At 59.8% G+C, this 56,453-nt stretch carries 54 protein-coding genes and 1 pseudogene (1 of these 55 running past the window's edge); 22 read left to right on the top strand and 33 right to left on the bottom strand.

Going from position 1 to position 56,453, the window contains the following annotated elements; translation table 11 throughout:
- Positions 1–48 carry the 5' end (the start) of a twin transmembrane helix small protein gene (locus GIW28_RS18865; protein ID WP_016969525.1) on the bottom strand. It extends 156 nt beyond the left edge of the window, so 48 of the gene's 204 nt are visible here — the first part of the coding sequence; it begins with the start codon at positions 46–48; its stop codon lies beyond the left edge, outside the window.
- Positions 49–91: 43 nt separating this feature from the next.
- On the opposite strand from GIW28_RS18865, the gene GIW28_RS18860 reads away from it, so the two are divergent.
- The 6 genes and pseudogenes from GIW28_RS18860 to GIW28_RS18835 form a co-directional block, all read left to right on the top strand.
- Positions 92–856, top strand: a complete 765-nt coding sequence (locus GIW28_RS18860) for an SURF1 family protein (protein ID WP_236447421.1) — start codon at positions 92–94, stop codon at positions 854–856.
- The gene (locus GIW28_RS18855) at positions 822–1,406 is read left to right on the top strand and encodes a hypothetical protein (protein WP_017137896.1); all 585 of its coding nucleotides are present in this window, start codon (positions 822–824) and stop codon (positions 1,404–1,406) included. Before GIW28_RS18860 ends, GIW28_RS18855 begins: the two co-directional genes overlap by 35 nt.
- A 10-nt stretch (positions 1,407–1,416) precedes the next feature.
- On the top strand, positions 1,417–2,496 hold the full coding sequence (locus GIW28_RS18850) for a COX15/CtaA family protein (protein ID WP_169987960.1): 1,080 nt from the start codon (positions 1,417–1,419) through the stop codon (positions 2,494–2,496).
- A complete protein-coding gene (cyoE, locus tag GIW28_RS18845) occupies positions 2,484–3,383 on the top strand; it encodes a heme o synthase (protein WP_186618276.1) in 900 nt (299 codons plus the stop codon). The genes GIW28_RS18850 and cyoE overlap by 13 nt, the downstream gene beginning before the upstream one ends.
- Entirely contained in the window at positions 3,380–4,015 is a 636-nt protein-coding gene (locus GIW28_RS18840; RefSeq protein ID WP_236447422.1) for an SCO family protein, read from the top strand. Before cyoE ends, GIW28_RS18840 begins: the two co-directional genes overlap by 4 nt.
- Before the next feature lie 459 nt (positions 4,016–4,474).
- Positions 4,475–4,801 (top strand): annotated as a pseudogene (locus tag GIW28_RS18835) (BRO-N domain-containing protein); the annotation flags it as partial.
- Positions 4,802–5,103: 302 nt separating this feature from the next.
- Here the strand turns inward: GIW28_RS18835 and GIW28_RS18830 are convergent.
- From GIW28_RS18830 to GIW28_RS18820, 3 genes are read right to left on the bottom strand one after another with little or no spacing between them, the layout of a single operon-like run.
- Positions 5,104–5,877, bottom strand: a complete 774-nt coding sequence (locus tag GIW28_RS18830; RefSeq protein ID WP_099550165.1) for a MetQ/NlpA family ABC transporter substrate-binding protein — start codon at positions 5,875–5,877, stop codon at positions 5,104–5,106.
- A 50-nt stretch (positions 5,878–5,927) separates the two neighbouring features.
- Positions 5,928–6,602, bottom strand: a complete 675-nt coding sequence (locus GIW28_RS18825; protein ID WP_017139104.1) for a methionine ABC transporter permease — start codon at positions 6,600–6,602, stop codon at positions 5,928–5,930.
- Positions 6,602–7,609 (bottom strand): methionine ABC transporter ATP-binding protein, encoded by a 1,008-nt coding sequence (locus GIW28_RS18820; protein WP_017139103.1) that lies wholly within the window; start codon positions 7,607–7,609, stop codon positions 6,602–6,604. The genes GIW28_RS18825 and GIW28_RS18820 overlap by 1 nt, the downstream gene beginning before the upstream one ends.
- Positions 7,610–7,874: 265 nt before the next feature.
- On the opposite strand from GIW28_RS18820, the gene katE reads away from it, so the two are divergent.
- Positions 7,875–10,016 carry a catalase HPII gene (gene katE / locus GIW28_RS18815; protein WP_236447423.1) on the top strand — a complete coding sequence of 714 codons (2,142 nt, stop codon included), beginning with the start codon at positions 7,875–7,877 and terminating at the stop codon, positions 10,014–10,016.
- Between the two features lie 101 nt (positions 10,017–10,117).
- Here the strand turns inward: katE and GIW28_RS18810 are convergent, their stop codons facing one another.
- Genes GIW28_RS18810 through GIW28_RS18795 form a run of 4 tightly spaced genes read right to left on the bottom strand, consistent with a single transcriptional unit; the run spans position 10,118 to position 12,923 of the window.
- On the bottom strand, positions 10,118–10,837 hold the full coding sequence (locus tag GIW28_RS18810; protein WP_017139101.1) for a PA5502 family lipoprotein: 720 nt from the start codon (positions 10,835–10,837) through the stop codon (positions 10,118–10,120).
- A 37-nt stretch (positions 10,838–10,874) separates the two neighbouring features.
- Complete coding sequence (gene znuB / locus GIW28_RS18805; RefSeq protein WP_099550164.1) at positions 10,875–11,663, bottom strand: zinc ABC transporter permease subunit ZnuB; 789 nt, start codon at positions 11,661–11,663, stop codon at positions 10,875–10,877.
- Complete coding sequence (znuC, locus tag GIW28_RS18800) at positions 11,656–12,441, bottom strand: zinc ABC transporter ATP-binding protein ZnuC (RefSeq protein ID WP_017139099.1); 786 nt, start codon at positions 12,439–12,441, stop codon at positions 11,656–11,658. Before znuC ends, znuB begins: the two co-directional genes overlap by 8 nt.
- Positions 12,441–12,923, bottom strand: coding sequence for a Fur family transcriptional regulator (locus GIW28_RS18795; RefSeq protein ID WP_017139098.1), 483 nt, complete (start codon positions 12,921–12,923; stop codon positions 12,441–12,443). The genes znuC and GIW28_RS18795 overlap by 1 nt, the downstream gene beginning before the upstream one ends.
- A gap of 58 nt (positions 12,924–12,981) precedes the next feature.
- Between GIW28_RS18795 and GIW28_RS18790 the strand changes: the two genes are divergently transcribed.
- Complete coding sequence (locus GIW28_RS18790; protein WP_236447424.1) at positions 12,982–13,911, top strand: zinc ABC transporter substrate-binding protein; 930 nt, start codon at positions 12,982–12,984, stop codon at positions 13,909–13,911.
- 109 nt (positions 13,912–14,020) lie between these two features.
- Here GIW28_RS18790 and GIW28_RS18785 read toward each other — a convergent pair whose 3' ends face one another.
- Both GIW28_RS18785 and GIW28_RS18780 read right to left on the bottom strand, forming a co-directional pair.
- Positions 14,021–14,974, bottom strand: a complete 954-nt coding sequence (locus GIW28_RS18785; protein ID WP_017139094.1) for a homoserine kinase — start codon at positions 14,972–14,974, stop codon at positions 14,021–14,023.
- Between the two features lie 55 nt (positions 14,975–15,029).
- Positions 15,030–15,320 carry a DUF2782 domain-containing protein gene (locus GIW28_RS18780; protein ID WP_017139093.1) on the bottom strand — a complete coding sequence of 97 codons (291 nt, stop codon included), beginning with the start codon at positions 15,318–15,320 and terminating at the stop codon, positions 15,030–15,032.
- A gap of 74 nt (positions 15,321–15,394) precedes the next feature.
- Between GIW28_RS18780 and polA the strand changes: the two genes are divergently transcribed.
- Positions 15,395–18,172 (top strand): DNA polymerase I, encoded by a 2,778-nt coding sequence (gene polA / locus GIW28_RS18775; RefSeq protein WP_017139092.1) that lies wholly within the window; start codon positions 15,395–15,397, stop codon positions 18,170–18,172.
- 269 nt (positions 18,173–18,441) lie between these two features.
- Here polA and yihA read toward each other — a convergent pair whose 3' ends face one another.
- Complete coding sequence (gene yihA, locus GIW28_RS18770; RefSeq protein WP_236447577.1) at positions 18,442–19,083, bottom strand: ribosome biogenesis GTP-binding protein YihA/YsxC; 642 nt, start codon at positions 19,081–19,083, stop codon at positions 18,442–18,444.
- A 192-nt stretch (positions 19,084–19,275) separates the two neighbouring features.
- Here yihA and GIW28_RS18765 point away from each other — a divergent pair, with 192 nt between their 5' ends.
- From GIW28_RS18765 to GIW28_RS18740, 6 genes are all read left to right on the top strand, one after another.
- Positions 19,276–19,497 carry a cytochrome gene (locus tag GIW28_RS18765; protein WP_017139090.1) on the top strand — a complete coding sequence of 74 codons (222 nt, stop codon included), beginning with the start codon at positions 19,276–19,278 and terminating at the stop codon, positions 19,495–19,497.
- A 33-nt stretch (positions 19,498–19,530) separates the two neighbouring features.
- Positions 19,531–20,172 carry a c-type cytochrome gene (locus GIW28_RS18760; RefSeq protein WP_017139089.1) on the top strand — a complete coding sequence of 214 codons (642 nt, stop codon included), beginning with the start codon at positions 19,531–19,533 and terminating at the stop codon, positions 20,170–20,172.
- A gap of 170 nt (positions 20,173–20,342) precedes the next feature.
- On the top strand, positions 20,343–20,978 hold the full coding sequence (gene dsbA / locus GIW28_RS18755) for a thiol:disulfide interchange protein DsbA (RefSeq protein ID WP_017139088.1): 636 nt from the start codon (positions 20,343–20,345) through the stop codon (positions 20,976–20,978).
- 7 nt (positions 20,979–20,985) lie between these two features.
- The gene (locus tag GIW28_RS18750) at positions 20,986–21,867 is read left to right on the top strand and encodes an endonuclease/exonuclease/phosphatase family protein (protein WP_370589433.1); all 882 of its coding nucleotides are present in this window, start codon (positions 20,986–20,988) and stop codon (positions 21,865–21,867) included.
- Positions 21,864–23,933 carry a diguanylate cyclase gene (locus GIW28_RS18745; RefSeq protein WP_236447578.1) on the top strand — a complete coding sequence of 690 codons (2,070 nt, stop codon included), beginning with the start codon at positions 21,864–21,866 and terminating at the stop codon, positions 23,931–23,933. Before GIW28_RS18750 ends, GIW28_RS18745 begins: the two co-directional genes overlap by 4 nt.
- 88 nt (positions 23,934–24,021) lie before the next feature.
- Positions 24,022–24,798, top strand: a complete 777-nt coding sequence (locus GIW28_RS18740) for an N-acetylmuramoyl-L-alanine amidase (protein WP_017139085.1) — start codon at positions 24,022–24,024, stop codon at positions 24,796–24,798.
- Positions 24,799–24,922: 124 nt separating this feature from the next.
- Here GIW28_RS18740 and GIW28_RS18735 read toward each other — a convergent pair whose 3' ends face one another.
- Both GIW28_RS18735 and algB read right to left on the bottom strand, forming a co-directional pair.
- A complete protein-coding gene (locus GIW28_RS18735) occupies positions 24,923–26,710 on the bottom strand; it encodes an ATP-binding protein (protein ID WP_017139084.1) in 1,788 nt (595 codons plus the stop codon).
- Between the two features lie 10 nt (positions 26,711–26,720).
- Positions 26,721–28,067, bottom strand: coding sequence for a sigma-54-dependent response regulator transcription factor AlgB (algB, locus tag GIW28_RS18730; RefSeq protein ID WP_017139083.1), 1,347 nt, complete (start codon positions 28,065–28,067; stop codon positions 26,721–26,723).
- Positions 28,068–28,445: 378 nt separating this feature from the next.
- Here algB and GIW28_RS18725 point away from each other — a divergent pair, with 378 nt between their 5' ends.
- The 5 genes from GIW28_RS18725 (at position 28,446) to GIW28_RS18705 (ending at position 32,838) form a co-directional block, all read left to right on the top strand.
- The gene (locus tag GIW28_RS18725) at positions 28,446–28,736 is read left to right on the top strand and encodes a hypothetical protein (RefSeq protein WP_017139082.1); all 291 of its coding nucleotides are present in this window, start codon (positions 28,446–28,448) and stop codon (positions 28,734–28,736) included.
- 78 nt (positions 28,737–28,814) lie between these two features.
- A complete protein-coding gene (locus GIW28_RS18720) occupies positions 28,815–28,979 on the top strand; it encodes a DUF1328 domain-containing protein (RefSeq protein ID WP_003170804.1) in 165 nt (54 codons plus the stop codon).
- A gap of 2 nt (positions 28,980–28,981) precedes the next feature.
- Entirely contained in the window at positions 28,982–29,449 is a 468-nt protein-coding gene (locus tag GIW28_RS18715) for an inhibitor of vertebrate lysozyme family protein (protein WP_017139081.1), read from the top strand.
- Between the two features lie 729 nt (positions 29,450–30,178).
- Positions 30,179–31,510 carry a glutamate/aspartate:proton symporter GltP gene (gene gltP, locus GIW28_RS18710; RefSeq protein WP_017139080.1) on the top strand — a complete coding sequence of 444 codons (1,332 nt, stop codon included), beginning with the start codon at positions 30,179–30,181 and terminating at the stop codon, positions 31,508–31,510.
- A gap of 98 nt (positions 31,511–31,608) precedes the next feature.
- A complete protein-coding gene (locus GIW28_RS18705) occupies positions 31,609–32,838 on the top strand; it encodes a nucleoside recognition domain-containing protein (protein ID WP_017139079.1) in 1,230 nt (409 codons plus the stop codon).
- 86 nt (positions 32,839–32,924) lie between these two features.
- Here the strand turns inward: GIW28_RS18705 and GIW28_RS18700 are convergent, their stop codons facing one another.
- From GIW28_RS18700 to GIW28_RS18605, 20 genes are all read right to left on the bottom strand, one after another.
- On the bottom strand, positions 32,925–33,584 hold the full coding sequence (locus GIW28_RS18700) for an ABC-type transport auxiliary lipoprotein family protein (protein WP_236459038.1): 660 nt from the start codon (positions 33,582–33,584) through the stop codon (positions 32,925–32,927).
- On the bottom strand, positions 33,581–34,519 hold the full coding sequence (locus GIW28_RS18695) for an MlaD family protein (protein ID WP_017139077.1): 939 nt from the start codon (positions 34,517–34,519) through the stop codon (positions 33,581–33,583). The genes GIW28_RS18700 and GIW28_RS18695 overlap by 4 nt, the downstream gene beginning before the upstream one ends.
- A gap of 1 nt (position 34,520) precedes the next feature.
- Entirely contained in the window at positions 34,521–35,324 is an 804-nt protein-coding gene (locus tag GIW28_RS18690; protein ID WP_017139076.1) for an ABC transporter ATP-binding protein, read from the bottom strand.
- On the bottom strand, positions 35,321–36,469 hold the full coding sequence (locus tag GIW28_RS18685; protein ID WP_017139075.1) for an ABC transporter permease: 1,149 nt from the start codon (positions 36,467–36,469) through the stop codon (positions 35,321–35,323). Before GIW28_RS18685 ends, GIW28_RS18690 begins: the two co-directional genes overlap by 4 nt.
- A 54-nt stretch (positions 36,470–36,523) precedes the next feature.
- Complete coding sequence (locus GIW28_RS18680; RefSeq protein WP_017139074.1) at positions 36,524–37,555, bottom strand: DUF5924 family protein; 1,032 nt, start codon at positions 37,553–37,555, stop codon at positions 36,524–36,526.
- Positions 37,556–37,625: 70 nt separating this feature from the next.
- Positions 37,626–39,008, bottom strand: coding sequence for a M16 family metallopeptidase (locus GIW28_RS18675; protein ID WP_236447209.1), 1,383 nt, complete (start codon positions 39,006–39,008; stop codon positions 37,626–37,628).
- A gap of 58 nt (positions 39,009–39,066) precedes the next feature.
- Complete coding sequence (locus GIW28_RS18670) at positions 39,067–40,725, bottom strand: Na/Pi cotransporter family protein (RefSeq protein WP_017139072.1); 1,659 nt, start codon at positions 40,723–40,725, stop codon at positions 39,067–39,069.
- Positions 40,726–41,014: 289 nt separating this feature from the next.
- Entirely contained in the window at positions 41,015–41,782 is a 768-nt protein-coding gene (locus GIW28_RS18665) for a TerC family protein (protein ID WP_017139071.1), read from the bottom strand.
- A 65-nt stretch (positions 41,783–41,847) separates the two neighbouring features.
- Positions 41,848–43,155, bottom strand: coding sequence for a CitMHS family transporter (locus tag GIW28_RS18660; RefSeq protein WP_017139070.1), 1,308 nt, complete (start codon positions 43,153–43,155; stop codon positions 41,848–41,850).
- Positions 43,156–43,411: 256 nt separating this feature from the next.
- Positions 43,412–45,373: a DUF7844 domain-containing protein gene (locus GIW28_RS18655; RefSeq protein ID WP_170040723.1), complete on the bottom strand. Its 1,962-nt coding sequence runs from the start codon at positions 45,371–45,373 to the stop codon at positions 43,412–43,414.
- Positions 45,370–45,690: a DUF2388 domain-containing protein gene (locus GIW28_RS18650; RefSeq protein WP_060756468.1), complete on the bottom strand. Its 321-nt coding sequence runs from the start codon at positions 45,688–45,690 to the stop codon at positions 45,370–45,372. The genes GIW28_RS18655 and GIW28_RS18650 overlap by 4 nt, the downstream gene beginning before the upstream one ends.
- Before the next feature lie 39 nt (positions 45,691–45,729).
- Positions 45,730–46,038: a DUF2388 domain-containing protein gene (locus tag GIW28_RS18645; protein ID WP_017139067.1), complete on the bottom strand. Its 309-nt coding sequence runs from the start codon at positions 46,036–46,038 to the stop codon at positions 45,730–45,732.
- A 106-nt stretch (positions 46,039–46,144) separates the two neighbouring features.
- Entirely contained in the window at positions 46,145–46,465 is a 321-nt protein-coding gene (locus GIW28_RS18640; protein WP_017139066.1) for a DUF2388 domain-containing protein, read from the bottom strand.
- 159 nt (positions 46,466–46,624) lie between these two features.
- The gene (locus GIW28_RS18635) at positions 46,625–46,810 is read right to left on the bottom strand and encodes a DUF1127 domain-containing protein (RefSeq protein ID WP_017139065.1); all 186 of its coding nucleotides are present in this window, start codon (positions 46,808–46,810) and stop codon (positions 46,625–46,627) included.
- A 263-nt stretch (positions 46,811–47,073) separates the two neighbouring features.
- Positions 47,074–47,289, bottom strand: a complete 216-nt coding sequence (locus tag GIW28_RS18630; protein WP_048721398.1) for a DUF1127 domain-containing protein — start codon at positions 47,287–47,289, stop codon at positions 47,074–47,076.
- 318 nt (positions 47,290–47,607) lie between these two features.
- Positions 47,608–49,101 (bottom strand): acetyl-CoA hydrolase/transferase family protein, encoded by a 1,494-nt coding sequence (locus GIW28_RS18625; protein WP_236447208.1) that lies wholly within the window; start codon positions 49,099–49,101, stop codon positions 47,608–47,610.
- 235 nt (positions 49,102–49,336) lie between these two features.
- On the bottom strand, positions 49,337–50,773 hold the full coding sequence (locus tag GIW28_RS18620; protein WP_017139062.1) for an NAD(P)(+) transhydrogenase (Re/Si-specific) subunit beta: 1,437 nt from the start codon (positions 50,771–50,773) through the stop codon (positions 49,337–49,339).
- Entirely contained in the window at positions 50,773–51,093 is a 321-nt protein-coding gene (locus GIW28_RS18615; RefSeq protein ID WP_003220416.1) for an NAD(P) transhydrogenase subunit alpha, read from the bottom strand. Before GIW28_RS18615 ends, GIW28_RS18620 begins: the two co-directional genes overlap by 1 nt.
- A gap of 15 nt (positions 51,094–51,108) precedes the next feature.
- Positions 51,109–52,230 carry a Re/Si-specific NAD(P)(+) transhydrogenase subunit alpha gene (locus tag GIW28_RS18610; protein WP_099550154.1) on the bottom strand — a complete coding sequence of 374 codons (1,122 nt, stop codon included), beginning with the start codon at positions 52,228–52,230 and terminating at the stop codon, positions 51,109–51,111.
- Between the two features lie 452 nt (positions 52,231–52,682).
- The gene (locus GIW28_RS18605; protein ID WP_017139060.1) at positions 52,683–53,582 is read right to left on the bottom strand and encodes a LysR family transcriptional regulator; all 900 of its coding nucleotides are present in this window, start codon (positions 53,580–53,582) and stop codon (positions 52,683–52,685) included.
- A 157-nt stretch (positions 53,583–53,739) separates the two neighbouring features.
- Here GIW28_RS18605 and GIW28_RS18600 point away from each other — a divergent pair, with 157 nt between their 5' ends.
- A complete protein-coding gene (locus tag GIW28_RS18600) occupies positions 53,740–54,921 on the top strand; it encodes an acyl-CoA dehydrogenase (protein WP_003187423.1) in 1,182 nt (393 codons plus the stop codon).
- A gap of 12 nt (positions 54,922–54,933) precedes the next feature.
- On the top strand, positions 54,934–56,154 hold the full coding sequence (locus GIW28_RS18595) for a CaiB/BaiF CoA transferase family protein (protein ID WP_099550152.1): 1,221 nt from the start codon (positions 54,934–54,936) through the stop codon (positions 56,152–56,154).
- The last annotated feature ends 299 nt before the right edge of the window (positions 56,155–56,453 follow it).

Here is a 56,453-nt window from a genome sequence, read left to right as displayed (position 1 = left end):
GCTCACGACAGTCGCGATCAGCATCAGGGCAATGGCTGCTTTGAGCATGGTCAGGTTCCATTCGGATGGGCGGGCAATGAAAAGGCGGGCAATGAAAACAAGTATAGCCAGCGCCATAAAAGACTTTCGCCCAGGGCTCGCTCCCACGCTGGTGGTGCTGGTATTGCTGCCGCTGATGGTGGGCCTGGGGTTCTGGCAACTGGCTCGCGGGCATGAAAAACAGCTGTTGGTGGACAGCTATGCCGAACGGCGTGTGGCTGAGCCGGTCAGCAGCGTGCAGCTCGAGGGCATGGCTGACCCGGCCTTTCGCCGGGTGCGCCTGCGCGGCCAGTTCGATGCTGAGCACAGCGTGCTGCTCGACAACCGCATGCGCGACGGCAAGGCCGGTGTTGAACTGTTGCAGCCCTTTCACGACCAGGCCAGCGGCGAATGGCTGTTGCTCAATCGCGGCTGGCTGCCCTGGCCGGACCGGCGCACGCCGCCGATGTTCACCACGCCGGAACAACCGTTGAATCTGGACGCCTGGGTGTACGTCGCGCCCGGCGAAACCTTCCAACTGCATGCCGACCCCGCCACCACGCAATGGCCGCGCTTGCTGACCGCGCTGCATCCCGCCGCGCTTTGGGCGGAGTTGGGACGCAGCGGTTTTGCCTTTGAGTTGCGCGCCGAACCTGGCCCCGGCACCTACGACACGACCTGGCCGGTGGTCGCCATGGGCCCGGAAAAACACTTGGGCTACGCCGTGCAGTGGTTCGCCATGGCACTGGCGTTGCTGGCGCTTTACCTCTACCTCGGATGGCATAACAAAAAGGAGAAACCCCATGGGAGCGGCCATGAATCCACCCAGCACGTCTGAGGCGCCCGATCGGCGCAAAGGCCGCTGGCAGCTGATTCTGATCCTGATGATGGTGATCGGCCCGATGGCGCTGGCCACCTTTATGTACAAGTTGCAGTTCTGGGTGCCCGACAGCCGCAGCTACCACGGCGAGATGATCGGCAACGGCCAGACCCGCGCCGACATCGGCGTGCAGGCCGATGAAGATCGCTGGCAACTGTTGGTTACCGCGCCCACCGCCTGCGCCGCTGAGTGCCAGCAACTGGTGTACCTGGCGCGCCAGCTGCAAATCAGCCTGGGCCGCGATGCCTCCCGCGCCAGCCATGCCCTGGCCAGCGCGCAGCCGGTGAGCACGGATTACGACGCCAAGCTCAAGGCCGAATACCCACAACTGCAGCGCTACCCGCTGGACCTGACCACCTTCAGTAAAAACGCGGCTGCGCCGGGTGAGGCGCAACTGTGGATCGTCGACCCGCACGGCAACCTGGTGCTGCGCTACGACGCCAAGGTCAAGGGCAAGGACTTGCTCAACGACCTGCGCTTGCTGCTGAAACTGTCGAACATCGGATAAGGGCATCGTCATGGCCAAACCTGGATTTCGCCTCGCGTTGTTTGCCACCTTGCTGGCGCTGCTGGTCGTGCTGCTCGGCGCCTACACGCGCCTGACCCACGCTGGCCTCGGCTGCCCGGACTGGCCCGGCTGCTACGGGTTTATCAGCGTGCCGCAAAGCGAAGCCCAGCTGGCGCATGCCGAGCTGCATTTTCCCGATACGCCGGTAGAAGCCGACAAGGGCTGGGCCGAGATGACCCATCGCTACTTCGCCGGCACCTTGGGCTTGCTGATCGTGCTGCTGGCGGCGCGCTCGTGGAGCCATCGGCGTGATCCGGGGCAGCCAGTGAAACTGCCGCTGTTTGTGTTGGCGGTGTTGTTTGCCCAGGCGGCGTTCGGTATGTGGACGGTGACGCTGAAGTTGTGGCCGCAAGTGGTCACGGGGCATTTGCTTGGCGGCTTTGCAACCTTGAGCCTGCTGTTTCTGCTCACCTTGCGACTGTCCGGCGTGTTGCCCGCTTTGATCGTGCCCAAGCGCCTGCAATATTGGGCCACGGCGGGCCTGGTGCTGGTGATCGGGCAGATCGCGCTGGGCGGTTGGGTCAGTTCAAACTACGCGGCGGTGGCCTGTGTCGACCTGCCGACGTGTCATGGCGAGTGGTGGCCGGCGGCGGACTTTGCCAACGGGTTTCACCTCACCCAGCATATCGGCCCCAATTACCTCGGCGGCCAGCTCGACAGTGAGGCGCGCACGGCCATCCACCTGACCCATCGCATCGGCGCGGTGCTGGTGACGCTGGTGCTGCTGGGGCTGGCCTGGCAATTGCGCGCCGTGGGCATGACGCGGCTGTCGGGCCTGCTGCTGATCGCCCTCGCGGCGCAAATCTGCCTGGGCGTGAGCAATGTGGCGTTCGGCTTGCCGCTGCCGGTGGCGGTCGGGCACAACGCCGGTGGGGCGGGGTTATTGCTGACGCTGGTGCTGGTCAACTACCACGCCCGTACCAGCCTGGTCCGGGTGCGCAATCAGTTGCCGTTTGGCTGGCGTTTTATCCCGCGCAAACACGTATCGGGCCTCATCACCCTTAAAGGAGAAATGCCATGGCGACCTTGATCGGCGCGCGTCACGATCAGGCGATCTGGCGGGACTATTTGGAGCTGACCAAGCCGAAAGTGGTGGTGCTGATGCTCATCACCTCCTTGGTGGGCATGTTCCTCGCGACCCGCGCCGGGGTGCCGTGGACGGTGCTGGTGTTCGGCAATTTGGGCATTGCCCTGTGCGCCGGAGGTGCGGCGGCGGTCAACCATGTGGTGGATCGGCGCATTGATGCGGTGATGGCGCGCACCCATAAACGGCCCTTGGCAGAAGGGCGCGTGTCACCCGTGGCGGCATTGGCGTTTGCATTGTTTCTGGCTATTGCAGGTTTGGCCTTGTTGCTGGCGTTCACCAACCCGCTGGCGGCTTGGCTCACGTTGGCCTCATTGCTGGGTTACGCGGTGATCTACACCGGTTTTCTCAAGCGTGCCACGCCACAAAATATCGTGATCGGCGGCCTGGCCGGTGCGGCGCCGCCGCTGCTCGGCTGGGTCGCGGTTACCGGGCATGTCAGCGCCGAGCCGCTGCTGCTGGTGCTGATCATCTTCGCCTGGACCCCGCCGCACTTCTGGGCCCTGGCCATTCACCGCAAAGAGGAATACGCCAAGGCCGATATCCCGATGCTGCCGGTCACCCACGGCGAGCACTACACCAAGGTGCATATCCTGCTCTACACCTTCGCCCTGCTGGCGGTGAGCTTCATGCCCTATGTGATCCACATGAGCGGCCTGCTGTACCTGGCGTGTGCGCTGGTATTGGGCGGGCGCTTTCTGCAATGGGCCTGGGTGCTGTACCGTGGCAGCAAGCCGCACGCGGCGATCAACACCTTCAAGTACTCTATCTGGTACTTGCTGCTGCTGTTTATCGCGCTGCTCGTCGACCACTACCTATTGTTGAACCTATGACTCGAACTCAAAAAACCGTCTTTATCCTGGTGGCCATCGTCGCGTTGATCATGGGCCTGACCGTTAACAAAGTGCTCAGCGGCAAAGGTCAGGGCGACCCTACCGCACTGATCGACGCTGGCATTATCCTGCTGCCGCAAAGCCGCCAGCTGCCGCCGGTGACCATGACCAATCAGGACGGCCAGCCGGTGGTGGTCAACGAGCTGAAAGGCAAATGGAGCCTGCTGTTCTTCGGTTACACCTTCTGCCCCGACATCTGCCCGACCACCCTCGCGCAACTGCGCCAGATCAAGAGCGAATTGCCTAAAGAGGCGGTGGATAAGTTGCAGGTGATCCTGGTCAGCGTTGACCCGAACCGCGACACGCCGACCCAGCTCAAGCAGTACCTGGGCTACTTCGACTCGCAATTCGAAGGCCTGACCGGCGCGAATGTAGCGGATGTGCAGAAGGTCTCGAATGCGGTGAGCATTCCGTTTATTCCGGCCGATACCAGCAAGCCCAACTACACCGTGGACCACAGCGGCAACCTGGCGCTGATCGGCCCGGACGGCACGCAGCGTGGGTTTATTCGTGCGCCGTTGAATAATCAAAAGCTGGTGGCGCAGTTGCCGGGTTTGCTACAGCGCAAGTAGGCCAATCACCAAGCTAACCAACAACACAAATAACCTGTGGGAGCTGGCTTGCCTGCGATAGCGGTGGGCCTGCTTGCATCTCAGTTGCTGACCCACCGCCATCGCAGGCAAGCCAGCTCCCACAGTGGTTTTGTGCAAGGTTTGAACAGGGTGTCGTCGGAGATTTCCCACGTGTTGTCGCGCTGTGCGTGAACTTGTTGGACGGTCTTGGGGTGGCTAGTCTTTGGCCTGTCGCTGCAAATTCAGTGACAGGGTGTGGAAGCCCTTATATCGTTAGGCGCACAAAGCGCCACCAAGTGTCAGGCGCTTTTTCTTGTCTGTGTTTTATGGTGGCTGTGCGCGGGGCGCTTTCGAGTGCGCCGGGTGCCTAACGTCCCGGTCTTCCACACCTGCGTACAGCCGCCACCCATTACGTGGAAGTAGTGCTTGGCGGTCCCTTGATACGTTAGGAGCTAGACCGTGCAAACACTTACCCCTGATCCACCGATCACACCCAAAGTCTTCACCCGCCACCATCACCAGCTGCACGCCGTGCTGGTCGAAAGCCAACCCTGGTTCAGCGCCTCCGACATCGGCCATCTGATGGGCCTGCACCTGAACCCTGCGTTACTGCGCAAGCTCGATCCCGACCAGCAACACACCCTGCCGCTGATCACTCATGGCCACTGTGCGCCGACGTTGATGGTCAGTGAGTCTGGCGTTTATGCGCTGCTTATCTACCACTACTACCCGGAGAATCGGTGCCTGCGCCAATGGTTGACCCATGAGGTGGTGCCAGCCCTGCGCTGACAGCAAAAGCCACACAAAGCTGGTGGCAGAGTTGCCGGTTTTACTCCAGCGCAAATGATCGTTCCCACGCTCTGCGTGGGAATGCCTCCTGTGACGCTCTGCGTCGCGGCCTCAGAAGCGGGACGCAGAGCGTCCCGGGCTGCATTCCCACGCGGAGCGTGGGAACGATCACAACACAAAACAAATGTGGGAGCTGGCTTGCCTGCGATAGCGGCAGGCCAGTCAACATCTTCAGTGACTGACACTCTGCTATCGCGGGCAAGCCCGCTCCCACATTAGGTTTACGGTGTAGCTCTGGATCAGAACGCCGGCAGAATCGCGCCTTTGTACTTCTCAAGAATGAACGCTTTCACTTCCGGCGTGTGCAGGGCTGCAACCAGCTTCTTCACGGCATCGGAGTCCTTGTTGTCTTCGCGGGTCACCAGGATGTTCACGTAAGGCGAGTCGTTGCCTTCGATCACCAGCGCATCCTTGGATGGGTCCAGCTTGGCTTCCAGGGCGTAGTTGGTGTTGATCAGCGCCAGGTCGACCTGGGTCAGCACGCGCGGTAGGGTGGCGGCTTCCAGTTCGCGGAATTTCAGGTTTTTTGGGTTGCCGCTGATGTCCTTGATGGTCGACAGGATGTTGGTCGGGTCCTTCAGGGTGATCAGGTTGTGCTTGGCCAGCAGCAGCAGGGCGCGACCGCCGTTGGTGGCGTCGTTCGGGATCACGACGTTGGCGCCGCTTGGCAGGTCTTCCAGCTTTTTGTACTTGCTGGAGTAGGCGCCCAGTGGCTCCAGGTGTACCGCGGCAACGCTTACCAGGTGAGTGCCCTTGGTTTTGTTGAACTCATCCAGGTACGGCTGGTGCTGGAAGAAGTTGGCGTCCAGGCGTTTTTCAGCCACCTGTACGTTCGGCTGCACGTAGTCGGTGAAGACTTTGACCTGCAAATTAACGCCTTCTTTGGCGAGTGCAGGCTTCACGAATTCGAGGATTTCCGCGTGGGGTACCGGCGATGCAGCGACTGTAATAGTCTCGGCAGCGTGGGCAGAAAACGCGGCAACGGCGGCGAAAGCAACCAGTAGTTTTTTCATCCAACAAGCTCCTTGTTCGGGCATGTGCCGGCGGGGGCCGGCAATGGCCGTTATTTTCGAGAGTAGTGTGTCACCAGCTTATCGCCGATGGTTTGCAGAATCTGTACCAGCACAATCAACATCACCACGGTGACGACCATCACGTCGTCCTGGAAACGTTGGTAACCATAGCGGATCGCCAGGTCGCCCAGCCCGCCAGCACCCACGACGCCTGCCATGGCGGTGTAACCCACCAGAGCAATAGCGGTGACGGTGATGGCCGCAATGATGCCGGGTTTAGCCTCTGGCAGCAGTGCCTTGGTGATGATCTGCCGAGTGGTGGCGCCCATGGCTTGAGTCGCCTCGATGATGCCGCGATCCACCTCGCGCAATGCGGTTTCCACCAGGCGCGCGAAGAACGTCGAAGCGCCCACCACCAAAGGTGGAATCGCGCCGGCCACACCGAGCGAAGTGCCGGTGATAAAGATCGTCGTAGGGATCATCACAATCAGCAGAATGATAAATGGCAGAGAGCGTATGGCGTTGACGATAAATGCCAGCACGCCATAGGTGGCTTTCTGCTCGAGCAACTGACGTGGGCTGAACAGAAACAGCAGAACGCCCAGCGGCAAGCCAACCAGTACGGTGAACACCAGCGAGGTGCTGAGCATCAGCATGGTGTCGCCGGTGGCAACCCAGATGTCGGCCCAGTCAACTTTGTCGAAGTAATGCAGTAACACGTCCATTAACGCAGGACCTCCATATGCACATCGGCTGCGGTAAAGCGGGCGAAGGCCGCTTCCATGTCACCGCCGGTGATGGCCAGGGTCAGTTGCCCGTAGGGGGTATCTTTGATGTGGTCGATGCGACCGGCAAGGATGCTGTAGTCCACTCCCGTTTCGCGGGCGACGGTCCCCAGCAATGGCGCGTAGGTCGCTTCGCCCTGGAACGTCAGGCGCACGATGCGGCCCGGTACATGGGCAAACACATCACGCTGCTCGCCTTCATCGACTTGCTCGGCTTCTTGCACAAAGCGCTTGGTGGTCGGGTGCTTGGGGTGCAGGAACACCTCGGCCACCGAGCCTTGCTCGACGATCACGCCGGCGTCCATCACGGCGACCTGGTCGCACACGCGGCGGATCACGTCCATTTCATGGGTGATCAGCACGATGGTCAGCTTCAACTCGCGGTTGATCTCGGCCAACAATTTGAGCACCGAGGCGGTGGTCTGCGGGTCGAGGGCGCTGGTGGCTTCGTCGCACAGCAGAATTTTTGGCTTGGTCGCCAGGGCGCGGGCGATGCCGACGCGCTGCTTCTGGCCGCCGGACAACTGCGCCGGGTACTTCTTGGCATGGTCCGACAGGCCCACGCGGGCGAGCAGTTCAGCCACGCGCAGGTCGATGTCTTTACGCGACAATTCGCCGGCCAGGGTCAGCGGCAATGCCACGTTGTCGGCAACGGTCTTGGACGCCAGCAGGTTGAAGTGCTGGAAGATCATCCCCACTTGCTGGCGAAAACGGCGCAGGCCGTTGGCGTCCAGGGCGGTGACTTCCTCACCGTCGACGTTGATCTGACCGCCGCTGGGTTGTTCCAGGCGATTGATCAGGCGCAGCAGGGTACTTTTGCCCGCACCGGAGTGGCCAATCAGGCCGAACACCTGGCCGTTTTCGACGCGCAGGCTGGTGGGGTGCAGGGCGGGGATTTCCTTACCGGCGACGCGGTAGGTTTTATGGACGTTATGAAACTCGATCACGTAGCGAACCTTGTGGGGCGCATTGAAAAGGGATCAGCGGTTAGCCGGGCGCGCATTTTAGCCTGTCCGTATAGCGTTTCTTAGCATTTATTTCGCATTCAACCAGCGATTTGGCAATAACGCGATCAAAGGTCATAAAAAAGGAACGGCCCAAAACCCCATCAGTCACTACTTAAGCAACTCAATTTCCCAGGTGCCGTGCCTGGGTGTTTGCTCAAACGAGCCGGGGACCGCTCTGGCCACTTTGAATAAGGAGTTTTGACTGATGAGTACCAAGAAGCCAGCCACCCCGCCTAAGAGTGAGCTTGCGGGCACCGATACCCTGGACCGTGGCAACACCAACGCCAAGCTGCAGGCCCTGGAAGAATTTCGCTCCGATGCGACCGGCCAGGCGCTGCGCACCAACCAAGGCGTAAAGATTTCCGATAACCAGAACACCCTCAAAGTCGGCGCCCGTGGCCCCTCGCTGCTGGAAGACTTCATCATGCGTGAAAAAATCACGCACTTTGACCATGAGCGTATCCCGGAGCGCATCGTGCATGCCCGTGGCACTGGCGCCCATGGTTATTTCCAGACCTATAAGAACCATTCTGCGCTGAGCAAGGCCGGGTTCCTGCGTAACCCGGAGCATAAAACCCCGGTGTTCGTGCGCTTCTCCACCGTGCAAGGCCCGCGTGGTTCGGGCGATACCGTGCGTGACGTACGCGGCTTTGCCGTGAAGTTCTTCACCGACGAAGGCAACTTCGACCTGGTGGGCAACAACATGCCGATCTTCTTCATCCAGGATGCGATCAAGTTTCCGGACTTTGTGCATGCGGTAAAACCTGAGCCACATAACGAGATTCCTACCGGTGGCTCGGCCCACGATACGTTCTGGGATTTCGTCTCGCTGCAGCCGGAATCGGCGCATATGGTGCTGTGGGCCATGTCTGACCGTGCCATTCCAAAAAGCCTGCGTTCCATGCAGGGTTTTGGTATTCACACCTTCCGGTTGATCAATACCGAAGGCAAGTCCAGCTTTGTGAAATTCCATTGGCACCCGAAAGTCGGCACCTGCTCGCTGGTGTGGGACGAAGCGCAAAAGCTTGCCGGTAAAGACACCGACCACCACCGTCGCGACATGTGGGAAGCGATCGAGGGCGGCGACTACCCTGAGTGGGAGTTGGGCGTGCAAATCGTTGCCGAAGAGGACGAACACAAGTTCGACTTCGACCTGCTTGACCCGACCAAGATCATCCCCGAAGAGCTGGTGCCGATAACCCCGCTAGGCAAGATGGTGCTTAACCGCAACCCGGACAACTTCTTTGCCGAGGTCGAACAGGTTGCCTTTTGCCCAGGCCATATCGTGCCGGGTATCGACTTCACCAACGACCCGCTGCTGCAAGGCCGTCTGTTTTCCTACACCGATACACAGATCAGCCGACTCGGTGGCCCGAATTTTCATGAGCTGCCGATTAACCGGCCGGTCTCACCTTTCCATAACGGCCAACGCGATGCCCAGCATCGCACTGTGATCGATAAGGGTCGTGCGTCCTACGAGCCGAACTCGATTGATGGCGGTTGGCCCAAAGAAACGCCACCGGCGGCTCAGGATGGCGGGTTCGAAACGTATTACGGGCGCGTTGACGCCAACAAGGTACGTGAGCGCAGTGAGTCGTTTGGTGACCACTTCTCGCAAGCCACGCTGTTTTTCCACAGCATGAGCCACCACGAGAAAGAGCACATCATCGCGGCCTACAGCTTCGAGTTGGGCAAGGTGGAGCGTGAGTTTATCCGCGCGCGTCAGGTCAACGAGATTCTGGCCAATATCGACCTGGAGTTGGCCAAGCGCGTTGCGCAGAACCTCGGCCTGCCGGCGCCGACCAAAGGCACGGTACCGCCGCGCAAGACGTCGCTGAAAGAGTCGCCGGCGTTGAGCCAGGTGAACCTGCTGTCGGGCGATATCAAAACACGCAAAGTCGCAATTCTTGCGGCTAACGGTGTGGATGGCGCAGCGATTGCGGCGCTGAAGAAAGCGCTGGCCGCCGAAGGTGCGCATGCCAAGGTGCTGGGGCCGACGTCGGCACCGGTGAAGACTGCGGATGGCAAGAGCCTGCCGGTGGATGCGTCGATGGAAGGCATGCCGTCAGTTGCGTTTGATGCGGTGTTCGTACCGGGCGGTAAAGAGTCGATCAAGGCCTTGAGCGGCGATGGCGTGGCGCTGCACTTCCTGTTGGAGGCGTACAAGCATCTGAAGGCGATTGCGCTTACCAGTGATGCCAAGCCGTTGCTGGAGCAGCTTAAGCTGGAGGCGGATGCTGGATTGATCGTGGGAGCGGATGCCAAGGCGTTCAAGGCATTCTTTGCGGCGATTGCGCAGCATCGGGTGTGGGCGCGGGAGCCTAAGGCCAAGGCGATTCCGGCTTAAGCTTTTGGGTGTTTGTTAGACCGCTATCGCAGGCAAGCCAGCTCCCACATTTGACTGTATTCACAGTTCAAAAGGTGGGAGCTGGCTTGCCTGCGATGGCTTTACTCGGTTTTGCGCGGAATCAACACAACCTGCGCCGGGATGTGTTTCACAATCTGCCGGTGAATCTTCAGGTCATACGCCGAATCAATGCGCTTCACCCGTTTGGTCAGCAGTGTGGCCAGCCATGGGTAATCCTGGGTGCGCGGCGCCTGAATGGTCACATCGCACTGGTAATTCACCACATCGGTGGCGATCGCATCCAACTGATGGCGAAGTTCTTCAATATCGGTGAGGTTCAACGCAACCGTGGTGCTTTGAGCCGCCGGGTCGATGACCTTGGCGGGTGGCTTGGCCTCGGCAGCTTTCAAGGCGGCTTCGGCTTTATCCAGCTCGGCTTTGCGGGCGTGGCTGATGGCGCTGTTGACGCCGCCCGTGAGCGCCGGAGCTTTGGGCATCAAGGCGCGTGCGCGGCTCAGTGCGGTAGCGGCGGCATTCACATCACCTTTTTGCAACACGATCTGGCTGCGTTGCAAGTAGGCTTCGGCCAATTGGCGCTGGTAGGTTTCCAGCGCCGGGTCGTTGGGCGATTGGGCCTGCAATGCGGCCAGCTCGTCTTCGGCGGTGGCCAGTTCACTGCTGGCCAGGTTTTGCTCCAGCTGCGCGATGGCCGCAGCACGCGGGTCCTGCGCCTCAGGGGCGGCAGGCGGTGTGCTTTGGCAGGCGCCCAGCAGCAGGGAAAATGCGGCAAGGAGCAGATAACGGGAGTTGAACGGCTTCATTCCTGCGACTCTCTATTTGCGCAAAAAGCGAGCAAGTCTACACCCCTCGACGGGGCAGGACAAAACTCAGCAGAAACAGGGCGGCGGCCGTGACCACAATCGACGGCCCGGCCGGCGTGTCCTTGAACCAGGACAGCGCCAGGCCCCCGCACACGGCGAGCATGCCCAGCAGGCTGGCGCCGATCGCCATCTGCTCCGGTGAGCGGGCATGGCGCTGGGCGGCGGCTGCGGGAATGATCAGCAGCGACGTGATCAACAATACGCCGACAATCTTCATTGCGACAGCAATCACCACGGCGATCAACAGCATCAGGGTCATGCGCAGCGCCGGTACGGGCAAACCTTCGACGGTGGCCAGCTCTTCGTGCACGGTAATTGCCAGCAACGGGCGCCACAAGGCCACCAGCAGCACCAGCACAGCGGCGCTGCCGCCGAGGATCCAGGCAAGGTCAGTGGGGCTGATCGCCAGCAAATCGCCGAACAGGTAGGCCATCAGGTCGATGCGTACTTCATGCATGAAGCTCAGCACCACCAGGCCCAGCGACAGCGTGCTTGGCGCCAGAATGCCCAGCAGCGTGTCCGAGGCCAGCGGCTGGCGCTGTTGCAGGGTTACCAGCAGCACTGCCAGTAATAGGCAGCCCGCAGTGACGGCGATGGTCGGGCTCACATCCAGCAGAAAGCCCATGGCCACGCCCAGCAGCGCGGCATGCGACAACGTGTCGCCAAAGTAGGCCATGCGCCGCCAGACCACGAACGAGCCCAATGGGCCCGCCACCAGTGCCAAAGCCAAGCCTGCCAGCAGGGCGTAGAGCAGAAAATCAGCCATGCTTGCAGCTATCTCCATGAACGTGGGGTTGAGGCGTAGCGGGATCGTCGACCACAGCGCCATGCAAATCATGGGCGTGATCGTGATGGTGGTGATAGATCGCCAGGCTCTGCGCGTTTTTGCCGAACAGCTCGACGAATGCCGGGTCGCCGCTCACCTGTTCCGGGTGGCCGGAGCAGCATACGTGGCGGTTGAGGCACACCACTTGATCCGTGGTGCTCATCACCAGGTGCAAGTCGTGGGAGACCATCAGCACGCCGCAGCCATGGCGGTCACGCAGGCGGGTGATCAGGCTGTACAGCTCGGCCTGGCCGGCAACATCCACGCCTTGCACGGGTTCATCAAGTACCAGCAGCTCGGGTTCGCGCAACAAGGCGCGCGCCAGCAGTACGCGCTGCATCTCGCCGCCGGAGATGCTCTGCACCGGGCTGTCGATAACCTGTTCGGCACCGACTTCCTTAAGCGCCGCTTGTGCGCGTGCGCGGTCGACGCCAGGCACCAGGCGCAGGAAGCGCAGTACCGACAGCGGCAGCGTTGGATCGACGTGTAATTTTTGCGGCATGTAACCGACGCGCAGCTTGGGCTTGCGCCACACGCTGCCGCTGTCGGGCTTGAGCAGGCCAAGCACGGCGCGCACCAGCGTGGTCTTGCCGGCGCCATTGGGGCCGATCAGCGTCACGATCTGCCCCGGCTCCACGCTCAACGCGATGTTATCCAGTACGTTTTGCCCGGCGAACGTGACCCCAACCTGCTCCAGGCGGATTAACGCGTTGCTCATCAAGCCCCCTGGCAACCGGAGCAGAGCCCGACCACTTCGACCGTTTGCCCTTCGACCTTGAAGCCCACGTCGGCGGAGCTTTTGATGATGGCGTCGCTGATGCTTTTTTGTTCAAGCTCGATGGCGGCGTGGCATTCGCGGCAGATCAGGAATTGGCCCTGGTGCGCGTGTTCCGGGTGGCTGCAGCCGACAAAGGCGTTGAGCGATGCGATGCGATGCACCAGGCCGTTTTCCAGCAGGAAGTCCAGCGCGCGGTACACCGTCGGCGGCGCCGCGCGGCGGCCGTCCTGCTCGCTGAGCACGCCAAGAATGTCGTAGGCGCCCAGCGGTTTGTGACTTTGCCACACCAGCTCCAGCACCCGACGACGCAGGGCGGTCAGGCGCAAGCCTTTCTGCGCGCACAGGGTATCGGCCTCCGACAGCGCGGTGTGTACGCAGTGAGAGTGGTCGTGGGGACGGCTGGCAAGCGGTGTTTTAGGCATGAGCGGCGACAGACATTTGATAGAGACGTTATTATGTTACCTGTTCCTACGCCATTGAGTGGTCATCGTGTCCCGACTTTTTCCCGTTTTTGTCGTATTTTTCACCAGTTTGTTCATCGCCGGGGCCGCTCAGGCTGAGGTCAAGGTGCTGACCAGCATCAAACCGTTGCAGTTGATCGCCGCCGCTGTGCAGGACGGCGTGGCGATTCCAGAGGTGCTGTTGCCGCCTGGCGCATCGCCGCATAACTATGCCTTGCGCCCATCCGACGTACGGCGCGTGCAGTCGGTAGACCTGCTGTATTGGATCGGCCCGGACATGGAGAGCTTCCTGCCACGCGTGCTCAAGGGGCGTAGCCTGCCGACCGTGGCAGTTCAGGACTTGCCTGGGATGAAGTTGCGTCGGTTCGCCGAAGATAGCCACTCGCATGCCGATGATGCCGACGAACATGACCACGATCACCGCCCTGGCAGCCTGGATGCGCATTTGTGGTTGTCGACGGTCAATGCTCGGGTCATTGCAGCGCGTATGGCGTCTGACCTGAGTACTGCCGACCCGGCCAACGCCGCGCGTTATCAAAGTAACGTGAAGGCATTCGATGAGCGCCTGGATGCGTTGGATGCGCGATTGAAGGCTCGCCTGTCCAGCGTTGGCGACAAGCCGTACTTCGTATTCCACGAGGCATTTGACTACTTCGAAGACGCTTACGGGCTCAAGCACACCGGCGTGTTCAGCGTGGCCGCCGAAGTGCAGCCGGGCGCCCAGCATGTGGCGGCGATGCGTACGCGTTTGCAGGAAGTGGGTAAGACGTGCGTGTTCAGCGAGCCGCCGTTGCGTCCGCGTTTGGCTGAAACCCTGGTTGCCGGCCTACCGGTGAAACTGGCGGAGCTGGATGCGTTGGGCGGTTATATCCCGGCGTCGGCGCAGGGTTACGAGCAGGTGCTGGAGAAGCTGGGGAATGACTTGGCCGGGTGCCTGGAGTCACTCTAACTGCAAATACATAACCCATGTGGGAGCGGGCTTGCTCGCGAATGCGGTGGATCAGTAATAGATGTATTTACTGACACTGCGCATTCGCGAGCAAGCCCGCTCCCACATTTTAAAGTGCGAACGGCAGGTGGACTGTGACCTGCTGGCGCTGCGCCAGCCGATGCTCGAACTCCGCCGGGTCATGGATCAACACATCCTGCCCGGCAAACGATTCTGCAGCGATCAGGCGTGACAGCCAGAAACGCACGCACGCAACGCGCAGCAGGGTCGGCCACAGCTCGGCCTCCTTGGCGGTAAACGGCCGCAGCCCCGCGTAGGCGCCCAGCAACGCGCGGGCGCGTTGCCCATCAATCACGCCATCGGCGTCGGAGCACCAGTCATTCAAGGCGATTGCCACGTCGTAGAGCATCGGGCCTGAGCAGGCGTTGTAGAAGTCGATCAAACCGGTGAGGTGGGTGCCTTCGAACATCGCGTTGTCGCGGAACAGGTCGGCGTGTACGTTGGCGCGCGGCAGGGCGAGGATGTCGGCCTTGTGGGCTTCGATTTCGCTCAAGGACGCTTGCAGCAGACGCTGCTGGGCTTCGTTCAGGTGTGAAATAAGCTGCGCGCCTTCAGTGAGCATCCACTCCAGGCCGCGATCGGTCTTGCGCTCCAGCACTTTGTCGCCTTGCGTCGCCAGGTGCAGGTGGCCGAGCAGGTCGCCGACCTGGGCGCAATGCTGCGCGTTGGCGTCCTTTATGTGCTTGCCGGCCAGGCGCGGCTGCAACAGCGCCGGTTTGCCTTTGAGTTCGCGAAGCGCCATGCCATCGGTGGTACGCAGCGCGTAAGGCACCGGCAGGTCGGCGTCGTGGAGCACGTCTAGCAGTTCGATGAAGAACGGCATTTCCGCCACTGGGCCGCGCTCAACCAGAGTCAGGACGAATTCGCCCTGTTCCAGGCTGATGAAAAAGTTGGTGTTTTCGCTACCGGCGGCAATCCCCTGGAAATCAAGCAGGCGGCCGAGCCCGTAAGGGGCGAGAAAGGTTTCCAGCTCGGGCCGAGCCAGGGGGGTGAACACAGACATGTTTAAGCTGCCAGTACGGGCGCCGCAGTGCGCGGCGCCAATTTAAGTTAAGAAATCATTTCCATTCGAAGATCTTCCATGACGGGATCAGCATATCCGGCTGGTCAGAGCGGATGAAGTTCGCATCGGTTCCGTCCGCGCGCACCAGGAAATACGGTGGAAAGCCTTTTTGCGTCACCTTAATTGCGTACAGGAAGCCATTCTGGCGGTATTCCTGAATGGTCTTGTCGCCTTCCGTGCGAATGGTAACTTCCGGGTCGCCCGACGGCGCAGTATCCGCCGCCATGGCCACTATCGGGGTGAGTGCAATCAAGCCGGTCAACAACAGGCGATTTACTGTACGCATGATAACCTTGTCCCTTTGTCGTCATTGGTCCGGCTATTCTAGCGCCTGACCCGCCGAAAAGGTTGATCCTGCTCATGAGCCAAGCCCCCCTCGTCCTGGTGGACGGTTCTTCTTATCTGTACCGCGCCTTCCACGCGCTGCCACCGCTGACCACCTCCAAAGGCCTGCCGACCGGGGCGGTCAAGGGCGTGTTGAACATGCTCAAAAGCCTGCGCAAGCAGTACCCAAACAGCCCGTTCGCGGTGGTGTTCGACGCCAAGGGTGGGACCTTTCGCGATGAGATGTACGCCGAATACAAGGCTAACCGCCCCAGCATGCCCGATGACATGCGCCTGCAAATCGAGCCTTTGCACCAGAGCGTGATCGCCCTGGGCTTCCCTTTGCTGTGCGTTGAAGGCGTCGAGGCCGATGATGTGATCGGAACGCTGGCCCGCAGCAGCGCGGCGGCTGACCGTCCGGTAGTGATTTCTACCGGCGACAAGGACATGGCGCAGCTGGTGGACGGGCACATTACCTTGGTCAACACCATGACCGGTAGCTCGATGGACATCGAGGGCGTGAAGGAGAAATTCGGTGTCGCTCCGGAGCAGATCATCGATTATCTGGCGCTGATGGGCGATTCGTCCGACAACATCCCAGGCGTGCCGGGGATTGGTCCGAAGACGGCTTCCGGCTTGCTGGTGGGCGTGAATGGCGGCATCAAAGAGCTGTATGAGCAGTTGGATATCGTGCCGACCTTGCCGATCCGCGGGGCCAAGACCCTGCCGGCCAAGTTGGAAGAGCATAAGGAGATGGCATTCCTGTCCTATCAACTGGCGACGATCAAGGTCGACGTGCCGCTGGATGTGGGCCTGGATGATTTGCACCTGATCGAGCCGGACCGCGAAAAGCTGCTGGAGCTGTACACGCTGCTGGAGTTCAAGAGCTGGTTTGATGAAATCCAGCGTGATGCCAAGCGCGTTGAGCTCAAGGCTGCCCCTGTTGTTGAGGAGGCCGTCGAAGGGGTGGCACCCGCAGAAGCGTCTTACACCACCATCCTCGACCAGGCGACATTCGACGCCTGGCTGAAAAAACTCAACGCGGCAAAATTGTTCGCGTTCGACACCGAAACCACCGGGATCGATGCGCAACAGGCGCAATTGGTCGGGGTTTCCTTTGCCGTGCAGCCCCATGAAGCAGCTTACATCCCGCTGACCCATTCCTACATCGGCGCGCCGCAGCAACTGGACCGTGACACGGTACTGCTGGCCTTGAAGCCATTGCTGGAGGACGCGACCAAGCTCAAGGTCGGCCAGCACGCCAAGTTTGATATGAACATCCTGGCCAACTGTGCCATCGGCGGCGACCAGGCCAACGGTATTACCGTGCGCGGCATCGCTTTCGACACCATGCTCGAATCCTATGTGCTGAACTCCACCGCGACCCGGCACGACATGGACAGCCTGGCCAAGAAGTACCTGGACTACGACACTGTCAGCTTCCAGGACATCGCCGGCAAGGGCGCCAAGCAGCTGACGTTCGACCAGATCCCGCTTGAGCAAGCCGGCCCTTATGCGGCCGAAGATGCCGACGTGACGCTGCGCCTGCACCAGGCTTTGCATGCGCAGCTTGAAGCCATTCCAAGCCTTGCCAGTGTGCTGACGGACATTGAAATACCCTTGGTGCCGGTGCTGGCGCGTATCGAGCGTCAAGGCGCACTGGTGGATAAGGCGCTGCTGGGCATCCAGAGTATCGAGCTGGGCAACAAGATGGTTGAGCTGGAGCGCCAGGCGTTTGAGATCGCCGGTGAAGAGTTCAACCTGGGCTCGCCCAAGCAACTCGGGGCGATTCTTTACGAGAAGCTCGGTTTGCCGGTATTGAAAAAGACCGGCAAAGGCCAGGCGTCCACGGCTGAAGAAGTATTGGCCAAGCTGGCCGAAGATGACTTCCTGTTGCCCAAGGTACTGATGCAGTACCGCAGCATGAGCAAGCTCAAAAGCACCTACACCGACCGCCTGCCGGAGCAGATCAACCCGCGTACCGGGCGTATTCACACGTCTTATCATCAGGCGGTGGCGGCGACCGGGCGTTTGTCGTCCAGTGATCCGAACCTGCAGAACATCCCGGTGCGCACCGCCGAAGGGCGGCGCATTCGCCAGGCGTTTGTCGCGCCTAAAGGCTACAAGTTGCTGGCGGCGGACTATTCGCAGATCGAACTGCGGATCATGGCGCATTTGTCCAAGGACGAGGGGCTGATGAATGCCTTCCGTAATGACCTGGACGTGCACACCGCCACCGCCGCCGAAGTGTTCAAGGTTGAGCTGACAGAGGTCACGTCCAACCAGCGCCGCAGTGCCAAGGCGATCAACTTTGGCCTGATCTACGGCATGGGCGCGCAGAAGCTCGGCAAGGACATTGGCGTGGATACCAAGACCGCCAAGGCCTACATTGATGTGTACTTTGCGCGCTACCCAGGCGTGCGTGAATACATGGAGCGCACCCGCGCCCAGGCGGCCGACCAGGGTTATGTCGAAACCTTCTTTGGGCGTCGGCTGTATCTGCCGGACATCAACTCCAACAAGCCTCAGGAGCGCGCGGCCGCAGAACGCACAGCGATTAACGCGCCGATGCAGGGTACGGCGGCGGACATTATCAAGAAAGCCATGGTGCTGGTGGACAACTGGCTGACCGAGTCGGGCCTGGATGCCAAAGTGATCCTGCAGGTGCACGATGAATTGGTGCTTGAGGTGCGTGAGGATCTGGTGGCGCAAGTCAGCGAGAAGATCCGCGAGCATATGAGCGCGGCGGCCAAGCTTGACGTGCCTTTGGTGGTAGACGTGGGCGTGGGCGATAACTGGGACGAAGCACACTGACAGCGCGGCTCTGCCATTGCCGAGGGTGATGGCAGAGCGCTTTAGATCAAAAGGCGTCGCAGGTTATTTCCAATAGTTTTTTTGACCTGCCGGAACTTAACCCGTGAACTGCTACTCAGAGTTACTGAATGGGTGGTGAAGCCCTTCAATGCTCCTATGTTGTGTTAAGTGTTGGCAGATATCTGGACCCCGCCCTAGCGGTCCGGAACTTGGACCCCGAACTTCCCCTCCCCATACGAAGTCCGGGGTTTTTTTTGCCTGCGCAAAAGTTATTCGGCGATTTCCGCGCCCTTGTCTGCTAATTCCATCCAGCCGGCCAGCACGGTGTAAGCGTCTTCCAGGCCCATGCGCTTGGGCGCCGAGAACAACTGGATGCTGATCGCGTCGCCCCAACCTTTACGGATTTCGGACTGCACTTTGAGCAAGGTGTTCTTGGCTGCGCCGTAGGTCAGCTTGTCGGCCTTGGTCAGCAGGATATGCATCGGCATGCCGCTGGCGACGGCCCAATCGAGCATCAGCAGGTCGAAATCGGTCATTGGATGACGGATGTCCATCATCAGAATCAAGCCCTTCAAACTCTCGCGGCCACCCAGGTAAGCCTCAAGGTGACGCTGCCAGTGCAGCTTCAACGGGATGGGTACTTTTGCATAACCGTAGCCCGGCAGGTCGACCAGACGCCGATCATCGTCTAGCTTGAAGAAATTGAGCAGCTGCGTGCGGCCCGGGGTTTTCGAGGTGCGCGCCAGGCTGGCGTGGGTCAGGGTGTTCAGCGCGCTGGACTTACCGGCGTTGGAACGGCCGGCAAAGGCGACTTCAAAGCCCTCGTCATCGGGGCATTGGTCCACTTTGGCGGCGCTGAGCATGAACGTGGACTGTTGGCACAGGCCGAGGATGGGATTCTTGAGTTGCATGAGATTTCCGATGTGGGCGGTGCCGAGAAAGGGTGCGGCAAGCGGTGTCGTTTCCGTTTCAGTAGCGCCAGTATATAATGCCGCAGATTTTGTGTGTGCTTTGTCCCAGCGAAGGATGAAGTTCACGGGAGCGAAAGACCTTCATTGCGCATTAGAACGCAAAACGCTCTCAAACCCTGAAAAGGTCGATGTATGACCCGATGGTTATGCGCTTTTGGTGTCCTGATCGCGCTTTTAGGCGCTCAGGCTACACAGGATCCAGAGGCGCTGTACAACCGAGTTTGCATGGCTACGCTGATGCAACACGTGACTCAGGGTTTCAAGGCAATGCCGCCGCGTGGTTTGTGCATGGACTGCAGTACTGAGGATTACCAGGCCATCAACGCGTTGATGGTGAGTAAACCCGGTAGATAACTCTTAAACCCTTAGCCGTAGTTGGATTAGCTGATGAACAAACTGATCGTGAGTCTGCTGTTGACCTTGGGCATCACTGGCGCTGCCGTCGCTGCAGAGGGCCCCCTTAAAGGTGATGCCACTGCCGGTCAAGCGAAAGCCGCCGTATGTGGTGCTTGCCATGGACCGGATGGCAACAGCCCGGCGCCGAACTTCCCCAAACTGGCAGGCCAGGGTGAGCGTTACCTGACCAAGCAGATGCACGACATCAAGGACGGCAAGCGCACGGTGCTGGAAATGACCGGCTTGCTGACTAATCTCAGCGATCAGGACCTGGCGGACATCGCGGCGTATTTTGCCAGCCAGAAAGGCAGTGTGGGAGCTGCTGATCCGAAGCTCGTTGATAAAGGCCAGGCGTTGTTTCAAGGCGGCAAACTCGCTGAAGACCAACCTATCGGTGGCATGCCTGCCTGTAAGGCTTGTCACATCGCAGGTGGCAGTGGGCTGGCCGAGGCGGGTTTTCCCCACCTGAGTGGTCAGCACGCCCAATACACAGCCAAGCAGTTGAAGGACTTCCGCGAGAAGGTTCGCTCCATCGATGGCGATGCCAGCAACAAAATGATGACTGACATTGCGGCGAAACTTTCGGATAAAGATATCGAAGCGCTGTCCAGCTATATTCAGGGCCTGCACTGATTGGACCTGCGACGTTAACGCTCGATTAATCCATCGATGCAAGCATAAAAAGGGTGGCTTAGGCCGCCCTTTTTTGTGGCCGGTGCCGTTACACTAACGAACTCATGCCCGCGTAGACCTGTCACAACTAAAGGTCGCGTGAGGCGACTTTATTTGTCCAGGAGTAAAGCATGCGTAATCTGATCCTCAGCGCCGCTCTCGTCACTGTCAGCCTTTTCGGCATGACCGCGCAAGCTGCCGACGTGCCGCTTGAAGCCGGTAAAACCTACGTTGAATTGGCCAACCCGGTTCCGGTCTCGGAGCCAGGCAAGATCGAAGTGGTGGAGCTGTTCTGGTATGGCTGCCCGCATTGCTACGCCTTTGAGCCGACTATCAATCCTTGGGCCGAAAAACTTCCGTCCGACGTTAACTTCCGACGCATCCCGGCCATGTTCGGCGGCCCATGGGATGCCCACGGCCAACTGTTCCTGACCCTGGAAGCCATGGGTGTCGAGCACAAGGTTCACAACGCTGTATTTAATGCGATTCAAAAAGAAGGCAAGCGCCTGACCAAGCCTGACGAAATGGCTGACTTTGTTGCCACCCAAGGCGTCGACAAGGACAAGTTCCTGGCCACCTTCAACTCCTTCGCTATCCAGGGCCAAATCAAACAGGCCAAGGAACTCGCCCAGAAGTACGGCGTACAAGGCGTACCGACCATGATCGTCAACGGCAAATACCGTTTCGACCTGGGCACTACCGGTGGTCCTGAGCAAACCCTCAATGTTGCCGACCAACTGATCGCTAAAGAGCGCGCAGCCAAGTAAGGGGGCCATCATGCGCGGCTGGGGTACTGAACGTAGCGTTGGCCTGCATGAACCGCGGGTCAACGAACACCACCTGGAGTCCACGGGCTTGCCGGCAGACAGTCGTCTGCGGCTGCTCAGCTTCAATATTCAGGTGGGCAACAGTACCGAGAAGTATCGGCACTACCTCACCCGTGGCTGGCAGCATCTGCTGCCGCACAAAGGGCGTACCGGTAATCTGCAGAAAATCGGCGACCTGCTCAACGACTTCGATCTGGTCGCCTTGCAGGAAGCCGACGGCGGCAGCATGCGCTCCGGTTATGTCAATCAGGTGGAGCATCTCGCCCATCTCGGTGCTTTCCCTTATTGGTATCAGCAACTCAACCGCAACCTCGGGCGCCTGGCACAGCACAGCAATGGCGTGCTCAGCCGCTTGAAGCCGACAGCCATCGAAGATCACCCGTTGCCCGGCCCAAAAGGGCGCGGCGCGATTCTTGTGCGTTTCGGCGAAGGCCCGGAAGCCTTGGTGGTGGTGATGATGCACCTGGCGCTTGGAGCGCGTACACGCAACCTCCAGTTGGCCTACGTGCGTGATCTGATCGGCAACTACAAACACCAGGTGCTGATGGGTGACATGAACACCCATGCCACCGACCTGTTGCAGAATTCCCCGTTGCGCGACCTCGGGTTACTGGCGCCGCAAGTCGAAGCCACGTTTCCCAGCTGGCGCCCGCAACGCTGTCTCGACCATATCCTGCTCAGCCCCAGCCTTACACTGGAAAGTGTGCAGGTGCTGGCGCAGCCCATTTCCGATCACCTGCCCGTCGCGGTAGAGATTCGTCTGCCGGGTTCGCTCACGGCTGATGCATTACCCGCGTTGAGCCCAGGCCCACGCGGACCCCTTGCATGAGCGACGACGCCCAGCGCTGGAAAGAGAAATACCTTAAAAGCGTTGAGCAGCAAGATAAGCTCGAACGCCGCTGGGCTGCCCGCCTCGACCTGTTGCGCCGAGGCCTGGTGCGCAGCACGCTGGCGGCGGAAGGCACCGACCGTGCGGTTGATCAATGCATGAAAGAAATGCGCGATGTGGTGCGTACCGACGACATGGACGCTGCCCTCGCCGCCTTGCTGCCACGCCTGGAAAAAGCCGTGCTCGACTCGGAGCAGCGCCGCGAAACCCGGGTCGACCAGATCAGCACTGCGCTGACTGCCTTAGTTGCGCAGTTGCAGAAACTGCCTCTGCCGCGTGAAGTCGCCCGCCCGCTGAAAACCTTCGCCAAACAGCTTGATGGCCGAGTCGGCCAGGCGCGTGAGATCCCGCTGCTGCTCAGCGAATTGAGCAGCCTGCAAGGGCAGGCGCTAAATAACCTGGAGCCTGAAGGCGAAGCTGCGCGCCCTGGACCAGGCCTGCTGCAACGCCTGTTTGGTGCAAAGGATGTGTCGAATGAGGCGTCGGTGGTTGAATCTGCCCCGCTCTATGCACCGCAACCGCCGGCGTCGAAACCTGCTGCTGCCAAAGCCGCGCCCGAGCCACTGGAGCCCGTGCAATCCGAAGAGCTGACCCAAGCCTTGCGCGCTTTTGCGCCATTGCCGGTAACGCCGGCCGCCGCGCAGCCTGAACCCGCTGAGCCGGTCAAAGTGGCTGAAGTCGCCCGCGAAGCCTTTGCCTTTGAGGCACCGGCGCCGGAGCAAGCCCCCGTCGGGCCTGACGAAGTCTCTGAGCCAGAGATGCCCGAGCCAGCACTAGAGGAAGCCGCGCCCGAAAGCGCCCTTGCTGCATTTATCGAAGAGCCGCAGGTTGAGGTCGACACGCCAGATCAAACGCTCATAGGCAGCCTGTCGCTTCCGCCCGTGCTGGAACCCTGCGTGCCCGATCCCGATGCGCTGCAACCGGACGGCACCTACGCCCTGCCCGACTCCCCCGAGCCGTCCTACAGCTCGGTCGGCAAGCATATCGAAGACACCTTGCTTGGCTTGCTGGAGGATCTGTCCTTACCCGAGCGCCACCGGCCCCAGGCCGAAGCCATGCGCGAGCGCTTGGCCCACGGCTTGAACTGGTACGAATTGCTGCCGATCCTCGATGACCTGGCGGTGCTGATGCTGGCGATTACCGACAGTGGCCAGCATGAGTTCGAGGCCTACCTCAAGCAGCTTAATGAACGCCTCGAAGCCTTCCAGGGCCATCTGCAGGTGGCCAGTGAGGGGCACGCCGACAGCCGCTCGGCCGCACGGGAGCTGGATACGCAGATCCGTGAACAGGTCGACGGCCTGCAAAGCAGCGTGCAGGAAGCTGCTGACCTGGACAGCCTCAAGCATGTGCTGGAAAGCCACCTTGAAGGCTTGCTCGGCACCATGGACGAACACCGGCAGCAGCGTGACCAGCGCGAGCAGGAAGTCGCGGCGCGGCTCAAAAGCCTGGCCGAGCGGGTGGCGAACATGGAGCAGGAAGCCCAAGGTTATCGCGAGCATTTGGAAGTGCAGCGCCAGAAGGCCTTGATCGACCCGCTCACCGGCCTGCCCAACCGTGCGGCCTGGAGCGAGCGCCTGGATCATGAAGTGAATAGCTGGCATCAGCGCGGCAACAGCCTGTCACTGGCCATGCTCGACCTGGACCACTTTAAGCGCATCAACGATGGCTACGGCCACTTGGCCGGCGACAAGGTGCTGAAGATCATCGCCAATGTGTTGCGCAAGCGCCTGCGCTCCGGCGATTTTATCGCGCGATTTGGGGGTGAAGAGTTTGTATTGTTGATGCCTGACTCAGGTTTGGCAGATGCTTTGGACGTGGGTGAGGTGCTGCGTTCGGCCATCGAGGCATGCCCGTTCCACTTCAAAGGCGAGCCGGTGACCATCACGGTGTCCATGGGCGTGGCGCAGTTCCTGCCGGGAGAACGCAGTGACCTGGCGCTAAAGCGTGCCGATGAGGCGTTGTATCGGGCCAAGGCCGCTGGACGCAACCGGGTGCAGGCGGCGTAAAAGATGTTCCATTTTGTGATTTGACCGTCGAGCCCCGAACCATCCGTTACACTGTTGCATTATCGTCTTCTGCGTACTGTCTTCCGCCATGAAATCCTTTTGCATTGCCTTTGTGCTTCTTTTGCTCGCCGGCTGCGCCAGCGGCCCGCGGCTGAACACCAGCCACCCTTCTTTGAACCACGACAACCGCGTGCAGTTCGTCATTGTCCATTACACCTCCGCCAGCCTTGAACGCTCCCTGGCGCTGCTCACGCACGGCCAGGTCAGCAGCCATTACCTCATTGGCGATGATGCTTCAGGCACCATCTACAAGCTGGTAGACGAGAGCCAGCGCGCCTGGCACGCCGGTGAAAGCGAATGGGCGGGCCGCACCTGGCTCAACTCCAGCTCCATTGGTATCGAGATCGTGAACCCAGGTTATACAGACGCGCCGACCGGCCGCCTGTGGTACCCGTACTCCGAGGCCCAGGTGCAGTCGTTGGTGGTGTTGCTCAAGGACATCAGCAAGCGCAACGGCATCGACCCCAAAAACATTATCGGCCATAGCGACATTGCGCCATTGCGCAAGCTCGACCCAGGCCCGTTGTTTCCGTGGAAGCGCCTGGCGGCTGAAGGTTTGGGCGTGTGGCCGGATGCACAGGCGGTGGCTCGATTCCAGCAACAGTATGCCGTTAGCCTGCCGAGTATTACGTGGTTCCAGGAAGAACTGGCGCGCCTGGGCTACCAGACGCCGCAGACGGGTGAACTGGATGTGGCCACGCGACATGTGATCGCGGCGTTCCAGATGCACTTCCGGCCATCACGGTTCGACGGCACGCCGGATGCGGAAAGTGCAGCTATCCTGAGCGCATTGAACCGCCGCTAAAGGTGTAACCCCATTCAAATGTGGGAGCGGGCTTGCCCGCGATGACGGAGTGTCAGTCAATAAACTTTTGGCTGAGCCACCGCAATCGCGGGCAAGCCCGCTCCCACATTTTTTTGTATCCAGGCTACAACGGCAGTGCCATATAGAACTGCGTACCCTGCCCCGGCCGCGAATACACGCCCATGCGACCGCCGTGCAACTGTACGATCTCCTTGCACAACGCCAGCCCCAGGCCAGCGCCGCCTTTCTTGCGGCCTACTTGTACGAAAGGTTCAAAGATGCGCCCCTGTTGGCCATAGGCAATACCCTCGCCGTTATCTTCAACGCTGATAATCACCCGTTCGCCGTGGCGGCGTGCCTGCAAGCGAATCTGGCCACCATTGGCCGTATGTCGCAAAGCATTGCCTAGAAGGTTATCGAGTACACGCTCGAGTTGAACCTGGTCGGCGTACAGCCTGGGCAATTCCGATTGAGCTTCCACCAGCAGTTCGATGTGTTGTGCGTTCGCGGGCTCCGTGAACCGGGCTCGTGCGTGCTCGAGCAAATCAGTGACATCGCATGGCCCGAGCGTGAGTTTTTGCAGGCCGTTCTGGTAGCGCGAGAAGTTGAGCAGGTCGTTGATCAACTGCATCAGGCGCTGCATTTCTTCATTGACCGTATCCAGCAGGTCGGCCTCACGGGACTCGGCGGGAAACTTCGCCCGTTCGCGAAACAGCCCGAAGGCCATGTGCATGCCCGTCACCGGCGTGCGTAATTCGTGGGAGGCGCGCAATACGAACTCGCTGCGCACACGTTCGAACGCGCGTTGTTCGGTGACGTCATGCAGCACCATCACCGCACCTAGAATATGCCCTTGGGTATGGCTGACCGGCGTCAGGCTGTAGGTCAGCAGGCGCAGTTCGCCTTCGACTTCCACTTCCAGATCGTCCGGCGCGCGCTCCAGGTTGCCGCCGCGCAGCACCAGTTGCAGCTGCTCATCCATTTCAGGGCGACCCAAGGCTTCACCCAAGCCTTGGCCGAGGCGCTCTTCGTCCCAGCCCAACTGGCGCTGTGCCACGGGGTTAAGGTGTTCCAGACGGCCTTGGCGGTCAATCATCAGCAAGCCGTCGTCGATGCTGTCGAGCACTGCTTGCAGGCGTTGCTGGCCGGCCAGCAATTCATCGATATTGGTCGCCTGATGCTGACGCAGTGCTTCGGCCATGATGCCGAAACGACGGGTCAGCTGATTCATTTCTGCCGCCGATGAGATCGGCAGCGTCACTTCGAAATCGCCTTGCCCGATCTTGTCGGCGGCCTTGGCCAAGGCTTCAATTGGCCCACCAAAGCGCCGTGCGATGCCATGGGCGGTGACGAAGCCGATGATCAACACCGCCAGGCCGACCAGCCCCAGCAAGCCGGCGATTAACAAGGCGCGATTGCGCGACTTGTGCTCGCTGTCGTTGATATTTTCCAGGGCGCCTTTGTGTTCAGCGATCAGTCCGTTACGCAGTGCATTGAAGGTTTCGGTGAGTTTTTCGTTTTTATTGTTGGCCAGTGAGCTTTGCTGAGCTTCGTCAAACGCCTTGAGGAAATTCAGGTAGTCGATGCGTGCCTGGCTGAAACCACTGGTTCTGCCGTCCTGCTGCTCATGGGCGATGCCCTGGTCCAGCAGGGCAAAATAGTTCTGCTTGGACGTCTGCAGGGCAGCGGGGTCGGGCTGCTCCTCCAGCATCAGGATCAACTGGTCGCCCAAGGTCTGGCGCAGCTTGAGGCCCAGGTCCAGGGTGATAAAGTTGCTGCGGATCAGCGACTCCTGGCTCTTGGCCATTTGCATGACGCTGACCAGTCCCAGGACCAGTCCCAACAGGGCGACGGTTATCAGCGCTGAGATACTCAGAAACAACCGAGTGCGCAGTTTCATCGCAAGCTTCATAAGGTGCAGCTCACAGGTTGTACTGTTTACGTTTGCGGTACAGGGTCGACGCGTCGATGCCCAGCGTGCGGGCCGCTTGATCCAAGGTGTCGCTGGTAGCGAGAACGGCGCCGATATGGGCTTTCTCCAGTTCGTCCAGGCTCAGTGCTGCGCCAATACGCGGGGCATTGTTGGTCGGCTGTTCGGCCATCCCGAGGTGGCTGATTTCAACCTTTTCCTGCGGGCAAATGATGCTGGCCCGCTCCACCACGTTACGCAGTTCGCGGATATTGCCCGGCCAGCGGTAGTTAAGCAGCGCTTCACGGGCGGCATCGCTGAAACCGCGTGCAGGTCGGGCATACTCCTTGACGAAGCGCGCCAGGAAACGGTCGGCCAGAGTCAGGATGTCTTCACTGCGCTCGCGCAGGGGCGGCAGGTGCAGGGTGATGACGTTGAGGCGGTAGAGCAAGTCTTCCCGGAAACGGCCGTCGCGCACCATGTCTTCCAGGTTCAGGTTGGTGGCCGCGAGGATGCGCACATCAGCACGTCGAGTGACCGGGTCGCCTACGCGCTCATATTCCTTGTCTTGAATGAATCGCAGCAGTTTTGGCTGCAACGTCAGGGGAAAGTCGCCGATCTCGTCGAGAAACAGCGTGCCGCCGTCGGCTTGGTTAACGCGGCCCAGCGTGCTCTCACTGGCGCCGGTAAACGCGCCACGGCTATGGCCGAACAACTCGCTTTCCATTAGCTCGGCTGTCAGTGACGGACAGTTAATGGTCACGCAGGATTTTTTCGAGCGTTTGCTCCACCCGTGAATGGCCCGGGCCAGCTCGCCTTTACCGGTGCCGGACTCACCGAGGATCAAAATATTGGCATCGGTGCCAGCCACCTGACGCGCAGTTTCCAGTACCACCATCATCGCCGGGCTGTGGGAATCGAGGCCGTCCTTGGGTTGGCGCACTGCGCCTTCCAGTGCTTCCAGGCGTGCGGAGAGCTGGCGCACTTCCAACTGCTTGGCGGTGGCCAGGCGCAGTTGATCGGGGCTGCACGGCTTGACCAGGTAGTCGGCGGCGCCGGCCTGGATCGCGTCAACGGCGGTGTCTACAGCTGAATGCGCGGTCACAATCACCACGCGCATCCATGGCGCCTGGATGCGCATCTGGGCCAACACATCCAGGCCATTGTCTTCACCCAGGCGCAGGTCCAGGAAGCACAGATCGAATACCTGACGCTGCATCAAGGCATCGGCTTGGGCGGCGCTGTTGGCAGTGGCTACGCTGTAGCCTTCATCTTCCAGGCAGTAACGGAAGGTGCGGAGGATCGCGGATTCGTCATCCACTAAAAGAATGCGGCCTTGAAGTTCCTTGGCTGATTCCATCTGTCCCGCGCTCCTTAACTATAAATGATGGTGTTTAGTCCCGGATTAATCGGGCAAGTTGCATGGTTTATTCTGATTCATAAAAGGCATCTTCGCGCAGGTATCTTCACGTTCCCCTACAAAGGCGCCGATTGATGGCGTTTTCTTGCCTTCTTGCCAATTCGGCAACGCCCGCGGTTGTTTCGATCCATTGACCCGACCACTGACCATCGTGCATTTCGCACGGCCTGCAAAGGGTCATCGTGCAGGATGCTGTTCGATACTGTATTGGTGTATCTATAACTAATTGATTTTATTGAGTTTTATTTTGTAAAAAAACTGGCATGCACTCTGCAATAGCTCTCCCAACGAATAATCAAAATGCGGGAGAAATGCAGCATGACTCGCCAAAGCCTCAGCCAACTACGTGTATCGCCACTGCGCTTGCAGCAAGGTCTGTTCGCCAGCCTGGCTTTGATGGTCACGTTGATTGCCGGCCAGCAGATGCAGCATTGGCAGCAAAGTCAGCAGCAAACCGCGCAATTCGAACGTCCGTCGATGACCCAAACCCATTTCCGTTCCGTTGGCAGCGCCAGCGCTACTACTGAAGTAACCGCCCCGCAATTGAGAGTGGCAGGCCAGGATTCAACCCTGGGTGAATTGCCAACCCAAGAGCGCTGGGTGTTCTAAGCAAGAAAAGGTCGCTTGTGTTGAGCGGCCGCACGGCACTACCGCTGTTACCCCTATAAAAGCGTAAGGAGAATCACCATGTTGAGTTGGGCAATCACATTTCTGATCATCGCCATTGTGGCTGCAGTCCTGGGCTTCGGTGGTATCGCGGGCACCGCCACGGGTATCGCAAAAATTCTGTTTGTGGTCTTCCTGGTGATGTTCATCGCTTCGTTCTTCTTTGGTCGTCGCGGCCGAGGCTGAATATGACCATTTTGTCCTTTAAAACCATGGCTGCCGCCCTGCTCTTGGGCGGCAGCGGGCTGGTGATGGCCGCCAATGACGGCCAATCCCGAGCCAACGAATTGCTTAGTGCGGATAAGCAGTACCGCGAAACCTGGCAAAGCGTGGTGAAGAAAGAACAGCGCTTGCCGGAATGGGTGATGAACCTGTCCGGTACGGCCGAGCAAATGAATGCCGTTGAAGAAGATGGCGACAAGTATTTGGTGGGGCCGCTCTGTGAGACTGCAGATACGTGCCTGAACAAGCGCCTGATCGTTGCCTTTAGCCTCGACAAGGAAGATGCCTACGCCATGTTGGTGGAAGTCCCGGCCGGTTTGCCGGCGGACAAATCCCCGACACGGCACGCCGATTACCGTTTTATCGGTAAGCCGAACGAAGGCATGCAAAAGCTGCTGATGGAGCAGCTTAAGAAAGATCCGAATTGGTACTAGGTTCCGTCTGATGCGTCTGTCGTCTGCGGAGCCGGCGTCCATAGAAAGAAGCCCCTCGCTTCTTTCTGTCTGCATCGCCCGCCAAGGGTGATGCATGACCAGGGGGCCGGGTTGCTCTGATCAATCGAGATCGGCGTGACCTACGGGTACAGGGAGTGCCTGCGCAAGGGCCGGGTCAGGTGAAAAGCTGCGACGCAAGTTCACAAGCCCTCACGCTTGCTGAACTTGCGACGGGCTTGTCACTCTCATGCTCCGCTTCTTATACGGCTCATAGCCGACAATTTCTCTTTTGCGCGCGCCTAACCATTACTTGGTGTTTCGTGGCGACCATCTATCGAGAAAATTTTGGCTGCGCCATAGGATATTTCTGGCGCCAGGTCAGTGAATTCCCAGGCATTTTCGCCAACCTGTATAAGTCGTCCAACATCTCTGAGCGAGCCGGTATTGGCCGGTTAACGGCATATTCACGGGCTTTAATGGCGGATTTGAACTGACCGTTCGGACAGCTAATTTCAAAAAAAGTCATGCCGATTCGGCATAGGGTAGGCGTTTACGGCATTAGACGTCGAACCCTTGCATGGGAATAGTTGCGCCTTTTTTCGCCTGCCAGTAAGCCATTTCGGCCATGCTGCGGTGACCTTCCATGGAGGCAAATGCGCACACTTTTTCGCTTCCGAGCGTTGCGAGTGGCGCATTTGCCTTAAGTCCACTTGAAGTAAGGGTAATGACATGAAGAAGGCAAAGCTAAGCCTCGCCTGGCAGATCCTCATCGGTTTGGTACTGGGGATCGCAATCGGTGCAGTGCTCAACCATTTCAGTGCTGAAAAAGCCTGGTGGATCAGCAATGTGTTGCAGCCAGCGGGCGATATCTTTATCCGCCTGATCAAGATGATCGTGATCCCGATTGTGATTTCCTCGCTGATTGTTGGCATCGCCGGCGTAGGGGATGCGAAGAAGCTGGGGCGGATCGGCGTCAAAACCATTCTTTACTTCGAAGTGGTCACCACCATCGCCATTGTGGTCGGCCTGTTGCTTGCCAACCTGTTCCACCCGGGCGCTGGCATCGACATGAGTACCCTGGGTACCGTCGATATTTCCAAATACACCGCCACCGCCGCCGAAGTGCAGCATGAACATGCGTTCATCGAAACCATCCTCAACCTGATCCCATCGAATATTTTCGCTGCCGTTGCCCGTGGCGACATGCTGCCGATCATCTTCTTCTCGGTGCTGTTCGGCCTGGGCTTGTCGAGCCTCAAGCCTGAGCTGCGCGAACCGCTGGTGACCATGTTCCAGGGCGTGTCCGAGAGCATGTTCAAAGTGACCCACATGATCATGAAGTACGCCCCAATCGGTGTATTTGCCTTGATCGCGGTAACCGTCGCCAACTTCGGTTTCGCCTCCTTGCTGCCGCTGGCCAAGCTGGTGATCCTGGTTTACGTCGCCATCCTCTTCTTCGCCTTTGCGGTACTGGGCCTGATCGCCCGCCTGTTCGGCTTCTCGATTCTCAAGCTGATGCGCATCTTCAAGGATGAGTTGGTACTGGCCTACTCCACCGCCAGCTCCGAAACCGTGTTGCCGCGTGTGATCGAGAAGATGGAAGCCTACGGTGCGCCGAAGGCCATCTGCAGCTTCGTAGTGCCAACTGGCTACTCGTTCAACCTTGACGGTTCGACCCTGTACCAGAGTATCGCGGCCATCTTTATCGCCCAGCTGTATGGCATCGACCTGTCGATTGGCCAGCAACTGATGCTGGTACTGACCCTGATGGTCACCTCCAAAGGTATCGCCGGCGTGCCGGGCGTGTCCTTCGTGGTGTTGCTGGCGACTCTGGGCAGCGTGGGCATTCCGCTGGAAGGCCTGGCCTTCATCGCCGGCGTCGACCGAGTGATGGACATGGCGCGTACCGCACTTAATGTGATCGGCAACGCCTTGGCTGTTCTGGTCATCTCCCGCTGGGAAGGCATGTACGACGATGCCAAGGGCGAGCGCTACTGGAACTCGCTGCCGCACTGGCGCAGCAAAGAAGCCGCACCGACCGCACAAGCTACCCGCGGCTGATAGCACCGCTGCTTTGAAACAAACCCCGGAAAATTCCGGGGTTTGTCGTTTCTGCCAGCCCCGCTATCATTCGCCCCATCTTTCGGGGGATTCAACTGATGCTCAATGGCCTGTGGCTTGGCTTCTTTGTCGTGGCAATGGTGTCAGCACTGGCGCAATGGCTGGTTGGCGGTAATGCCGGGATTTTTGCGGCGATGGTCGAAAGCATTTTCGCCATGGCCAAACTGTCGGTGGACGTGATGGTGCTGCTGTTCGGCACCCTGACCTTATGGCTGGGCTTTTTGCGCATCGCTGAAAAAGCGGGCATCGTCGATTGGCTGGCCAAGGCGCTCGGCCCGCTGTTTCGCCGTTTGATGCCGGAAGTGCCCGCTGGCCACCCGGCCATCGGCTTGATCACCCTCAACTTCGCCGCCAATGGCCTGGGCCTGGACAACGCCGCCACGCCGATTGGCCTGAAAGCCATGAAGGCGTTGCAGGAACTCAACCCCATCCCCAACACCGCGAGCAACGCGCAGATTCTGTTCCTGGTGCTTAACGCGTCCTCGCTGACGCTGTTGCCGGTGACGATCTTCATGTACCGCGCCCAGCAAGGCGCCGCCGACCCGACGCTGGTGTTCCTGCCGATCCTGCTGGCCACCAGCGCCTCAACGCTGGTGGGCCTGTTGTCGGTGGCTGTCATGCAGCGCCTGCGCTTGTGGGACCCGGTGGTGCTGGCCTATCTGATTCCCGGCGCGCTGATGCTGGGCGGCTTTATGGCGTTGCTGGCGACACTGTCCGCCACGGCGCTGGCGGGCCTGTCGTCGATCCTCGGCAACCTGACGCTGTTTGGCTTGATCATGCTGTTTCTGGTGATCGGTGCGTTGCGCAAGGTGAAGGTGTATGAGGCATTTGTCGAAGGTGCCAAAGAGGGCTTCGATGTTGCCAAGAACCTGCTGCCGTATCTGGTGGCGATGCTTTGTGCAGTGGGCGTATTGCGCGCCTCCGGGGCGTTGGACTTTGGCCTGGAGGGGATTCGCCATGTGGTGGCCTGGACGGGCATGGACACGCGCTTTGTCGATGCATTGCCGACGGCGATGGTCAAGCCGTTCTCCGGCAGCGCAGCGCGGGCGCTGTTGATCGAGACCATGCAGGCCAAGGGCGTGGACAGCTTCCCGGCGTTGGTCGCGGCGACGATTCAGGGCAGTACCGAGACCACCTTTTATGTGTTGGCGGTGTACTTTGGTTCGGTGGGCATCCAGCGCGCGCGGCATGCGGTTGGATGTGCGTTGCTGGCGGAGTTTGCCGGCGTGGTGGCGGCAATTTCGGTGTGCTACTGGTTTTTTGGTTAAGGCTTAGTTACCTGTGGCGAGGGAGCTTGCTCCCGCTGGGCCGCGAAGCGGCCCCAAACGGGTTTGGCAGGTGTGTCAGTTAAAACTCATGGGCGGGTTTTGGGGCTGCTGGGCAGCCCAGCGGGAGCAAGCTCCCTCGCCACAAGTGCAGCATTGCCCTGCTGCACCACCCAATCCACCACCTGCTTATTCAACTGATCCCCCGCCTGCCCAAACGCCGCCACTACCGCGGGCACTTTTGTATCGCCGACCGGCTGCTTCACCTCAAACCGCCGACTGGCAATAATCCGCTGATCACTGCCACGCACCAGCCGCGCATCCAGGCGGATCACCACCTCCACCGCACTGCCATGGTACTCACTCTGAAACGCCTGCAGCTGCCCGCCCAGCTCGTAATCGGCCTGCAGGTTGGTCTCGTCGGTACTCAGCAGCGTCACCCGCCCATCGCGCTGGAAACCGTCCATAAACCGATTGCGCAGCAACACCGGCGTCGGGTCGCTCCAGCGTGAGTTCGCGTAGCTGCTGATCAGGTCGCCGTTTGGCACTACGGCGATGCGCGGGCTGTCGAGAAACTCGCTGCTCTGCGGCTTGGACACCCGCAGCGACCAGCTCACCGGCGCGCCTTGGGTGCTGGTTGGCGCCGACGCCAGGCGGTAAACGTCAGACGGATCCGGCTTGGGCAGGATCGAGCAGGCGCTGATCAGCACCAAGGCCAGCGGGGCGATTATTTGGTAAGCACGCTTCATGGCGTGAACTCCTTGTTCTTGTCGCTGCCCAGCAGGTAACCGCTGGGGTTGGCTTCGAGGCGGCGGGAGATGGCGCGCAGCGAACCGAGGGTTTCGCGCAGTTCGCGCACGGCCGGTGCCAGTTCGTTGAGGCCCTGCATGCCGCTGTTCACCGAGTCTTTGTTGTTGGTCAGCAAGGTGTTGATGGTCGTGGTGCTTTGTTCCAGCGACTTCATGGCCTGCTCGGCACTGCCGAAGGCTTGCTTGCCTTGGTCATTGAGCAAGCCGTTGGCATTGCGCATCAGCGTAGTGGTCTGTTCCAGCGCGGCGCTCGCCTGCTTGCTCACCTGCATCAACTGTTGCATCACCACCTTGATATCACCGCGTTGGTCGGCAATGGCGCCGGTGGTTTGTTGCAGGTTATCCAGGGTGTTGCTCAGGCGTTCGACGTTCTCCCGCGAGAACATGTGGTTGGCGTTGTGCAGCAGCAGGTTGATGCTGGTCATCAGGTCGTTGCTGTTATTGAGCAGGCGCGCAATGGGGGACGGCGAGGCGATAATTTCCGGCAGGTTGCCGTCCTTGCCCTTGAGTTCCGGGCTTTGCGGCGTACCACCGCTGAGCTGGATGATCGAGGTGCCAGTGATGCCGGTCAGTGCCAGCTTGGCCTGGGTGTCTTCCTTGATCGGTGTCTGCCCGGCCAAACGGATGCGCGCCAGTACCCGGCGCGGGTCTTTCGGGTCCAGGCGCAGGCTGGTGACATCGCCCACCTTGATCCCGCTGTATTGCACCGAACTGCCCTGGGACAGGCCGCTGACGGCCTCGTTGAACACCACCTCGTATTCCTGGAAGGCGCTATCGACGCTGGACTTGGCCAGCCACAGGCCGAACAGCATGGCGCCGACCACCACGATCACGCTGAACAGACCGATCATCACATGATGGGCTCGGGTTTCCATGTCATACCTCGTTAAGCGATTGAGCGGCATCCAATGCCGCGCGGCCACGGGGGCCGTGGAAATATTCGTGAATCCAGGCGTCGTCCGTTTCCGAGACGACATCGATGGCATCGGCCACCAGCACTTTCTTCTGCGCCAGCACCGCCACACGGTCGGTGATGGTGTAGAGCGTGTCGAGGTCGTGGGTGACCAGGAACACGCTCAAGCCCAGCGCATCGCGCAGGGTGAGGATCAGTTGGTCGAATTGCGCCGCGCCAATCGGGTCGAGGCCGGCGGTGGGTTCGTCCAGGAACAGAATGTCCGGGTCCAGGGCCAGGGCGCGTGCCAGGGCCGCGCGCTTGATCATGCCGCCGGACAGTGACGCCGGGTATTTATCCGCCGCCGACAAAGGCAGCCCCGCCAGGGCTAGCTTGACTGCCGCCAAGTGTTCGGCGTCGCGACGGCTGAGGCCGGCGTGTTCGATCAACGGCAGGGCGACGTTTTCGGTGACCGTCAGCGAGGAAAACAGCGCACCCTTCTGGAACAGCACGCCAAAGCGCCGTTCCACCAGCGAGCGTTCATGTTCCGACAAATTGGGCAGGTTCTTGCCGAATACCCGCACCTCACCTTCGCTGGGCCGCCGCAGGCCGACGATGCTGCGAAGCAGTACCGACTTGCCGCTGCCGGAGCCGCCGACCACCGCGAGGATCTCGCCTTTGTACAAATCCAGATCGAGGTTCTCGTGCACGCTCTGGCTGCCAAAGCGATTGCACAGGCCGCGCACTTCGATCACCGCCTCAGTGGGCGCACGGTGTAGACGACTCACCAGCCCATCTCCATAAAGAACATCGCGGCGACCGCATCCAGCACAATCACCACGAAAATAGACTGCACCACGCTGGAGGTGGTGTGCGCGCCGACCGATTCGGCGCTGCCGCTGACCTTGAAGCCTTCGAGGCAGCCAATCGCCGCGATCAGGAAGGCGAAAATCGGCGCTTTCACCATCCCCACCAAAAAGTGCTGCACGCCAATGTCCGATTGCAGCAGCGAGAGAAACATCGCCGGTGAAATATCCAGGGCGACGGCACACACCACGCCGCCGCCGACAATCCCCGAGAGCATCGCCAAAAATGTCAGCATCGGCAGCGACACAAGCAGCGCCATTACCCGTGGCAGCACCAACAGTTCCATCGGGTCCAGGCCCAGGGTGCGGATCGCGTCGATTTCTTCGTTAGCCTTCATCGAGCCGATTTGCGCGGTAAAGGCGCTGGCCGTTCGGCCTGCGATCAGGATGGCGGTAAGCAATACGCCGAATTCTCGCAGGAAAGAAAACGCCACCAGGTCCACGGTAAAAATCGTCGCACCGAAGCTTTTGAGCACGGTGGCGCCGAGGAACGCCACCACGGCGCCCACCAGAAAGGTCAGCAACGCGACGATGGGCGCAGCGTCGAGGCCGGTTTGTTCGATATGCGCGACCATCGGTGTGATGCGCCAGCGCTTGGGGCGTAAAACGCCACGGGCGAAGGTTTCGAGGATCAGGCCGATAAAGCCCAGCAGTTTCATGCCGTCCTGCCATACCGTGTCGACAGCTCGACCGATACGCGCCAGCACTTGGATACCGGCGGCTTCTTCCGGCTCTTTGTCGGGTACGCAGAAATCGTTCAGGGAGCGGTAGACGGTTTTGAGCAGTGCCCGGTCGGCGGTAGACAAGCTGCAATCGGTCTGCTCGGCGGAATGCTCGATGCGCTCCGGGCCCAGCAACTCGACCAGCAGCGAGGCACCCGCGGTATCCAGGGCGCCGAGGCCATTGAGGTCGATGCGTGCACCGGCGTCGTATTGGCCGTCGAGCTTGTCGCTCAGCTTTTTAAGATTGGCGTAGTGGGCAAGCGTCCAGTCCCCCGTAATCCTGAGCAACGGGGGAACGCTGGAGGTGTCGAGGTGGGCTGCGCCGGCCGTGGTACGAGTGGTCATAAGCTCCGAGCTTGTTTGGCTATCCACAATTGCTACGTAATAGCACGATACGGCCTACTTTGGGTTGTCCGTTTGTGCTGGGTCAGTGACTTTAAAACGCAGCACGCCGATGACTTGCCCATCCTCCGTCAACACCTGCACCTGCCAGCGCCCGACCGCGTCGGCCGGGAAGTTCTGCTTGTGGGTCCAGGCGCGATAGCCTTCCTTGCGTCCGCCATGGATATCCAGGGCGATGCGGTCGACCTCTTGGCCGTTGAATTTCCACACATGGTAAATCCGCTCATCCAGCCCGCGTGGCGCGTTGATCGCGGTGTAAGCGTACAGCCCGCCGCTGCGCAGTTGCGCGGCGGTGACTTCCTTGAGGTCATCGCCCGGTGTGCGGTCTTGCAGCTGGGTGCTGATCGCCACTTCGGTCATCCACAATGTGGCCGGCGGCACCCAGCTGCGCAGGAACCAACCGGCGCAGCCGATGGCGGCCGTCACCCCGAGCAGCATCGCCCAGCCTTTGACGCTGCGCAGCGGCAGGCTCGCGGCCAGGCTCGGGATCGACAGCGCCATGGCCACGCCGAGCGCCAATTTGTAACTCTCGGCGGTAGTCAGGTGCATGATGATGGGCAGTGCGGTGAGCAGTGCCGCGAACAAGGTCAGGGTGTGCAGCGCCAGGAACAGCGAGCGCTTGGGTGCCAGCCACTTGTAGTACAGCGGGTCGGTGATCGACACCAGCGCCGCCGCGCCGAGCAGGCCAGTGAATACGGATTGGCCGCTGTTCCAGGCGGTGGTGACGAAAAAGAACGGCAATACGAAGAACAGGCTTTCCTGGTGGATCATCTGGGTCGCGTAGCGCAGCAGCGGCTCGGGGATTTCGCGCTTGAAGACTTTGGCGAACAGCTGGGTAAAGCTGTTTTCCAGCATCAGCCACAGCCAGCTCACCAGCATGATCACCGCGATCCAGCTGGCCATGCCCTGCTGGCGGTCCACCAGGATGAAGCTGCACACACCGGATATGAAACCGCCGAGTGCGATCACCCCTGGATAGCGCTTGATCAGTTCGATAATGCGCTGGATAAGGGGCGGTAGATTTGGCATTGGCGATTCACAATTGGTGTAGGAAAAATCCCAGACAGAATAACGTCTTAGCCCTGTGTTCGGTGCCTCATTACGTGATCCGTTTGCGATAAAGGCGCACGCCGATCAACACACTGGCGATCAGCACGAGTACACCAGCACCGATCCAGCTCAGGGCGTCATAGCTCAGCAAGGGTTTTTCGATGCGCCAGTAGCCCTTCTGGTTAAACACCTCGCGCATGGCCTGGTTGGTTTGCACCAGGTTGACGGCCTTGATGCGCTTGGCCGGGTCGCTGATATGGCCATCGGCATAGTCGCCGGCAGCGCTCCAGTAATAGTCGGCCAGCGCGCTGTTACCCTGCACCGCCCAGGCTTGGCGCGCGATGGCAGCTTGCTGCAGGCGGGCGAATACCGCTGGGTCGAGGCCGTCCTTGAGCAGTTGTGCCGTGAGGTTCTGCAACACCTGTTCAGCCTCAGGGAGTTTGTCGCGCTCAAGGTCGGCATTCAGGCTGAGGAAGCCGACGCCGCCGAGCACTTCGCGCTCACTCCATGGGCCGTAGGACAAACCGTGCTTGAGGCGCAGCTGACGGTACAGCGCCCAGTCGAGGTAGTCCTTGAGCAAATCGTAGGTTTCATCGTGTTGGTCGTCCAAAACCGGTTCGGGGAACAGCCAGTGCAGTTTGGCGCTGTCACCAACCCAGCCGTGGATAAGGTCGCGATGGCTGGCGGCGGTGTGCTGGATTTCCGGCAGCGGCCGGTGCTCGGTGGGTTCGACCGGATCAAGTTGACCGTAAGTGCGCTCCAGGTACGCCGGAAGCAGTTTGTCGAGGTCGCCGACGATAATCAGGGTCATGTTGTTGGGCGCGTACCAATGTGTGCGCAGGGTTTGCAATTGATCACGGGTCAGTTGGCTGACTTCGGCACGTTCGGCGCATTTGAGCCCCAGTTCGACGGCCAATTGGTTGCTGGCGGTGTGACCCAGGTCCTGGCGGTCGAGCAAGCGTTGCAGGTGCGAGTAATGGCCGCCGTCTTCGCGCTCGACCACTTTTTTGGCGGCATTGATGTTCGCGTCGGTCAGTTCGGTGCGGGTGAGGATCGCCAGTAACAGGTCCAGCACCTTGCGCTGGTTTTGCGCGGGTGCCTCGATCACAAAGGTGGTATCGGCATTGCTGGTGTAGGCGTTCCATTCGCCGCCGAGGGCTTGCATGCGGTCCTCAAGGTCGCCTTCACCACCGCCGTCGATGCCGCTGAACAGCAAGTGTTCGAGCAGGTGCGGCAGTTCTTTTTCGTCGCAGGGAAAGTCATCCAGGCCTACGCCGACCACCAGGCGGATCGCCACGTGCCCACGCTCGGTGCCTGGCTTGAGCAGCAATTGCAGGCCGTTGGGCAAGCTGTAGCCTTCGACTTGCAGGCGGTCGAAGGCAAAGGTGTGTGCCGAGCCCATGAGCAGGCAGGCAAGTAACAGGCGACGCATAACAAGCTTCCTGGCGGGTGAGGTCCATTGTTAACTGACTTCACGGGCCATCGTATGTTCAGGGCGAATGAGTGATGTCGGCAATATCTTCGGCAGAGAGTGCGCCGGTGTCTGAGGTTTCCAACACTACATAAGCACTGCTGCAAAACAACGAGTTCAGGCGTTTCATGTCGGCAATCAGCTCCAGGTGCAGGGAACTGGTCTCCATGCTCTGTACGATTTTACGCTGCAGACGGCTGACGTGGGCGTGGGCCAGGCGGCGCTCCTGGGCGCGGAAACGGCGCTTTTCACGCAGCAGTTGGCGGGCGCTTTCGGGGTCGGCGCTGAGAAACACCGACAGGCCCAAGCGCAGGTTGGCAATCAACTGGCTGTGCAGGCCGGTGAGTTCTTCCAGGCCGACTTCGGAGAACTGTCGGCGCTGTGAGGTTTTCTGCTGCTGGACTTTGCGCAGCATACGTTCGATCAGGTCGCCGGCCAGCTTGAGGTTGATCGACAGCTCGATGATCTCCGCCCAGCGGCGGCTGTCCTGTTCACTGAGGTCTTCGCGGGGCATTTGCGCCAGGTAAAGCTTGATCGCGCTGTAGAGGGCCTCGACGTCATCGCTGAGGCTGCGCATTTCCTGGGTAATGGCGGTTTGCTTGCCACGCAGTACTTCGAGCATGGCGGTGAGCATGTTGTCGATCAGGTCGCCCAGGCGCAAGGTCTCGCGGGCGGCGTTGGCCAGTGCCAGGCTTGGGGTGGCGAGCGAGGCCAGGTCCAGGTGACGTGGCCTGGCTTTGCCGTTGGTCTCCTGTTGTTCCGGCAGCAACCAGGCGCACAGGCGCGCCATTGGCCCGATGGTGGGCAGCAGGATCAGGCAGCGCGTGGTGTTGTAGAGCACATGGAAGGTGATGACCATGCCTTGGGCGCTGTAGTCCAAACCATCCATCCAGCGTACGAGCGGGTCGAGCACCGGAATAATCAGCAACAGGCCGATCAGTTTGTACAACAAGCTGCCCAGCGCGACCTGGCGGCCGGCAGCGTTCTGCATGTTGGTGCTGAGGAAGGCCAGCACACCACTGCCGATGTTGGCGCCGATCACCAGGCCGATGGCCACGTGCAAGCCGATCACACCGGCACCGGCCAGGGTTGCGGTCAGCAGCACGGCGGCCAGGCTGGAGTAGGAAATCATCGCAAACAGGGCGCCGACCAGGGCATCCAGCAAAATGTCGCCGGTCAGCGAGGCGAAGATGACTTTGACGCCTTGGGCATGGGTAATCGGCCCGGCGGCTTCGACGATCAGTTGCAGGGCCAGAATGATCAGGCCCAGGCCGATACCGACGCGGCCCATCTGCCCTGCCCGTGTCTGTTTACGCGAGAGGAAGAAAATCACCCCAAGAAAAATCAGCAGTGGCGACAGCCAGGACAGGTCGAAGGTCAGTACCCGCGCCATCAACGCCGTACCGACGTCGGCACCGAGCATGGTCGCCAGCGCCGGCATAAGGCCCATCAAGCCCTGGCCGACAAACGACGTCACCAGCATCGCCGTGGCGTTGCTGCTCTGCACCATGGCCGTCACCAGGATACCGGCGATAAACGCCAGCCAGCGCTTGGACATGTTCTGCCCGATGACTTGGCGCAAGTTGGAACCGTAGACCCGCAAGATGCCGGTACGGACGATGTGCGTGCCCCAGATAAGCAGGGTCACGGCGGAAAGCAGATTGAGCAAGGTCAGCATGCTCGGCCCCCCGTGTGGGTGTGCTCCAGAAAGAGCAAATGAGAATTGCCGCGTGCCGTTCTACGTCTTGTACTTAAGCTGTAGTTGGCGAATGGGCTCTGCGCCAGCATCGCATAGCTAAAGTGGGGATTGAAACAAAACTGTCATGAAGATCGTTCCCACGCTCTGCGTGGGAATGCATCCCGTGACGCTCTGCGTCGCTTTGAGGGCGGACGCGGAGCGTCCAGAGGCGGCATTCCCACGCGGAGCGTGGGAACGATCAACAACGATCAACAGCAGCGGGTCAGGTTTATTGACCCGGAATGTCCTTGCGCAGTTTCACAGGATCCTGCTGTTTCTTCTTTTTCGCGATAGCGGTACGCATCTTGATGTTTACCGCTTCTACTGCCAGCGAGAACGCCATGGCGAAGTAGACGTAGCCTTTTGGCACATGCACGTCGAAGGATTCGGCGATCAGCACCGTACCCACCACCAGCAGGAACGACAGCGCCAGCATCTTCAGCGACGGGTGCTTGTCGATGAATTCGCTGATGGTGCCCGCAGCCAGCATCATCACCAGTACGGCTACCACGATCGCAGCGACCATGACCGGCACATGGGAAACCATGCCGACCGCAGTGATCACCGAGTCCAGGGAGAACACGATGTCGATGATCGCGATCTGGATGATGGTGTAGATGAACTTGCCACCCTTGCCGCCCGGCTCGTCGTGGGTTTCGTCTTCACCTTCGAGGGCGTGGTACATCTCTTGGGAGCTTTTCCACAGCAGGAACAGGCCACCGAAGAACAGGATCAGGTCGCGACCGGAGATGCCCTGGCCGAAGACCACGAACAGGTCGGCGGTGAGTTGCATGACCCAGGTGATCGACAGCAGCAACAGGATTCGCGTGACCATGGCCAGGGCCAGGCCGAAGATCCGGGTGCGCGCCTGCATATGCTTGGGCATGCGGCTGACCAGGATCGAAATCATGATGATGTTATCGATACCCAGGACGATCTCGAGGGCCGTCAGGGTGAAGAAGGCAATCCAGATTTCCGGATTGGTCAGCCATTCCATGTGTATTCCTTTGAGCAAATGTGAAGCCGCGCAAGCTGCAGCGCCGCGCGGTCAGGTCGTTACGATTATAGAGTGCTGAACAGCGGAAAAATCCCCATCAGCAAAGCGGCGAACATTATGCACAGGCACACCAGCACTGCCCACTTGAGGGTAAAGCGTTGGTGATCGCCAAACTCGATACCGGCCAGGGCCACCAGCAAGTAAGTCGAAGGCACCAGCGGGCTGAGCAAATGCACGGGCTGGCCAACGATGGACGCGCGGGCCATTTCCACGGCGGTGATACCGTAATGGCTGGCTGCTTCGGCGAGTACGGGCAGTACGCCGTAGTAGAACGCGTCGTTGGACATGAAGAAGGTAAACGGCATGCTTACCAGCGCGGTGATCACTGCGAGGTACGGGCCCAGCGCTTCCGGGATAACCGCCAGCAAGCTCTTGGACATGGCATCAACCATGCCGGTACCGGACAGAATGCCGGTGAAGATGCCCGCGGCGAAGATGAGCCCGACGACTGCCAGCACGCTGCCGGCGTGGGCGGCGACGCGGTCTTTCTGCTGTTGCAGGCACGGGTAGTTGACGATCATCGCGATACTGAACGCCACCATGAACAGCACTGGCAGCGGCAACAGGCCGGCAATCAGGGTGCACATCAGCGCGAAGGTCAGTGCGCCGTTGAACCAGATCAGCTTGGGGCGACGGGCGTCCGGGAATTGCGACACGCTGATCTCGCTGTGATCGATCTCGTCGCCCTGCAGGTGCAGTTCACCCAGGCGGGCACGTTCGCGTTTGCCGTACATGTAGGCAATCACCAGGATCGCCACGACGCCGACAGCCATGGCCGGGATCATCGGTACGAAGATGTCCGACGGGTCTACATGCAAAGCACTCGCGGCGCGGGCAGTCGGGCCGCCCCACGGCGTCATGTTCATCACGCCGCCGGCGAGGATGATCAAGCCGGCCATGATCCGCGGGCTCATGCCGATGCGCTGGTACAGCGGCAGCATGGCGGCCACGCAGATCATGTAAGTGGTGGCGCCGTCACCGTCCAGGGACACCACCAGGGCAAGCACGGCGGTACCGACCGAAACTTTCAGCGGGTCGCCCTTGACCATCTTGAGGATCTTGCGCACGGCCGGGTCGAACAGGCCGGAGTCGATCATCAGGGCAAAGTAGAGAATGGCGAACATCAGCATTACGCCGGTCGGCGCAAGCTTGGTGATGCCCGCAAGCATCATCGGGCCGATCTCGGGGGCAAAACCACCAAACAGGGCGAACAGGATTGGCACAATGATCAAGGCAATCAGCGCGGACAGGCGCTTGGTCATGATCAGGTACATGAACGTGATGACCATGGCGAAGCCAAGGAAAGTCAGCATAGGAATACTCCGGGCGTAGCGCGGCTAGGGAATGGCGAACCGGGTTGGGGTCAGCGCAGTACGAAAGGCACGTAGCGTACGAGTGGAGTTGGAGCGAACAGGCGGGTAGTAGCGGACATCAGGAATCACCATTGTTGTTGTTTACAGCCGGTCTGTTGCCGGCAGTGGGGGCGATCCTAGACGGGGAAGCTTTCAGCCAGCTTTCGCTGTGTAAGTCAGATGATGGAAGGTTTGTAGGAATTTTCTTTTAGGCGGTTCAGGGCAGTTCCAAACCGCCCGAGGCTTTGTGCAAGGCGCGCAGGTGCTCGCCCATCTGCTTGAGGTTGGCTTCGCAGGCGGCAATCTCGTCGGCGCGTGAAGGGTCCAGCAGCGCCCTCACCTCTTTATCCAGATCGCCGGTCAACGATTGCAGTTGCTTCTGGCGCTCGGCGCTTTCCGATTCCAGGCGTTTGGCTTCCGAAGGTTGCGGCAGGCCGTAGCCGCCGCTGTCGAGCAATTCCGCCGGGCGGCTTAGAAAACCGCTGTTGGCGAGGATCTGTTGCAGTGTGTTGTTGGCTTTTTCCATGCCGCCGTTTTTCAGCTCACGGGCATTGAGGTAGCGCTGCTTGACTTCGTCCTGGGCCAGCATCAGTTGTTTGCGATAGCTGGCTTGTTCCAGCAGCAGCAGCGCGGCGCTGGTGCGCAGGTCGGCCTGGATGAACCACTGGCGGCGTTCTGCGGCACTGAGGGCGAGCCAGTCTTCGACTTGGGTCTGCTTGATCGGCAGGTGTTTGCGCAGCACGTCGAACATCGCCTGGTAGCGCTCGCGGAACGAGTCGAAGTGATAACCCAGGCGCAAGGCTTCGCGCTTGTCGTCTAGCACACTGGTATCAGCCAGGCCGCGGGCACTGAGCACCTCGAGCAAGCCGTTGGGGGTGATGTTGTCCAGGCCGGTCAGTTGCGGGTTGGCGCTGCCGCTGCGTAGCAGCTTGAGGCTCTCCACCGCGCAGTTGTTGGAGATAAAAAAGTAATTGCCGTCGTAGCTCCAGTGCATCTCGGCGGCATGTTCGACGGTGTCGTTGATCTCTTGGCGGGTGAGCTTGAGTGGCACCGAGGCCAGGCCGCGCAGTTCAGTCTTGGTGTATTCGTCGATCACCTGCGCCAACGGCAGCACAAACAGCCGTGACGGGTACTTGCCCACCAGCCCATCCCAGCTCGAGAGCTGTACGTCACCGACGAAAGCGCGGTAAGACAATACCAAGTGCTGGTCCAGGTCCAATCGGCAATCCGGGCCACGCGGGCGGCCGGGTGCGCAGATCACCAGGCGCAACATGCTGTGGCCCCAGCGGCTCACCAGATTTTGGTTGGCCTCGGCCAGCAAGTAGTCGATTTCATAAACGCGCTCCGGGTCGATCTGGCCCAGCGGCGTTTTGGCGAAGTCATTGCCGGCGTTCAGGAACGCGTAGGTCTTGGCGCAGGTGTCTTGTTCGGGCGGTGCCCAGCCGAAGTGTTCCTTGTAATAGCGAAACAGCGCGGGGCGACGGCAGGCATAGCTCGGGTCAAGTAGGAAATACTCCATATTGACCGCCACGAACTCCAGCGGGCTGGTGGTTTCGTAGATATCGGGGCTGCGGGCGACCTGGTGGTTATGTTGCTCGCGCTCGCCGCGACGGCCCACGTATTGGGGCCAGCCGGCAATGTCCAGCAGGCGCGGGTCGTCACTCAGGGTGAAACGACGGTCGTTCTGGCCACGGCATTGATCGGGCAGGCCGATCAGGCCGGTGATGTTGTTCTGACGGCTGCAGCGTTGGATCAGGCGGCGCTCGTCTGTGGACCACAAGCGCGCACGGTCATAGATGTGGGTCAGCTCATGCAGCACGGTGGCGAGCATTTCGCGGCGCACAGTGCCATGGGGGCGATTGGTCTTCTGGGTGGCGGCGCTGCCGTCGGTGAGGCTGGCGAGCAGGTTGCTGTTGAGGTCCAGTTCGGACACCAGAGAAGCCTGGCCATAGGCGTTTTCAGGCATCTTGTCGGTCCAGCCGACATCAATACGCCGGTCCAACTGCTCGATAAAGCGCGGCGGCAGAGCGCGCATCGCTTCGTCGAGCAACGCCTGGCTGGCCTGCTGTTCGGCCGGGCTCAAGCCATCGGTCTTGAGCCGCAGTTGCAGGCTGGCCTGGGCTGTGCCTGCACAGAGCAGCACAGTCCCGGCCAGTAGCCAGGCGAACAGGCGCCTCACAGAGCGAGGATAGCTTCGGCGAGGGTCTGGTCACTGGCGTCGCGGGCTTCCGGTACGCGGGTGCGCAGGGTATCGAAGGCTGCTTCCAATTGTGCGCCGCGGATTTCGCCGTTGGAGGCGACGAAGCTGGCAGCGTCATCGTGGGCTTCGCGCACGATTTTGGAGTCGCGGATGGAAGTGGTGGTGTCCGAAGTGAAATCAATGGTGCGCGCCGAGGCACGCACGATGATGTTACTGGTGGCTTTCAGGGTTTGCGCGTGGGCGACATCGGCCAACAACAGCAGGCCCAGAGCGGCGGCGATCAGCGGGCTACGCATGGAATGACTCCGAAATACAAAGATAGAAATATACGATGATTATTGGACGAGAATTGCCTGCGCCAGTTCAAGGTCGCTGACATGAAGTTTTGGCTGGGTTCGGCGCAGATACTCCAGCGCAGATTCCAGACGAGCTCCCCGCCATTGGCCGTCAGTGGCGATAAAAGCGGCAGCGTCATCCTGGGCGGCCAGTATCAATTTTCTGTCAAAGGGCGCTGACGTCACCTTGCTGGTGGCGTAGGCACTGATGACGGTGCTCTGGGTGGACACATCAAAGGCCGAAGCCAAGGGTGGCCAGCAGGCAGAAAACAACACGGGAACAATCAACAGGCGGTATGAAAAAGCCATGGGACTCGACAACTGAAAGCGAGCGCCAAGGCTAGCGCAACGCCCGGGCGAGAGCCAGTGCTGACACATTTGGTAGCGGCTGGCATGCCCTGGCGTTACCGGATCATCAAATGGCCAGAATCGCCTGGGCCAGTTGTGCGTCGGTCGCTGTGTTCAGTTGTGGGGCCTGTTGGCGAATCTGGGCCAGGGCGCTTTCCAGTTTCACACCACGAATGGCGCCTTCGCTGGCAACAAAGCTGGCAGCGTCGTCACGGGCGGCTTGCACGACTTTGTTGTCACGCAGGGACGACGTGGCATCGGAGCTGGCATCGGAAGTGGCTTTGAGGGCGCCGACGATCGAGTCGGTGGTCACGATAAGGCTGCTCGCGTTGGCGTTGGCGGCCAGGGCCAACAGGGTGGCAGCACTCAGCAGGCGAAGACGGGACATGGAAAAACTCCTGTAGAAGATCAAATAAAGCGGCGCGATGCGGCCACTGTGAAACGGACATTGTTGCGGATTAAGCATCAGACGTCCGTTCTACAAGGTTCGCCACGTAATAACGGGATCTTAAGCTGCCGCTTATCCGTTCGGAAAGCCTCTATCTGCCTAGTCACGCCAGAAAGGTTTGGACAGCTCGGCAGTACGGTCGCCCTGGCTGATGCCGGCGTCGGCTAATTCACGTGGGTCAAGTTGTGCAAGTTGGCGGCGTTCATGGGCCTGCCGCGCCCATCTGCCCAGGGCGCAAGCCATTCGAATGATCAACTGTTTGTAACGCGAGGTCTGTGTGTTCATGACGACGGCCTTCCATGAGGTCTTGGAACACCATCTTGGGCGGCCAGCTTTTACCAATACAGATACACCAAAGTTAAATTGTACCGTCTAATTGTTATGTTATTTAAACTGTACTGGTCCTTATCTATGGGGTCTGTTTTAGCCGTGTAAAGTTTGAAACCCGGAAACAACAAAGCCCGCCTCCGGTTTCCCGGGGCGGGCTTTGTTTTGTTAAATCAGGGTGCTGGCGGTGGACCCGGCGGGTCAGGGCCAGCGGGCGCCAATTAGCGCCAGAACGGCTTGCTCAGCTCTTCGTAGCGTTGAGCTTCGCTGATACCGGCGTCAGCCAGCAGACGCGAATCCAGACGAGCCAGTTGGTGGCGGCTGGAGATGCGGCGCTGCCACAACATCAGGTTGGCGAGAACGCGCAAAGGCATAGAAGCCTGGGTGTTTACAGCTTTTTCTTCGAAGAACAGATCGGAACTGAGTGTACGTTCCATGATGACATCCTTCCGCTTGTGGCGGGATTAGGTAGTGGTTTAACTGATGCCAATGATCCTCCTCCGACGCAAGACTCTCTAGATACAGTTCACCTGTATTGTGAGGGGCCAGTTAACTGTTTATAGCGGCTGTACTGTACGGAAATGGGGCAACTGTACCTGTCTGCACTTTATCGGTGCGAAATTGGAATTTGCGGTGGGGTTCGTAAGAGAATTCAGTAGGAAATGACCGGTACAGCAGTACAGTTTTTTCAAAATGTACGGCTGTGGTCACCGAGCTGAACAAACTGTGTTTGCATCAGCTCGGATCTGTATCAATCAAGCCTTGAGCATATGCCCGGTTTCTTCCAGGTTGATGTGCCAACTCAGTGCTTCGCGCAGGATGTGCGGAGTATGCCCACCGATCGCGCAGGCAGCGTTGAAGTAACTGTTCAGCGCATCGCGGTAAGCCGGGTGCACGCAATTGTCGATGATCACCCGTGCGCGCTCGCGTGGCGCCAGGCCACGCAGGTCAGCGAGGCCAACCTCGGTCACCAGAATGTCCACGTCATGCTCGGTATGGTCCACATGGCTGACCATCGGCACCACGCTGGAAATCGCGCCGTCCTTGGCAATCGACTTGGTGACGAAAATCGCCAGGTGCGCGTTACGCGCGAAGTCTCCGGAGCCGCCAATCCCATTCATCATCCGCGTGCCGCAGACGTGGGTGGAGTTGACGTTGCCGTAGATGTCGAACTCAAGCGCAGTGTTGATACCGATAATGCCCAGGCGCCGAACCACTTCAGGGTGGTTGGAGATTTCCTGAGGGCGCAGTACCAGCTTGTCCTTGTAGTGTTCCAGGTTGCCGAACACGTCAGCGTTGCGTCGCTCCGACAAGGTGATCGAGCTGCCCGAAGCAAAGCTCAGCTTGCCCGCGTCGATCAGGTCGAAGGTCGAGTCCTGCAACACTTCCGAATACATGGTCAGGTCTTCGAACGGCGATTCGATCAGGCCGCACATCACTGCGTTGGCGATGTTGCCGATCCCGGCCTGCAGCGGGCCGAGCTTGTTGGTCATGCGCCCGGCGTCGACTTCCTGCTTGAGGAAGTTGATCAGATGGTTGGCGATGCCTTGGGTATCGGCGTCCGGTGGTGTCACGGTTGAGGCGGAGTCGGCCTGATTGGTGATCACGATGGCGACGATTTTTTCCGGCGGGATCGGAATCGCGGTACTGCCGATGCGGTCGTCGACCTTGACCAGTGGGATTGGCGTGCGCGTCGGCCGATAGGTCGGGATATAGATGTCGTGCAGCCCTTCCAGGTTCGGGTTGTGCGCCAGGTTGATCTCGACAATCACTTGTTTGGCGAAAATCGCAAAGCTGGCCGAGTTGCCCACGGAGGTGGTGGGCACGATGTGTCCTTGTTCGGTGATCGCGACGGCTTCGATCACGGCGATGTCCGGCAACTTGAGCTGGTTGTTGCGCAGTTGCTCGACGGTTTCCGACAGGTGCTGGTCGATAAACATAACTTGGCCTGCGTTGATCGCCTTGCGCAGTGTGCTGTCGACTTGAAACGGCATGCGGCGCGACAAAACGCCGGCCTCGGTCAGTTGCTTGTCCAAGTCATTGCCCAGGCTGGCACCGGTCATCAGGGTGATTTTCAGCGGCGAAGTCTTGGCGCGTTCGGCCAGGGCGTGGGGGACGGCCTTGGCTTCACCGGCACGGGTGAAGCCGCTCATGCCGACGGTCATGCCGTCCTCGATCAGTGCGGCGGCATCTGCCGCGCTCATGACCTTGTTCAACAACGAAGGCAAGCGGATACGATCACGGTACATGAATTGTTATCTCAGGCTACGGAAGCAAGGTGGGCAGTGTAGTGATTTCAAAAAAATTCGGCCCGCTACCATGGTCGAATGCCAGGCAGCGATTTAGAGCCTTTGGTCGGGTTTCACGTGAGTACAAAGCGGAACGCCGAGCATTCCCGGATGCATTCCCACGCAGAGCTTGGGAACAATAAAAAAACCCCAGCCTACTGGAGGCCAGGGTTTCGTGTATTGCGCTGGCGCAGTGTTATTCGACGGCTTTGACCATATCTTCGATGACTTTCTTGGCATCACCGAAGACCATCATGGTCTTGTCCAGGTAGAACAGCTCGTTATCCAGACCGGCGTAGCCGCTGGCCATCGAGCGCTTGTTGACGATGATGGTCTTGGCCTTGAATGCCTCAAGGATCGGCATACCGGCAATCGGTGAGTTAGGGTCGTTCTTGGCGGCCGGGTTGACCACGTCGTTGGCGCCCAACACCAGCACCACGTCGGCCTGGCCGAACTCGGAGTTGATGTCTTCCATCTCGAACACTTGGTCGTAAGGCACTTCCGCCTCGGCCAGCAGCACGTTCATGTGCCCAGGCATACGGCCCGCTACCGGGTGGATCGCGTACTTCACGGTCACGCCACGGTGTGTCAGCTTTTCGGTCAGCTCTTTAAGGGCGTGTTGCGCCCGAGCGACTGCCAGGCCGTAGCCGGGAACGATGATCACGGTGTCGGCGTTGGTCAGCAGGAACGTGGCGTCGTCCGCCGAACCGGATTTCACCGGACGCGCTTCTTTGGAGCCTGCCGCTGCGCCGGCATCTGCTGTGTTGCCGAAGCCACCGAGCAGCACATTAAAGAAGGAGCGGTTCATTGCCTTGCACATGATGTACGACAGAATCGCGCCGCTGGAGCCCACCAGGGAGCCGGCGATGATCAGCATCGAGTTGTTCAGCGAGAAGCCGATGCCCGCCGCTGCCCAACCGGAGTAGCTGTTGAGCATCGAGACAACCACCGGCATGTCGGCGCCGCCGATCGGGATGATGATCAGCACGCCCAGCACGAAAGCCAGGGCCAGCATCAACGCGAACGCAGTGAGGTTGCCGGTGAACATGAACGCCAGGCCCAGGCCCAGGGTTGCCAGGCCGAGCACCAGGTTCAGTTTGTGCTGGCCACCGAACTGTACCGGTGCGCCCTGGAACAGGCGGAACTTGTACTTGCCCGAGAGTTTGCCGAATGCGATCACCGAACCGGAGAAGGTAATTGCACCAATGGCTGCGCCGAGGAACAGTTCCAGGCGGTTGCCCGCAGGAATCGAGTCGCCCAGGTGTTTGACGATGCCCAAGGATTGCGGCTCGACCACGGCGGCAATCGCGATGAATACCGCCGCCAGGCCGATCATGCTGTGCATGAAGGCAACCAGCTCTGGCATCTTGGTCATTTCTACGCGCTTGGCCATGATCGAACCGGCGGTGCCGCCGATCAGCAGGCCGACGATCACGTAACCGATACCGGCTGTTGCAAGCTCAGCGCCGAGCTTGTAGATGAGGCCCACGGTCGTCAGCACCGCCAGCGCCATGCCGAGCATGCCGAACAGGTTGCCGCGTCGCGATGTGGTTGGGTGCGACAGGCCTTTGAGGGCCTGGATAAAGCAGATCGACGCGATCAAGTAGAGCGTCGTAACCAAATTCATGCTCATTACTTTGGCGCCTCTTCTTTTGCTTTCGGGGCTTTCTTCTTGAACATCTCCAGCATCCTGCGCGTGACCAGGAACCCGCCGAATACGTTAACCGCCGCCAAGGCCACGGCCAGGGTGCCCATGGTTTTACCCAGTGGTGTCACGGTGAGGGCTGCGGCGAGCATGGCGCCGACGATTACGATCGCAGAGATCGCGTTGGTCACCGCCATCAGTGGTGTGTGCAGCGCGGGTGTGACGTTCCAGACCACGTGGTAACCGACATAAATCGCCAGCACAAAGATGATCAGGTTGTAGATACCGGGGGAGATAAGCTCTTCCATCGTCTGAATCCCTGCTTAGGCGTTTTTGCGGATGACTTGGCCGTCGCGGCACATCAGGCACGCGGCGACGATGTCGTCTTCGAGGTTGATTTCAAACTGCCCTTCCTTGGTGAAGACCAGCTTCAGGAAGTCCAGCAGGTTGCGCGCATATAAAGCAGAAGCATCGGCGGCGACGGCACCGGCCAGGTTGGTCGGGCCGCAAATGGTCACGCCGTTTTCCACCACGACTTGGTCGGCGACGGTCAGTGGGCAGTTGCCACCCTGGGCGGCGGCGAGGTCGATGACCACCGAACCCGGCTTCATTTGTGCGACGGTTTCGGCACTGAGCAAGGTCGGGGCTTTGCGGCCCGGGATCAGCGCAGTAGTGATGACGATGTCCGCTTGTTTGGCGCGTTCATGCACGGCCAGGGCCTGGCGCTGCATCCAGCTCGATGGCATCGGGCGCGCGTAACCGCCGACACCGACCGCGCATTCACGCTCCTCATCGGTTTCGTAGGGCACGTCGACGAACTTGGCGCCGAGGGACTCGATCTGCTCTTTTACGGCAGGGCGCACGTCAGACGCTTCGATCACGGCACCCAGGCGTTTCGCTGTAGCGATGGCTTGCAGGCCTGCGACACCCGCGCCGAGGATCAGCACGCGCGCGGCTTTGACGGTGCCAGCGGCAGTCATCAGCATCGGCATGAAGCGTGGGTAGTGATGGGCTGCCAGCAATACGGCTTTATAGCCGGCAATGTTGGCCTGTGACGACAGCACGTCGAGGCTTTGGGCTCGCGAGGTACGTGGCGCAGCTTCGAGCGCGAAGGCGGTAATGCCTCGCTCTGCCAGCTTGGCGATGGTTTCGTTGCTGAACGGGTTGAGCATGCCCACCAACACGGTGCCGCTTTTGATCAGCGTCAGTTCGCTGTCGCTGGGGGCAACCACCTTGAGAATCAGCTCGGCGCCAAACGCGTCGCTGGCGCTGCCAATGGTTGCGCCTGCCGTTTCATAGGCACTGTCGACGATGCTGGCGGTAATGCCTGCGCCGCTTTGTACAGTGACCTTATGGCCCTGGCCGATCAGCTTCTTGATGGTTTCCGGGGTGGCAGCCACCCGCGTTTCACCGGTCTGGGTTTCGAGAGGAACACCAATGTGCACGTCAAATCTCCTGCATGATCTTTTTGCTTTTGATCTTTTTGTAAAAAGGCCAGTGCACCGTGAGGGGCGCAGCTGGGGCGGCCGATCAGCACGATCCCGCTGAAATGACAGCGGGGCGCGGCATTTTGCAGGCGAACTTTACGGCCTTCAAGGGATTATGACGGGTGACGAAAAATTAACTACAAGTCACCCTGTGACTGATTGTCGCAACATGGCAAAATAACCTCTTTAAATACAGGTGTTTAAAGGGTTTTAGAGGGTTGTAGACGGTTTTCCTATCTTTGCCGTGAATGGTCGGGCATTGGCAGCTGATAGTCGCTACAAGCCTTGTCAATCATGGCGTTAAGCTCATTTTTACGCTGAGAGGTACAGTCTTCCAAAACACGACATATAGTTACATCTGTAGGCGCTTAATTTACTTGACTACAAGGTCAATAAAATAACCTTGCCCTTTAAATGCTGGGGTTATAGCGCTGTGACTGGTCGATCAGCCAATCTCTAAACGCGTGCAGCGACGCAGATTCGACTTTTCTTTCGGGAATCATCAGGTAGTAAGCCTTTGTGCTGCTCAGCGCTTCGAGGCTTGCGATCACCAGATGCTTCTCCTCCAGCTCGCGCTGGATGAGGAAAGGCGGAATCAGCGCGATCCCCATGTCATGCATGGCTGCCTGCGACAACATCGAGAATAGCTCGTAACGCGGGCCTGTCATGTCGCGAGGTATGTTCAGTTGTTGCGCGCTGAACCACTGGCGCCAGGCATATGGCCGAGTGGTTTGTTGCAGCAGTGGCAGTTGGGCGATCTCTTCCGGGCTGAAGTGGGCACGGCTGCCCAGTAAGCGCGGACTGCACACGGGAACGGGGTTTTCGCCCATTAGCCGGTGGGATTCGGTGCCCGACCAATCGGCATCGCCAAAGTAGATGGCGGCGTCGAACTCGGTGTCGGCAAACAGAAAAGGGCGCGTGCGGTTGGTGAGGTTGACCGTGACTTCCGGGTGTTGGTGCTGGAAGTCCTTGAGCCGTGGGATCAGCCATTGGGTGCCGAACGTTGGCACCACTGCCAGCTCGATGACATTCGCACCTTGCTGCCCCATGACCGACAAGGTATCGCGCTCTACGGCGTCCAGTTGCATGGCAACGCGACGGCTATACGACAGCCCCGCTTCCGTCAGCTTGACGCCCCGCCGTGAGCGTCGAAATAGCTCGACACTCAAAAACTCCTCCAGACTGGCGATCTGTCGACAGATGGCGCCTTGAGTGAGTGAAAGCTCGTGCGCCGCCTTGGTAAAGCTCTCGTGGCGGGCCGCTGCTTCAAAGCTGACCAGGGCGGTGGTGCTGGGAATTTTTCTGCGCATGTACGTTGTACTCACTCATAAAGCGCATTTGTGCGCTTCTAGCTCATTACGAAGTGAGAAATTAGCACAACCCTATGCATAAACCTCGTTTGCCCTCTGCGGTTGCTAGGCCTAGGCTGCATCCACGACTTCTGTTTTCTTCCCCGAGGACTTATTCATGGCTGGCAAGGCAAGCTTCAACTGGATCGATCCGCTGTTGCTGGATCAACAGCTCACCGAAGAAGAGCGCATGGTGCGCGACAGTGCTGAGCAATTCGCCCAGGACAAGCTGGCGCCGCGTGTGCTCGAAGCCTTTCGCCATGAAAAGACCGACCCTGCGATTTTTCGCGAGATGGGTGAAACCGGCCTGCTGGGCGCGATGATCCCTGAGCAGTACGGCGGCAGTGGCCTGAACTACGTGAGCTACGGGCTGATTGCCCGTGAGGTGGAGCGTGTCGACTCCGGTTATCGCTCAATGATGAGTGTGCAGTCGTCATTGGTGATGGTGCCGATCAACGAATTTGGCACCGAGGCGCAAAAGCAGAAGTACCTGCCAAAGCTGGCATCGGGCGAGTGGATCGGCTGTTTCGGCCTGACCGAGCCTAACCACGGTTCTGACCCGGGTGCGATGATTACCCGTGCACGTAAGGTCGATGGCGGCTACAGCCTGACCGGCGCCAAGATGTGGATCACCAACAGCCCGATCGCCGATGTGTTTGTGGTGTGGGGTAAGGACGATGCGGGTGATATCCGTGGTTTTGTCCTGGAGAAGGGGTGGAAGGGGCTGAGCGCTCCGGCGATTCACGGCAAGGTCGGCCTGCGGGCTTCGATTACCGGTGAGATCGTCATGGATAACGTGTTTGTACCCGAGGAGAACATCTTCCCGGATGTGCGCGGCCTGAAGGGGCCTTTCACTTGTCTTAACTCGGCACGCTATGGCATTTCCTGGGGGGCGCTGGGGGCTGCCGAGTTTTGCTGGCATACCGCTCGTCAGTACACCCTGGACCGTCAGCAGTTTGGGCGGCCCTTGGCGGCTACCCAACTGATCCAGAAGAAGCTGGCAGATATGCAGACCGAAATCACCCTGGCCTTGCAAGGCTGCCTGCGTTTGGGGCGCATGAAGGATGAAGGGACGGCGGCGGTTGAGATCACGTCGATCATGAAGCGCAACTCGTGTGGCAAGTCCCTGGATATCGCGCGCATGGCGCGGGACATGTTGGGCGGCAACGGTATTTCGGATGAGTTCGGGGTGGCGCGTCACCTGGTCAACCTGGAGGTGGTCAATACCTATGAGGGCACCCATGACGTGCACGCCTTGATTCTTGGGCGCGCGCAGACCGGTCTTCAAGCGTTCTATTAATAGGAGAACGGCATGGGTGCGCTTTCACATCTGCGGGTATTGGATTTGTCACGAGTGCTGGCCGGCCCGTGGTCCGGGCAGATCCTTGCAGACCTTGGGGCCGAGGTGATCAAGGTTGAGCGGCCGGGCAGTGGCGATGATACGCGGGCATGGGGGCCGCCCTTCCTTAAAGACGCCTATGGCGAGAACACCAGTGAGGCGGCGTATTACCTGTCGGCCAACCGTAACAAGGAGTCGGTGACCATCGACTTCACGCGCCCTGAGGGGCAGAAGTTGGTGCGCGACCTGGCGGCCAAGTCCGATATCCTGATCGAGAACTTCAAGGTGGGTGGTCTGGCGGCGTATGGGCTGGACTATGAGTCGCTCAAGGAAATCAATCCAGAGTTGATCTATTGCTCGATCACAGGCTTCGGCCAGACGGGGCCTTATGCGACGCGTGCAGGCTACGACTTTATGATCCAGGGGCTGGGTGGGCTTATGAGCCTGACCGGTCGGCCCGAGGGTGATGAGGGAGCTGGGCCGGTAAAGGTGGGCGTGGCGTTGACGGATATCCTGACGGGGCTGTACTCGACCGTGGCGATCCTGGCGGCGCTGGCTCATCGGGATCATGACGGCGGTGGGCAGCATATCGACATGGCGTTGCTGGATGTGCAGGTGGCGTGCCTGGCCAATCAGGCGATGAATTACCTGACGACGGGTATCGCGCCCAAGCGCCTGGGCAATGCTCACCCCAATATTGTGCCTTACCAGGACTTTCCCACGGCTGATGGCGACTTCATTCTGACGGTGGGTAATGACGGACAGTTTCGCAAGTTTGCTGAGGTGGCCGGGCAGCCGCAGTGGGCGGATGATCCGCGCTTCGCGACTAACAAGGTGCGGGTGGCTAACCGTGCGGAGCTGATTCCGCTGATTCGCCAGGCCACAGTGTTCAAGACGACGGCTGAGTGGGTGTCGCAGTTGGAGCAAGTAGGCGTGCCGTGTGGGCCGATCAATGATCTGGCGCAGGTGTTTGCCGACCCGCAGGTCAAGGCGCGTGGGTTGGCGATGGCGTTGCCGCATGCATTGGCGGGGATGGTGCCTCAGGTCGCCAGTCCGATGCGGTTGTCCAAGACACCGGTGGAATATCGTAATGCGCCTCCTCTATTGGGCGAGCATACGGTGCAGGTGCTGCAGGGGGTGTTGGGTCTGGATTCGGCGAATGTGGCTGCGCTGAAGGCTGCGGGCGTTATCTGAAGCTGCTCTTCTATATAAGTAGTTTGATCAAAGAGCGTTGGTCTGGTTGTTTTTTGATCAATTCTAACTTATTGATAGAGGCGCTAAATTAAGTGTTGACGGCAGATTCTAGAAGTCTATAATTCGCCCCACTTCCGGCGCAGTAGAAACGGAAAACTCCTTGGTAAACAATGAGTTGCGAAGTTTTCGGCAGCAAGTTGCTTCAGTTCATCGAAGCCAAAAGGAAGTTGAAAAAGAGGTGTTGACAGCAGCGTGTAACGCTGTAGAATTCGCCTCCCGCTAACGAGAGATCGTAAGCG

The organism is Pseudomonas sp. PA-5-4B (assembly GCF_021606215.1).
GTDB classification, from domain to species: domain Bacteria; phylum Pseudomonadota; class Gammaproteobacteria; order Pseudomonadales; family Pseudomonadaceae; genus Aquipseudomonas; species Aquipseudomonas edaphica.
This window is presented reverse-complemented; position numbering and strand designations above follow the sequence as displayed.

Bases quoted from the DNA above. Each gene is read 5' to 3' on its own strand.
- GIW28_RS18860 (WP_236447421.1), top strand. From the start codon at position 92: ATGAAAACAAGTATAGCCAGCGCCATAAAAGACTTTCGCCCAGGGCTC.
- GIW28_RS18855 (WP_017137896.1), top strand. From the start codon at position 822: ATGGGAGCGGCCATGAATCCACCCAGCACGTCTGAGGCGCCCGATCGG.
- GIW28_RS18850 (WP_169987960.1), top strand. From the start codon at position 1,417: ATGGCCAAACCTGGATTTCGCCTCGCGTTGTTTGCCACCTTGCTGGCG.
- cyoE (WP_186618276.1), top strand. From the start codon at position 2,484: ATGGCGACCTTGATCGGCGCGCGTCACGATCAGGCGATCTGGCGGGAC.
- GIW28_RS18840 (WP_236447422.1), top strand. From the start codon at position 3,380: ATGACTCGAACTCAAAAAACCGTCTTTATCCTGGTGGCCATCGTCGCG.
- GIW28_RS18830 (WP_099550165.1), bottom strand. From the start codon at position 5,877: ATGAAAAAACTACTGGTTGCTTTCGCCGCCGTTGCCGCGTTTTCTGCC.
- GIW28_RS18825 (WP_017139104.1), bottom strand. From the start codon at position 6,602: ATGGACGTGTTACTGCATTACTTCGACAAAGTTGACTGGGCCGACATC.
- katE (WP_236447423.1), top strand. From the start codon at position 7,875: ATGAGTACCAAGAAGCCAGCCACCCCGCCTAAGAGTGAGCTTGCGGGC.
- GIW28_RS18810 (WP_017139101.1), bottom strand. From the start codon at position 10,837: ATGAAGCCGTTCAACTCCCGTTATCTGCTCCTTGCCGCATTTTCCCTG.
- znuB (WP_099550164.1), bottom strand. From the start codon at position 11,663: ATGGCTGATTTTCTGCTCTACGCCCTGCTGGCAGGCTTGGCTTTGGCA.
- znuC (WP_017139099.1), bottom strand. From the start codon at position 12,441: ATGAGCAACGCGTTAATCCGCCTGGAGCAGGTTGGGGTCACGTTCGCC.
- GIW28_RS18795 (WP_017139098.1), bottom strand. From the start codon at position 12,923: ATGCCTAAAACACCGCTTGCCAGCCGTCCCCACGACCACTCTCACTGC.
- GIW28_RS18785 (WP_017139094.1), bottom strand. From the start codon at position 14,974: ATGTCTGTGTTCACCCCCCTGGCTCGGCCCGAGCTGGAAACCTTTCTC.
- GIW28_RS18780 (WP_017139093.1), bottom strand. From the start codon at position 15,320: ATGCGTACAGTAAATCGCCTGTTGTTGACCGGCTTGATTGCACTCACC.
- polA (WP_017139092.1), top strand. From the start codon at position 15,395: ATGAGCCAAGCCCCCCTCGTCCTGGTGGACGGTTCTTCTTATCTGTAC.
- yihA (WP_236447577.1), bottom strand. From the start codon at position 19,083: ATGCAACTCAAGAATCCCATCCTCGGCCTGTGCCAACAGTCCACGTTC.
- GIW28_RS18765 (WP_017139090.1), top strand. From the start codon at position 19,276: ATGACCCGATGGTTATGCGCTTTTGGTGTCCTGATCGCGCTTTTAGGC.
- GIW28_RS18760 (WP_017139089.1), top strand. From the start codon at position 19,531: ATGAACAAACTGATCGTGAGTCTGCTGTTGACCTTGGGCATCACTGGC.
- dsbA (WP_017139088.1), top strand. From the start codon at position 20,343: ATGCGTAATCTGATCCTCAGCGCCGCTCTCGTCACTGTCAGCCTTTTC.
- GIW28_RS18745 (WP_236447578.1), top strand. From the start codon at position 21,864: ATGAGCGACGACGCCCAGCGCTGGAAAGAGAAATACCTTAAAAGCGTT.
- GIW28_RS18740 (WP_017139085.1), top strand. From the start codon at position 24,022: ATGAAATCCTTTTGCATTGCCTTTGTGCTTCTTTTGCTCGCCGGCTGC.
- GIW28_RS18735 (WP_017139084.1), bottom strand. From the start codon at position 26,710: ATGAAGCTTGCGATGAAACTGCGCACTCGGTTGTTTCTGAGTATCTCA.
- algB (WP_017139083.1), bottom strand. From the start codon at position 28,067: ATGGAATCAGCCAAGGAACTTCAAGGCCGCATTCTTTTAGTGGATGAC.
- GIW28_RS18725 (WP_017139082.1), top strand. From the start codon at position 28,446: ATGACTCGCCAAAGCCTCAGCCAACTACGTGTATCGCCACTGCGCTTG.
- GIW28_RS18720 (WP_003170804.1), top strand. From the start codon at position 28,815: ATGTTGAGTTGGGCAATCACATTTCTGATCATCGCCATTGTGGCTGCA.
- GIW28_RS18715 (WP_017139081.1), top strand. From the start codon at position 28,982: ATGACCATTTTGTCCTTTAAAACCATGGCTGCCGCCCTGCTCTTGGGC.
- gltP (WP_017139080.1), top strand. From the start codon at position 30,179: ATGAAGAAGGCAAAGCTAAGCCTCGCCTGGCAGATCCTCATCGGTTTG.
- GIW28_RS18705 (WP_017139079.1), top strand. From the start codon at position 31,609: ATGCTCAATGGCCTGTGGCTTGGCTTCTTTGTCGTGGCAATGGTGTCA.
- GIW28_RS18700 (WP_236459038.1), bottom strand. From the start codon at position 33,584: ATGAAGCGTGCTTACCAAATAATCGCCCCGCTGGCCTTGGTGCTGATC.
- GIW28_RS18695 (WP_017139077.1), bottom strand. From the start codon at position 34,519: ATGGAAACCCGAGCCCATCATGTGATGATCGGTCTGTTCAGCGTGATC.
- GIW28_RS18685 (WP_017139075.1), bottom strand. From the start codon at position 36,469: ATGACCACTCGTACCACGGCCGGCGCAGCCCACCTCGACACCTCCAGC.
- GIW28_RS18680 (WP_017139074.1), bottom strand. From the start codon at position 37,555: ATGCCAAATCTACCGCCCCTTATCCAGCGCATTATCGAACTGATCAAG.
- GIW28_RS18675 (WP_236447209.1), bottom strand. From the start codon at position 39,008: ATGCGTCGCCTGTTACTTGCCTGCCTGCTCATGGGCTCGGCACACACC.
- GIW28_RS18670 (WP_017139072.1), bottom strand. From the start codon at position 40,725: ATGCTGACCTTGCTCAATCTGCTTTCCGCCGTGACCCTGCTTATCTGG.
- GIW28_RS18665 (WP_017139071.1), bottom strand. From the start codon at position 41,782: ATGGAATGGCTGACCAATCCGGAAATCTGGATTGCCTTCTTCACCCTG.
- GIW28_RS18660 (WP_017139070.1), bottom strand. From the start codon at position 43,155: ATGCTGACTTTCCTTGGCTTCGCCATGGTCATCACGTTCATGTACCTG.
- GIW28_RS18650 (WP_060756468.1), bottom strand. From the start codon at position 45,690: ATGCGTAGCCCGCTGATCGCCGCCGCTCTGGGCCTGCTGTTGTTGGCC.
- GIW28_RS18645 (WP_017139067.1), bottom strand. From the start codon at position 46,038: ATGGCTTTTTCATACCGCCTGTTGATTGTTCCCGTGTTGTTTTCTGCC.
- GIW28_RS18640 (WP_017139066.1), bottom strand. From the start codon at position 46,465: ATGTCCCGTCTTCGCCTGCTGAGTGCTGCCACCCTGTTGGCCCTGGCC.
- GIW28_RS18635 (WP_017139065.1), bottom strand. From the start codon at position 46,810: ATGAACACACAGACCTCGCGTTACAAACAGTTGATCATTCGAATGGCT.
- GIW28_RS18630 (WP_048721398.1), bottom strand. From the start codon at position 47,289: ATGGAACGTACACTCAGTTCCGATCTGTTCTTCGAAGAAAAAGCTGTA.
- GIW28_RS18625 (WP_236447208.1), bottom strand. From the start codon at position 49,101: ATGTACCGTGATCGTATCCGCTTGCCTTCGTTGTTGAACAAGGTCATG.
- GIW28_RS18620 (WP_017139062.1), bottom strand. From the start codon at position 50,773: ATGAGCATGAATTTGGTTACGACGCTCTACTTGATCGCGTCGATCTGC.
- GIW28_RS18615 (WP_003220416.1), bottom strand. From the start codon at position 51,093: ATGGAAGAGCTTATCTCCCCCGGTATCTACAACCTGATCATCTTTGTG.
- GIW28_RS18605 (WP_017139060.1), bottom strand. From the start codon at position 53,582: ATGCGCAGAAAAATTCCCAGCACCACCGCCCTGGTCAGCTTTGAAGCA.
- GIW28_RS18600 (WP_003187423.1), top strand. From the start codon at position 53,740: ATGGCTGGCAAGGCAAGCTTCAACTGGATCGATCCGCTGTTGCTGGAT.
- GIW28_RS18595 (WP_099550152.1), top strand. From the start codon at position 54,934: ATGGGTGCGCTTTCACATCTGCGGGTATTGGATTTGTCACGAGTGCTG.